We start from the raw sequence: 52,797 nt of genomic DNA, 5'->3' as shown, positions 1-52,797 counted from the left end.
CCTTTGCAAGGGGTATTTCAGCCTTTTTCACTTGAGTGCCGTTTTTTTCTACTATTTTGCGAAAAAAGTGATATATATGGCTTTTTTTTAGGCATTTTCACTGCCTTTTATTAGTTTTATATTTAAAAATTTGGGACATTTTTAATTTCCTATGTCTTTAATAGAGTTTATAGACATATATAGTCCCTTAATTCCAAAGATTCCAAAGATTCCAAAGATTCCAAAGATTCCAAAGATTCCAAAGATTCCAAAGATTCCAAAGATTCCAAAGACAGACTAGAGCAAATACTCTATTTATTGATTAATACTTTCTATTCTTTACTTATTCTATTTTTCTACTTATTAAGTTAATTACAAACTGTTCCACGTGGAACGCTTAATTGATTTTGTGATCAGAAATAAAAAAGCAGGATTACTCCTGCTTTTTACTCTATAACTTTATTTTATTAGTCAGTGAAAATTACACGTGCAATTGCTTTTTTACCTGATTGAATAATAAAGCTTCCTTTTTCTTTTACAGAGAAGCTTGCATCAACGGCATTCCAGTCAACTTTTACCGCACCACGAGCAACCGCATCTTTTGCCGCAGCTGCATTTGGATTTAAGCCTGCTACACGTAAAATCGTAGCAATAAAGATTTCTCCTCCAAACTCACCAAGTGAAATAGTCACTTCTGGTGTGTCTTCAGGTACTTCACCTTCTGTAATACGGTTACCAGCACTCTTATGGGCATTAGCAGCAGCTTCTGCATCATGGAAGCGTTCAACTAGCTCAAGCGCAAGAATACGTTTTACTTCTTGCGGATTACGACCAGCAGCAATTTCATCTAATAGAGCTTTGATCTCATCAAGAGATTTGAAGCTTAATAAATCGAAATAGCGTTCAATTAAAGAGTCTGGCATTGATAAAACTTTTTGGTACATTGCCCCTGGTGTATCAAATACACCAATATAGTTACCTAAAGATTTAGACATTTTATTTACGCCATCTAGACCTTCTAGAATCGGCACGGTGATACACACTTGAGATTCTTGGCCATAACGGCTTTGTAAAGTACGACCCATAAGTAAGTTAAAGGTCTGGTCTGTACCGCCTAACTCAACGTCAGCTTCAAGCGCAATTGAGTCATAACCTTGAACTAAAGGATATAAAAACTCATGAATTGCAATCGGCTGGTGGTTGCTATAACGCTTTGTAAAGTCATCGCGCTCTAACATACGTGATACGGTTTGCTGGCTTGCTAATTGAATAAGGTCAGCAGCAGACTTTTGATTAAACCATTCTGAGTTAAAACGTACTTTTGTTTTATTCGGGTCTAATATCTTGAATACTTGCTCTTGATAAGTTTTAGCGTTGGCTTCTACTTGTTCACGTGACAACGGTGGACGAGTTGCGCTTTTACCAGTTGGGTCACCAATCATCGCTGTATAGTCACCAATTAAGAAGGTAACTTCATGGCCCAAGTCTTGGAAAGTTTTTAGTTTATTAATAAGAACCGTATGTCCTAAATGTAAATCTGGTGCTGTAGGGTCAAAACCAGCTTTAATTTTAAGAGGACGATTCTCTTTAAGCTTTTTCAGTAAATCTTCTTCTGAAATAATTTCGTGCGTGCCTCGTTGGATGAGGGCAAGCTGTTCTTCGGCGGGCAAGAAATTTGACATCACAAAACCTAAACACATCAGTTATTCAATTTGTGCGATATACTAACATTTTTTCAGCGTCTTGCAGGGGAAGTTGCATATGAGCGCAATCTATATCGGCGTAATGACTGGCACTAGTATGGATGGTGTGGATATTGTAGCGGCTTCATTTGAGCCACTACAGCTTCATGCCACTCTTACAGTTCCATTCGAACCCGAGTTACGTGATGAGCTTATGGCATTAACTTTACCTGATGACAATGAAATTGACCGCATGGGTAAAGCTGATGTTGCCCTAGCCCAAATGATTGGTCATGGGATTAATACTCTCATTGAAAAGCACCAATTAGACCGTAGCCAAATTAAAGCAATTGGGTCGCATGGGCAAACCATTCGTCACCGTCCAGAACATGGATTTACGCTACAAATTGGCGATCCCAACATCATTACTGAAATCACTCAGATTCCGGTTGTTTCAGATTTCCGTCGTAGAGATATGGCAGCAGGTGGTCAAGGCGCGCCATTAGTTCCGGCTTTCCATCAAGCATTATTTCAACATCCAAGTATTCATCGTGTAATTTTGAATTTGGGTGGTATTGCTAATGTGAGTATGCTGCCTGCCAATAACAGTGACGGCGTATTTGGTTTTGATACAGGTCCTGCAAATATTTTGATGGATGCGTGGTGTCATCGCCACACAGGTCATCCATATGATGAAAATGGTGATTGGGCTGCTTATGGTCATCCTATCCGCTCTTTACTCGACCGTCTCCATGCGCATGAATATTTTTCTAAAGAACCGCCTAAGAGCACGGGACGTGAAGACTTTAATATTGACTGGTTGGACGACCAGTTAATCGATTGGCGAAATGATTTAACTTATGATGAGTTAGAAGATACCCCTGAAAACATTCAAGCAACCCTATTAAAACTTACTGTGCGTGCCATTCAAAAAGCAATTTATCGCTCTGAGATGGAAACAGGTGAAGTATATGTTTGTGGTGGTGGAGCTTATAACTCTTATTTACTAGAACAATTACGTTGGCGTTTACGTAAACATAATTGGTCTGTTCAACCTACCGATGTTTTAGGACTTTCCCCTACTTGGGTCGAGGCTACAGCATTTGCATGGTTAGCAATGCGTTTTGTAAATGGTTTAAGTGGTAATTTGCCCGCAGTAACAGGTGCTTCGGATTTCAGAATCCTAGGTACGATCACGGCAGTATAAAACTATTTATTGATTTGTTTGGTTAGATTCGACCTCATAGCACATTTACTGACCCGAAATGCTGTTATGTAAATGAGCATAAAAACTCATGATAAATGCCGATAAAAATAATTTAAGGCATGTTTGTATGGATCTGACCAAACGTATTCATCAATATACACGCGGGGCTTGGACATTCGATGTGATTGATTCAGGCCCTATAGATGGTCCTCTCGTTGTTTTATTGCATGGTTTTCCAGAAACTGCTCATAGTTGGGAGCAGACTTCGGAATTATTGCATGAGCATCAATTTAGAACACTTGCGATTCATCAACGTGGTTATAGTTTAAATGCTAGGCCTCAAAGCCGCTTTGAATATGCTTTAAGTGAGCTAGTCGAAGATGTTGCGATTTTTATTGAGAAGCTTGGTCAGCCAGTTTACTTAATTGGGCACGACTGGGGCTCGGCAATTGCTTCCGGTGTTGCTATGAAGTATCCACAATATATTCAACACCTCACTTTAGTTTCTGTCCCCCATCAAGCTGCATTTTTAAAAGCTTGTTTAAACAGTAGACAACTTTTTAAATCTTATTATTTTGCAATTTTTCAGCTACCGATTCTGCCCGAACTTTTATTTAAAAAGATACCTAAATTGGGTCGTAAGTTTCTAAAGTCATCAGGCATGACTGAACAGCAAATTGCGATATTTGAGGCTGAGTTTATAAAGGAAAATAGATTAACCACGGCGTTGAATTGGTATCGTGGCTTTTTTTGGGACAAACCTCAAAATCCGTTTAAAGCCATAGATGTCCCCACTCTTTTTATTTGGGGTAAACATGATATTGCCGTTACAGAAAAAAGCGCCGAGCTAAACTCACATTATTTTAAAAATAGTTATGAAGCAGTTTTTATGAATGCGTCGCACTGGATTCCATATCAGAATGCACCTGAACTGGTACAATACTTTTTAGAATCTGTCCGTAAAAAATAATGATTTGATCAATAAAAAAACCTCTCAAAATAGAGAGGTTTTTTAAATTTTAAAATTCTTTTAAATCGAGAATGAAGAACCACAACCACATGTTGTTGTTGCATTCGGGTTTTGTACGATAAAACGCGAACCTTCAAGACCTTCTACATAGTCAACTACTGAACCAATAAGGTATTGGTAACTAAGTGAGTCAACCAGCATTTTTACATCGCCATTTACGAATTCTGCATCATCTTCATTTACGCTTTCAGCAAAATTAAAGCCATACGAAAACCCTGAACACCCGCCTCCTGTTACATACACACGTAACATGAGATCGTCATTCCCTTCACTATCACGGAGTTGGCGTACCTTATTGGCAGCATTATCTGTCAAAACTAGAGCTTGGGCATTCATGATGATTGTTCCTCGGATTTTGCTGTGCCTTTCAAAATAAAAAAGACCCTATATTGAGTATAGCATAATCAATATAGGGTCTGTCTTCGAAGTTTAAAGCGAATCTTGAGTATTTTTATCAAGATTATTTGTAATTCTCATCCTGTAAGCCACATTCGAAGTTTTTAGCATCTTGCTTACAACGGAATTGCCATAGTAATTTCATCATGCGTTTATCGTAGACACCGCGTTGTGTAAGGTTAATTCGAGACTCACGCATAAGCTTTTGGTAACCCGGTTTATCGGCTGCTGGGACATCCATCCAGTATTTTTGTGGAATATCAGCTTTCATCTTACCCAAGATGGTAAAAGCACGTGGTAGCTGACCCGAAACCCATTCCCTAGATTTCTGGCCAAAACCAGCTGGGAACTTATCAGGTCGGATAATAATATTTCCTGTGACCTGTAAGATTGGATAATTCACGATCGCACCTTTTGTTCCTAAACCTTTTTGTAGTTCTAAAGGCTTAAATGCTGCTGCTGGCGCACCAATAATATCAACTTGATGGTTATTAAATTTCGCACCAAAATTTGTTACGTCAGCACTCACAGCCTGTGCACCTACCTGCTGAACCATAATTTTTTGAGCTTCATCATAGTCAAGAACAGCAATTTTCTTACCGGCGGCTTTCGCTACCGTATTGATGCTGCGATCATTTACTAAAAGGTAAGCATCACCAACTGGAATAACACCCACAACCTCATAGCGACCATTAACCATATATTTACTAAAAGTCGGACTCGCTAAACCTTGCATCACTTTTACAGCAAGCTTGAGGTCAGGAATCGCTCCAATTGCGTCTAATGACCCTGTAAATGAGTTAAATTGGCGACCACGCATCCCTGACACGCTAATACCATCACATTTACCCGCTTTAAAATCTTCAGCAATCACGGCTTCATTCTGGTTTACTTTAAGCTCGATATCAGCTCCCCAGTTTTTAGCGGCAAGTTGATAATCCTTCATCAGCGCATAAACATCGCCATTTTTTCCAACGAAGTCAAAAACACATACTGTTTGTTTAGCCTCGGCTGCAAAAGAAACTGTAGTAAGTCCCATCGCAAGTAATAGCGTTTTGGAAAATTGCATATTCTTTTTCCTTTCCTTGTGGAGTTTTTGTTTTTCGATACCAAGAAATTTCACACCATCAGGTATGAATCGGATAGGCTTCATATAAAAATCATGTTGGAATATTTGTATAGACCGTATTTGCTTTTATGATTTTATTTCCCTGAAAAATAGATAGCGATTGATCTATCTATTAGCAATTATTTTAATCACTCAAGTCCTTGATCCATTTTTATACCTTCATGTTTCCTTATGAAGTTTTTATCTAAATTTAGCTTAACGTCTTTCTATTTATCCACAATGGCAGAACTGACAGCGCATATAAAACAAAAAGCCTAGAACTCAGTCTAGGCTTTTTGAAAGAAATTAGGATTATTCACCAGGCATTGAACATTCAAAGTTCGCCTTGTCTACAGAACAACGTGCTTTTTTGAGTACAGACATCATTCCAGCATCGTAAACACCGCGTTTAGTTAAGTCCATACGGCCATCACGCAACATTTTTTGATACTTAAGTTTATCTTCTGCACTTAAGTTCATTTTGTATTTGCCAGGAATTTGCGCTTCTAAACGGTTGATCATTGCAAAGCTCTTAGGTAACTGTTTAACAAACCAGTCACGAGATTTTTGACCAAAACCAGCTGGGAATTTATCAGAACGTAATACTAGATCTGCTGTAACGTGTAATACAGGGAAGTTCCACATTACACCGTTTGCGCCTAAACCTTTATTTAATTCTAATGGTTTGTAAGCATAAGCAGGCGCACCTACCATATCTACCTGACCATTGTTAAATTTAGCAGCAAAGTTTGAGATATCAGAAAGAACTGCTTGAGCACCTACACGTTGCACCATAATTTTTTGTGCATCGTCATAGCCAAGTACAGCGAATTTTTTACCCGCAGCTTTTTCAACAGAATTGATGTTTTTGTCGCGTACGAAAATGAAAGCTGAACCTAGCGGAGAAATACCAGCAACTTCGTATTTTTTACCACCCATATTTGTGGTCATTTTTGCTGCATTACGTGCATCTAATACATAAGTAATTGCACGTTGAGCGATTTGGTTATTTGGAACACCACCAAGTGAGTCGATAGATCCTGCGAATTTGTTATATTGGCGTGCACGCATTGCTGTCATTGCCACAGCATCACATTTACCCGCTTTAAAATCATTATCGGCAACAGCCTCGTCCTGACGAGGAACTAAGTTAATTTCAGTACCCCAGCCTTTTGCAGCAAGAGCCCATTCTTCCATCATTTTATATGAGTCGCCTGCTTTTCCTAAGAGGTCGAATACACATACGGTACTCGCTGCTTGCGCTGAAGCAGAAAAACCAACAACAGAAGCGGCAGCCATAGCAAGTACGATTTTTTTCATTTTCTTCATCCTTCCACGGAACAGATTTTTTGTTTGAAGTTTCCTTTCAAACACAGATATTAATCATGTTTTTTAGAAAAAAATAGAGCTTTTACTCAAATATTTTTATCTCATTGAACCATTGTTTGTTGGTTTTAAATTATTTATTAAAAGGAAAAATCGCTAATTTTCCGTAAGTTACTTTTTATATTCACAATTTTCATACCCATATTCAGCTTTGAAATATATGTAGCGTTTTTGTGTTTAAAAAATAAACTACTCTCCATTAAGCGTACATTCAAAATTTGTCCGTTCAACTGTACAGCGGGCGCGCTTTAGCACACTCATCATTGTTGCATCGTATACACCTTGTTTTGTTAAGCTGAGGCGACCTTCACGTAAAATTTTTTGATATTTAGTTTTGTCTTCTGCTGAAAAATTAATTTTAATTTTTGAGGGTACGCCCATTTCTAGCCGTTTTATCATGGCAAAATTCTGAGGTAATTTTTGTATAAACCAAGTACGTGACTTTATACCGAAATCTGTGGGGAACTTATCACTTCGGGCAATTAAATCACCCGTAACGTTAACTACGGGGAAAGTAAACATTGCCCCTTTCACGCCAACCCCTTTACCAATCTCTAAAGGTTTATAAGCATAGGCTGGTGCCGCAATTGCATCGACTTGGCCACTATTAAACTTTTTCACAAAATCGGTAATTTCTGAAGGAATGGGCTGAGCGCCAACGCTTTCCACCATAATTTTTTGTGCTGCGTCATATTGCAAAATAGCAAACTTAGTTCCACGTACTTTTTCAATTGAATTAAGATTTTTATCTCTCACAAATAAATAAGCCAATCCAATCTGAACAATACCAACGACCTCGTAATTGGTTCCATTTTGTGCAGTCACCATGCGATGTTTATTACGCTTATCTAAAACATAACTAATAGCTTTTTGAGCAATTGCATTACTAGTTACCCCTCCAATCGCATCAATTGAACCTGCAAATTTATTATAATTTCGCGCCCGCATGGAGGTCATATAAGCGGCGTCACACTTACCTTCACGCAGTCTACGGTCAACTAAGCCTTCATCTTGAAATGGAATTAAAGTGATATCTGCTTGCCATTCTTTCGCTGCAAGCGCCCACTCTTCCATCATTTTATAGGACTCACCTGACTTTCCTAATAAATCAAACACACAGACATTTTGTCCTGCATGTACTGTCCCCACAGCACAGCAAAATGCTGCACCAATTATCCCCAATCTTTTTTTCATTTGACTTTCCTTAGTCTAGTTTTATTAGTAGCTCATTAATCAACCAAATTTTAAACAGTTTTTATTTTAGCCATATTTTTTTAAAAGTATTCTATCTTGTTCAATATTTTGAAAATTTCGGATGAATAGCGAAATTTAGACTGTCTTGATATATCTAATTATTAATACCTGCTCACTAAAATCCGGAAAGTTTTGTTTTCATCGGCAGTTCTCTTTAAAATACAGCATCCCTAACTCACCTCGATACAATAAGATGATTCAATTTGACCAAGTTTCTTTACGCCGCGGTGGACGTGTTCTATTTCAAAAAGCGTCTATGCAATTACACCCAGGTTGGAAGATTGGTCTAACTGGTGTAAATGGCGCAGGTAAATCGACCTTATTTGCTGCATTACTTGGAAGTTTAGGTGCAGATGAAGGTTCACTTACTCGTCCGACAGGCTGGACCGTGGCGCATATGGCGCAAGAAGTAAAAGCCCTAGATATGCCTGCAATTGATTTTGTTCTTTCAGGTGATGAAGAGTTTTGGGATATTCAAAATAAGCTTGCTCAACCAGATCAACTGACTGATTTTGAACTGGCTAAATTGCATGGCCGCTTTGATGAAATTCATGGTTATTCAGCGCCCTCTAAAGCTGCGCAGCTCATGGCAGGTCTTGGCTTTCTAGAAAATCAATTACGTTTGAACGTTGAGAGCTTCTCAGGTGGATGGCGTATGCGTTTAAATTTGGCGCGTACATTGATGAGTCGTTCTGATCTACTCTTACTGGATGAACCAACAAACCACTTAGATTTGGATGCAATTCTGTGGTTAGAAGATTGGCTTAAAGCCTATGAAGGTACACTCATTCTAATTTCGCATGACCGCGACTTTTTAGATGCGATTACAGATCATATTCTTCACATTGAAAATCAAGAACTCACACTTTACACCGGAAACTACTCTACATTTGAAACCACACGTAGTGAACGTCTTGCTCAGCAACAACAAGCTTTTGAGAAGCAACAAGAAACACGTGCTCACTTACAAAAGTTTATTGACCGTTTTAAAGCAAAAGCGACTAAAGCTCGTCAGGCACAAAGTCGTATTAAACAACTTGAGCGCATGCAGCAACTTGCACCAGCCCATGTAGATACGCCGTTTACATTTAGTTTTCGTGAACCGACTAAAATGAGTTCACCTTTGCTGACTTTAGATAATGCCAGCATTGGTTATGGTGATAAACAGATAGCCGAAAAAATCAGATTACAAATTACACCAAACTCACGTATTGGCTTACTGGGTATGAACGGCGCAGGTAAGTCAACATTGATTAAGAGCTTGGTTGGTGATCTACCACTCTTGGCAGGTGAACGTAAAGCTTCCGAGCTGCTTAATATTGGTTACTTTGCGCAGCACCAGATGGATGCTTTAGATGGCAATGCTAGCCCAATGCTACAGCTTGCCCGTATAGCAGATAAACAAATTAGTGAAGCCACTCTACGTTCTTTCTTAGGTAGTTTTGGCTTTAGTGGTGAACGCATGGATACGCCATGTGAAAGCTTTTCTGGTGGAGAACGCGCTCGTTTAGCCCTAGCACTGATTGTATGGCAGCGTCCAAATGTTTTAATTCTCGATGAACCGACGAACCATTTAGATCTTGATATGCGTCATGCACTGAGCATGGCATTACAAGATTTTGAAGGTGCTGTTGTTCTGGTTTCCCACGAACGTCAACTTATTGCAAGTGTATGTGATGAGCTTCTTTTAGTACACGGCGGTAAATGTACTGAGTTCGAGGGTGATTTACAGGACTATGCTAAATGGCTACGTGAAGCACGTCAGCAACAAATCAATGCTCAGACTGCTGTGGCACAGAACAATTCGTCCTCTGCCGCTCCAGCGCCTGCTAAAGTTGATAAAGAAGCACAGCGTAAAGAAGCAGCTCGTCGTCGTGAACAGACTCGACCTATTCGTAAAAATATTGAAAAAGTTGAGTCTCAAATTGAAAAGCTACAACCGCAGCTTGCCAAAATTGAAGAATCCTTAGCAGACACATCTTTATATGAGGCTGCACGTAAAGACGATTTACTCAAACTTATGAATGAACAGACTGAGCTGAAGGCTAAACTTGAGCAACACGAAGAGCAGCTTTTGGAACTCATGATGGAATTAGAAGAAATGGAAGCTTCTTTTGATTAATCCATTTTCTAAAATAAAAAAGCCGATTTCTTAATCGGCTTTTTTATTTGTTAATAAGGCGTATAAAAAGCCCCTAATTCATTTAAATTGGTATTTATCGGTAAAGGCCACACATTGCTTGATAAGCTGTCAGCGATATATAAATCGTATCCGCCTCGACTTCCTGTTTGTCCTGCAAGAGACACCACCATGTAACGCTGATCTAAAGGAGCTGGATCGGAAGTATCATAATTAATATTGTTAAATGGCAAACGTGTAGTTTGTTTATTAGCCATATCATAAATATAGATCTGGTCATGAGGATTTGTTGGGCTATACCAGCGCACATATAAGAACCGACTTCCTTGCCACCATACTGGATAATATGAAGCGATATTGGTCAGCTGTGTATCATAAGCACCCGACTGATCAATACTAAAAATTCTAGAATTATTTCCAGCACCTTTTGCATACAAAATTTGAGTGGTATTCACCATCGGATAAGGCATCGATTCTTCTATATCCCAACCATTTTGAGTCACAGAAGTCATCGTCCGATCCGTCATTTTAATGATTTTTAGATCGCCATTTTGTTTAAAAATAATACGCTGGTTATCTATAAATTTAGGGTCTTCATCGCGCTTATTATTGCCTTGAGTTAAGTTAATAGGTAACTCAGTGCTTCCGACCTTCCACACATATACATCCCATGCATCACCATAATGCTGTCCAGAATTCACTCCCATAAACGTTAACCATTTTCCATCTGGAGAGAAATGGCCATTCATCATATGGTCAATTTTCCAATTTGCGCCGAGTAATGTGGTCTGCTGTGTTGTGAAGTTATAAAGATAAAGCTTACTGTCCCATGCCTCATAATTACTATAACGATGAAATACTAATTTTCCATAAAAGGTGGGGGCTATCGCAGCATGCAGTTGAAATAAACAATTAAAAAATATGATTCCAATGCATAAGAGTTTTTGTATTTTTTTCATAATTATATTTCCTATTGTTATTAGTAAGTACCGCATAGAGAATATAACTTCGAATAGTTTACTTGTTAAACAAAATACTTTTTTCGGATACAAAAAAGGGCTAATGATGATTAGCCCTTTACCATAAAAAATCAATTATCTAAATTTTTTATGATTTTCATTACGTATTTTGACTAAATTAATTGCTTCAGTTTTGGCTTGATCTAATTGTCCTTGCTCAACTAAAACAGTTACTTTATCAATTTCGGCAACAAGCTGATCTAAACCAGCTTGATACTCTTTTACCTTTACATTTTCTGATGGCAAACCTTCGAGTTTATGCGGCAAATATTGCTTAGAAGAAACTGCTGCTTCACGCATTACAACAAGTTGTTGTTTCGCATTAGCAGCATCTTTCGCTTCAGCAAATGCTTTAGTACTCTTAGCTAAAGTTTTCATATTCGTTTCTAGGTCTGCCGCCGAAACAGCAGAACTTCCTAAAACCGCACATGAAATTAAAAGACTAGCTAATAATTTCTGACTCATCATTCTCTCCCTAGACTGATTTAGAATCATGTTATGAATTAAGCATCAATATCCGCATTTAAAGCATTCTCTTCAATGAATGCACGACGTGGTTCAACATCATCCCCCATTAAGCAAGAGAACATACGATCTGCTTCAATCGCATCATCAATTGTCACCTGCAACATATTACGGTTTTCAGGGTCCATTGTTGTTTCCCACAGCTGTTCAGCATTCATCTCTCCAAGACCTTTATAGCGTTGGATCATCATACCGCGGCGAGAATCTTGCAAAATATGTTGCCAAACTTGATGGAAGTTAGCCACTTGAATACGGCGGTCGCCTTTTTGTAAAAAAGCACCTTCTTCAAGTAAAGTGAACCAACTCTTCGAGTTTTTGAGTAAACGTGCATACTCAGCTGAATTCAATAAAGCTGCATCAAGCAAATACGCATGCGGCAGATTATGAACATAGACAGTAATACGCGGCCAATAATGCGCAGATTTTTCACCTTGAGCATTTTCACGCTCAAATGCCTCTAAAGAGATTTCTGGACGTAAACTTGGCTGTAATCTGGTAATGATATCGCGTACCTGATCTGCCCATTGTTGTACATAAGCTTCATCATGGTTTTGATCACTCTTGAATGCTTCTACTTCAAGTAAAGCATCAAGTAAGCTAGCTGGATAACGTAAAGTTAAGCGCTGTAAGCTCTTTTGTGAAACCTGATAGTCCTGAATCACTTTCGCAAGTGCTTCACCTGTAATTGCAGGTGCTTCAGCATTGGTATGTAGAGATAGCTCATCAATCGCATTTGAGATGAGATAAGTTTCTAACGCATCATTATCTTTGATGTATTGTTCTTGCTTACCTTTCTTCAATTTATACAAAGGTGGCTGAGCAATATAAATATGCCCACGCTCAACCAATTCTGGCATTTGACGGAAGAAGAACGTTAACAACAAGGTACGGATGTGCGAACCATCGACGTCGGCATCGGTCATGATAATGATTTTATGATAGCGAAGCTTATCAGGGTTATATTCTTCACGACCAATACCACAGCCAAGTGCAGTGATTAAAGTACCCACTTCCTGACTAGAAATCATTTTGTCAAAGCGTGCACGTTCAACGTTCAGGATTTTACCTTTCAACGGTAAAATAGCCTGCATTTTACGATTACGACCTTGCTTAGCACTACCACCAGCAGAGTCACCCTCGACTAGATATAATTCAGAAAGTGCCGGGTCTTTTTCCTGACAATCTGCCAATTTACCTGGTAAACCTGCAATATCAAGTGCACTCTTACGACGTGTCATTTCACGCGCCTTACGTGCAGCATCACGTGCACGCGCAGCATCAATAATTTTACCGGCAATCGATTTTGCAGCTTGCGGATTTTCAAGTAAGTAAGCAGAGAACTCTTTGTTCATTGCTTGCTCAACCGCTGGTTTTACTTCACTCGATACTAGTTTCTCTTTAGTTTGAGAAGAGAATTTCGGATCAGGTACTTTTACCGAAATAATCGCGGTTAAACCTTCTCGTGCATCATCGCCTGTCACATTGACTTTTTCTTTCTTGAGAATATTTTCATTTTCAAGATATTGGTTAAGACCACGCGTTAAAGCTGCACGGAAACCTGCTAAATGAGTACCGCCATCCTTTTGAGGAATATTGTTGGTAAAACAACGCACGTTTTCTTGATAACTTTCATTCCACTGTAATGCAACTTCTACACCAATACCGTTTTCTGTATCAGCAGTGAAATGGAAAATCTCGTTTAGATGAGTTTTACCTTCGTTAATGTATTTTACAAACTCAGATAAACCACCTTCGTAGTCATATACGTGCTCAAGGTTAATACGTTCATCACGTAAAACAATACGCACGCCCGCGTTTAAAAATGAAAGCTCTCGTAAACGACGCGCTAAAATTTCAACGTTAAAAATAGTTTGACTAAAAGTTAGTTCACTTGGCCAAAAACGTACAGTTGTACCACTGCTATCCGTTTCACCAATCACACGTAATGGATATTGCGGATCACCGTGGTGATACTCTTGTTCGTGCACTTGGCCAGCGCGATTAATAATTAAATGCAATTTACTTGAAAGTGCATTTACAACTGAAACGCCTACGCCGTGCAAACCACCTGAAACTTTATAGCTGTTGTCGTCAAACTTACCGCCTGCGTGCAAGATCGTAAGAATTACTTCCGCTGCAGACACCCCTTCTTCAGGGTGGATATCTGTTGGAATACCACGGCCATTATCAGAAACACTTACCGATTCATCTTCGTGAATCGTGACAATAATTTCGTCACAATGCCCAGCTAAAGCTTCATCGATTGCGTTATCGACAACCTCGAATACCATATGGTGTAAACCGGTACCGTCGTCTGTATCCCCAATATACATACCCGGACGTTTACGAACTGCATCTAATCCACGTAATACTTTAATACTAGAGGAATCATAAGCCTTTTCATTGGTTTGTTCTGTTTGAGAGGCTGATTGAGACTCTGAACTCATGGTTTCTCCCTAGCAAATATAGGTTTATTCAAAGATGGGTAACATCAAAAAATTATGGTGAAGCAAGACTAACTTGACCGGATTCAACATTGAATAATTGATATGAAATAGACAGATCATGTAAGTGTTTTTTTACCGATGCATGATCTAAAGTTGTCATAAAAACCTGGCTACCAAGTTGGCTTAATCGTTCAATTAAACGTTGTTGTGCGGTTAAGTCTAATTCTGCTGTCAGATCATCTAATAATACCACAGTTTCCTTATTACTCGCATGTAACATTGCAATTTGTGACAGTTTTAAGGCAATAATCAAGAGTTTTTTCTGACCTCTTGATAAAACTACATCAGCATGTCCAAACGGGGTTTTTAAGCGCAAATCTGCACGATGTGGCCCGTATTCGGTATAGCGTCGTTCGATGTCTTTTTGGTGTTGATTCAGCAAGTCTTGCATGAGTCCCTGCTCTGTATGAAAACCGGGACTATATTCCAGTTCAATCTCTAGATCAGGTAGCAATTGACTTAAATCATTTTGAAAAAAGACATTCCATTGTTCCACAATACTTAAACGCTGAGAGTGTAAAATTTCACCATAATCACTCAACATTTTATTCCACGGCTCTAAATCCGCTAGAGAAATATTCCGTCTGGTTTTAAGTAAAGTATTACGCTGCTTTAATGCACGAGAATAATATTGCCAAGCAAAATAAAATTCAGGTTCCACGTGGAACATCAGCCAATCTAAAAGCTGGCGCCGAGGTTTCGCCCCATGGTCAATAATATCTGTACTTTGTGGATCAATATGCTGCAAAGGAAGCAGTTTAGCGAGTTGTCCTTGTGTAGCCACTGTATCGCCATTGACCTTCATCAACTGCTCACCAGAGGCCAACTTTTGCATGCCAATTTTTTCAGTTGCAGATTGCGCGAAAACAATCGCATCTTCAGCAGAGTATTGAATATAATTTTTAGGTATATGGGTACGGAACGACCGCCCTGTTGCAAGCAAATGGATTGCTTCCAGTATTGAAGTTTTTCCTGAACCGTTAGCGCCATAAAATACGTTAAACGGTTGCAACCCTTGGAGTGCAACCGTTTTTAAATTACGCACACGTTCAATATTTAAACGCGTAAGATGCATATTAGATAGCCAGATTATACACGCATCGGCATAACGACATAGGTTTGATCAGGATGTGCCGGATCTTGAACCAATACAGATTGGTTTGCCTCAGTCATGCTCATATTTACATCATCACCATCAAGCACACCTAAAACATCCAGCAAATATTGCGCATTAAATGACATTTCAAGCGGTATGTTTTGATACTGAATCGCTAAATCTTCAATCGCTTCGTCTTGTTCAGGGTTATTTGCACGTAGCTGTAAAGAATCTTGATTAAAATTCAAGAAAACACCACGTAACTTCTCATTACTCAAAATTGCGACGCGTTGTAATGATTGTTTAAACACATCATGGCTAATTAATACATGTTTATCGCCACCACGTGGAATTACACGACGATAATCAGGGAATTTTCCATCAATCAACTTTGTAGTAAAGCGAACAGTGATATCGCCCTGCTCTTTGTCACGGCTTGGCGTATTAATTGTGACATTTAACAATTCACGACCAATCAGCAACGTTAATTGTTCATCTTCAATGCTAAGTAAACGCTGTAATTCACCAACAGCTTTACGAGGCACAATTGCTTGGACCAATTGAGATGATGTAGAAGAAGCAGTAATTTCACAAAGTGCTAAACGGTGACCATCTGTTGTTACTGCACGTAATTGATTTTCATCAATTTCTAATAAAGTACCCGTTAAATAGAAACGTACATCTTGTACGGCCATAGCAAAAGCCGTTTTTTCAAATAAACGCTTTAACTCACGTTGAGTGACCTGTACTTGTGTACCTTGACTATTTTCAGTGGTCAATAATGGATAATCTTCTGCCGGTAAAGTACCTAATACAAAACGGCTATTACCAGATTTTAAAATACATCTTTGATCTTCTGTAATTTGTAAGTCAATCAATGCAGCTGTAGGCAATGATTTACAAATTTCCATCAACTTACGAGCAGGAACAGTTGTTTCACCTGCTTCAATGCATGCCCCTTCTGTTAAAACAGTACTGGCAACCAGCTCGACTTCTAAATCAGAACCGGTAATGGTGAGTGCCTGAGCATTAGTCTGAATTTTGACGTTTGAAAGAATATTCAATGTATGACGACGTTCTACCGCACCGACAACATGCGATAAAACATTGAGTAAGCTTTCTTTAGCGATTTTCAAACGCACGATTCATTCCTCTAGCAACTTGGAGCAAATATTTCATTTTTTAGCTGTGTACTATGCTGCACTTACGTAGACTTTGCAACAACGTCTTATCATTTCATTAACTCTGGAGTAGACGTAATAGATTTTTATAATCTTCGTCAAAAATCGGATCTTCTTCACGTAGACTTACTACTTTTTCACAAGCATGCATGACTGTACTGTGGTCACGTCCACCAAAAGCCATTCCAATTTCGGGAAAACTATCACCAGTCAACTCACGAGCAAGTCCCATTGCTAACTGACGTGGTCGCGCATAGATTCGAGTCCGCTTTGGTCCTACCAATTCTTTTAAAGGAATACGGAAATATTCACTAACCACACGTTGGATATTTTCTACACTAATTGTACGTGCACGGATTGCCAACACATCTTTTAAAGACTCGCGGACAACATCAAGATCAATTGGTGCACCTTTAAAACGAGAAATTGCGACGACTTTATTGAGTGCGCCTTCAAGTTCACGTACGTTGGCAACTACTTGTTGGGCAATAAATAATGCACAATTTCGAGGTAAATCAACGCCGCTATTTTCGGCTTTTTTCAATAGAATTTCGATACGAGTTTCAATATCTGGCGGTTCAACGCCTACTGAAAGACCCCAAGAAAAGCGAGAAACCAAACGCGGGTCTAACTCGGTCAATTCTTTTGGATAACGATCTGAAGTTAAAATAATTTGTTTAGATTCATCAAGTAATGCATTGAATGTATAGAAGAATTCAACCAAACTTGCTTCTTTACCTGCTAAAAGATGAATATCATCGACCAACAATAAATCTAAAGAACGGCAATTTTTCTTAAATTCTTCAACTTTGCCTTTTTGCAAAGAACTTACAAAATCCTGAACGAAGCTCTCAGAGGTCATATACATCACCCGTGCATTAGGCTTGGCTTGCAATAAAGCATTACCAACTGCCTGCATCAAGTGAGTCTTACCCAATCCTGTCGGACCATATAAGAATAAAGGGTTATGCTGTGAAGCACCTAATTGTGTTAATACCTTTCTACATGTTTCAGCAGCCATCTGGTTCGAACGGCCTTCAACAAATAAAGAAAAAGTAAATTGGGGGTTTAATAGTTTCTTTTTCGGTGTTTTTGGGTTCACTACACTATTAGTAGTAGGTGAACTGGAAATAGAATCTGGTTCTTTTTTTACTTTAATACTTTGTTGGGGCGCAGTTTGCAAAGCAGCAGTTGTAGTTGCTGGCTGCTCACCTGATGACAAAATACTACCAGGACGAGAATCAACTAAAATCTCAACCTGACGTACTCGCCCTTCTGATAACTGTTCGGCCAATATAGAAATTAATTCTAGATGGTTCTCTTGAATGTAACGCGTCCAATAAGGATTAGGTGCATAAAGACGCAGTGTCCCTTCTACTTCTTCAGCAACTAATGGGCGAATCCACATCGCAAAGACGTTATCAGAGAGCTCTTGTCGCAAGCGAGTTAAGCAGTCTGTCCAAAGCATGTGTATCCCCTATTTCTGCGTTTTTAAATTCAAATAATCTAAAGATTAACCCTTCCTGATGAGAAGGGGTCGCCATTCTAACCAAGTTATCCACATCTGTCATGACGATTTCAGTTGATTTTGTCTAAAAAGAAATCTCTTGTGAATAAATTTAAATTCAAAATGGCTTGTGTATAACTTTTTGCACAACCTGTGGATAAATTAACACATAAACTTATCCACAATCCATAAATATAGTAAAAACAGAGTTATCAACAACCCAAATATGTGTTTTTTAAATTTAAAAGTGCGAAATCCACAGAAAAAGTTATCCCTAATAAGAATAAATTTAAATTTCTAAATTTGAATTTATTTAATAGGGCGGTGATCTTTTGTGGATAACTGCAAAATATGAATTTAAATTCAAATGCAGCAAATCCAAACCAAGATGGTATCTTGTTTTGTTGATAAATATGTATATAAGGTGTGTATATATTAAAAGTTCTAATAAAAATAGACAATTACTTTGTGTATAACTTTTAAAGCTATATATTGCACTGAATTATGACCGTGATAAAAAAGAAGAGAAGAGATTAAAAATTTGGGTTAAATACAAAACTTTCTTGGTTTTTCATTGACAGCGTAAACATTGCACAATAAAATCGCGGACCTTTATAGAAAGATCATTTTTGGGAGTTTCAATATGAAACGTACTTTCCAACCATCTGAATTAAAGCGTAAACGCGTTCATGGTTTCCGTGCTCGTATGGCAACTAAAGCTGGTCGTCAAGTATTAGCTCGTCGTCGTGCAAAAGGTCGTCATAGCTTAACTGTTTAATACTGTTACGCTGACCAGACTTGGGTGTGATGACACTTTACAGTTTTAGCACAGACGTGCGAATACGCTGTGCTGCAGATTATAAAAGTGTATTTGATGGTGCGCTTTTTAAAGTGCATCAACCCCATTTTTTATTTCTTGCAAAATTAACCGAACAGCCTAAAAGCCGTTTGGGTATTGTTGTTGCTAAGAAAAAAGTGCGCCGAGCGCATGAAAGAAATCGAATAAAACGTCTTGCTCGTGAGAGCTTTCGTCTACATCAGCCGAATTTTGGATCAGACATAGATGTTGTGGTGATGCCGAAAGTTGGTATAGAAACGATTACGAATGCTGAGCTATATCAACAATTAGACTTTGCTTGGCAAAAATTACAGCGCTTAGCAAAAAAACATTCTAAAGTTGGCACAACCTCGCAGAATTAAGAGATAGCCAATGGTCCGTTTTCTACGTTGGTTGATTCGACTGTATCAAATTGCGATTAGTCCGCTTCTTGGACCCCGTTGTCGTTATATCCCGACTTGTTCCCAATATGCGATAGAAGCATTGCAAACTCATGGTGCGATAAAAGGCGTTTGGTTATCTTCTAAACGGATATGTCGTTGTCATCCGTGGGGAGGATCTGGATATGATCCGGTACCGCCAAAAGCAATTCGTTTTATTTCGTTTCATCAAATAGATTCTCAAACGCATCATGTTGCTGTACCCTTTCGTGATCGTTTACTGAAGCAAAATCTCTCTAACCATTTGGGGTAATAGATATGCAACAATGGGCCAGGTTTGCAATTCTCGGGGCCATGTTTGTCACCGCATATTTGCTCATTTTGGCTTGGCAAAAAGATTATGGAAATGCTGCAACTGCTCCGCAACAACAAGCGGCAGCTGTAAGTTCGCATGAAGTATCTGCTGATTTGCCAAATGCTAAAAATGCAACAGTGGCTTCCGATGTGCCACAAGCAAATATTGCGCAGTCACAAACCACAGATGCAACTGCACCTGTGAATCAACAGCTTATTTCAGTACAAACTGACCTTTACCATATTTGGATTAATCCAAAAGGTGGTGATATTGTTCGTATTGAATTACTCTCACACGACAAAAGCAAAGACAGCGATCAACCTTTTGTTATGCTTGAAAATGATGCCAAGCGTACATATGTTGCTCAATCTGGCTTAATTGGTTTGAATGGACCAGATAGTAGTCGTGGTGGTCGTCCATTATATGCTGTTGAAAAGACATCATATACTTTGGCTGATGCTAAAGGTGTACAGGACCAAAAGGGTCAATCTGAAAAAGTTTTAAACGTTCCAATGGTATTTAAAACACCTGAAGGCGTTGAAATTATTAAAACTTTTACCTTTACTCAAGGTCAATATCCAATTGTTGTAAAACATCAAGTCATTAACCGTAGCCAACAAAGCTGGCAAGGTCAGATGTTTGGACAATTAAAGCGCGATAATTCTGAAGATCCAGGTAAATCTTCTCAAGGTATTTTCACTCTAGGAACTTTCTTAGGTGGAGCTTGGGGAACGCCTGATGCACATTACAACAAGCTTAAATTTGCTAATTTCTCAGAAGAAAAAGTAAATACTGAAGCTAAAGGTGGATGGGTTGCGATTGTTCAGCATTATTTTGTAAGTGCTTGGATTCCTGGAAACCTTAAGCTGACTCAAGCTAATGGTCAGCCTTATGTAGCTAAGCTTGAATCTCGTCAATCTGCTGATCACATGAATATCATTGGTTTTACCTCACCAGTGATTAATGTTCCGGCAGGCACTTCAATGGAAGTGGATGCAAAACTTTATTCAGGTCCGAAAGTACAATCTGAATTAAAAGATTTAGCTGTTGGTTTAAATCAGACTGTTGATTATGGTTGGTTATGGCCGATTGCTAAACTCTTGTTCTTAGGTCTTCAATTCTTCCATAGCATTGTGGGCAACTGGGGATGGTCAATCATCTTGCTTACCATTATGGTGAAGATGATCTTGTGGCCTTTATCTTCAAAAAGTTATCGTTCTATGGCGAAAATGCGTGTGATTGCACCAGAAATGCAACGCATGAAAGAAGAGTTCGGTGAAGACCGTATGCGCTTCTCGCAAGAAATGATGGCTTTATACAAGCGTGAACAAGTAAATCCACTTTCAGGTTGTTTACCATTGTTGCTACAAATGCCAATTTTCCTTGCTTTGTACTGGGTACTCATGGAAAGTGTGGAATTACGTCACGCACCATGGTTAGGTTGGATTCAAGACTTGTCAGCAATGGATCCTTGGTTCATCTTGCCGTTAATCATGGGTGCTACCATGTTTGCACAGCAAATGTTGAACCCGCAACCCGCTGATCCAATGCAGGCAAAAGTGTTCCGCATTATGCCGATTATGTTCACGGTATTTATGTTGTTCTTCCCTGCCGGTCTCGTACTGTACTGGATTGTGAACAACAGTATTACTATTTTACAGCAGTCGTTTATTAATAAGAGCGTTGAGAAAAGTCGTATCAATAAGACTGAATCAGCTTCTTAATCGTTGAACTTTTGCTGAATAAATCCGCTTAAGATGGTAATCTTAGGCGGATTTTTCTTTGGCTGGATTTTAGGTTTTTAGGTGAATAATATGCAAAGTCAAACCACGATTGCCGCAATTGCAACGCCACCTGGGCGTGGTGGTGTGGGCGTGATTCGCCTATCTGGACCTAAGGCTTATGAAATTGCTCAAAACCTGACACAAAAAAACTTGCCAGAAGCGCGTATGGCGGGTTTCCGTAAATTTTATGATGCTGATGGCAGTATTATGGATGAAGGGATTGTTCTATGCTTTCCCAATCCTCACTCGTTTACAGGTGAAGATGTTGTAGAGCTACAAGGTCACGGCGGTCCAGTCATCCAAAATACCTTGCTTGGACGTCTATTTGAGCTTGGTGCAATTGCTGCAAAAGCCGGCGAATTTTCCATGCGTGCTTTTGAAAATGGCAAGATGGACTTGGTACAAGCGGAAGCGATTGCCGACTTGATTGATGCGACTTCGCAAGCTGCGGCACGCTCTGCGGTTCGCTCTTTACAAGGCGCTTTTTCAACAAAAATTAATACTGTTTTAGAAAAACTGATTCATTTACGCTTGCATGTTGAAGCAGCAATTGATTTTCCTGAAGAAGAAATCGATTTCTTGGCAGATGGTAAAATTTTAGCTTTACTTGAAGATGTTCAGCAGTCGGTACATGCTGTTCAAACCTCTGCACGACAAGGTCAATTATTACGTGAAGGTTTGCAAGTCGTTATTGCGGGTAAACCAAATGCGGGTAAGTCGAGCTTGTTAAATGCACTTGCTGGTGTTGAGCGTGCAATTGTGACCGATATTGCAGGTACTACTCGTGATGTTTTACATGAAAAAATTAGCTTAAATGGTCTACCAATCACCTTAACAGATACAGCGGGTCTTCGTGAAACAGGTGACATCGTTGAAAAAGAAGGGATTCGTCGTGCAATCAAAGAAATTGAACAAGCTGATTTGTTATTGCTGGTTTATGATTTAAATCAAGGTGATGACCCATTAAAACTCGCTCAAGAGTATTTTGCTGAACATATTGAACCGCGTCGTTTAATGTTAATTGGTAATAAATGCGATTTAACTGGACAATTAGCTGAAATAAGCGATTTTCAAGGGTTCCGTCATATAACTGTTTCTGCAAAACAAGAGATGGGCGTACAAGTCCTCGTAGACGCGATTACAGCGCATGCAGGCTTCCACCCTGAGGAAGACACCTTTATTGCAAGAACACGTCATTTAGACGCAATGAAGCGCACGCAGCTCTATCTTTCAGAAGCACGCGAGCAACTTGTTGTATTTAACGCAGGTGAACTGGTTGCTGAGTCACTACGTCTTGCCCAAAATGCTTTAGGTGAAATTACTGGTGACTTTAGTGCCGATGACTTATTAGGCAAGATTTTTGGTTCATTCTGTATTGGAAAATAATTACAAAATTCTGAATGATGCACATGGCTGTGTCATTCAGTCATTTTGTTAACCGTATCTTTTTAAAACCTTTAAAAACTCATCTAGCTCATTTTGATCAACTTGTGCGTCTTTGAGCACGTGGTGATGTAAATGCTGTTCCATTAATTCACTCATCAAACCGTTTATTGCCCCTTTAATTGCAGCAACTTGTTGTAGTATTTCTATGCATGAAATATCTGGCTGTTCAACAGCATGCTCAATGCTGTTGATTTGTCCTTTTAGTCGTTTTACACGATTAACTATTTTTTTATCCTGACCAATGTGACTCATCTGTGTTCTCTTGTATAATTCAATATACTGGTAGGGAGTATATTGGGTTTAAATATTATGCAGGATCATAGTGTATCACGTCATCATCAACATCAGTTTGATGAAGGAAATCCACTTGCACAAAAACGTATTTTGATTGCAACGATTTTAACGGCATCCATGATGGTTTTAGAAATATTCGGTGGATGGTTTTTCAATTCAATGGCGCTTCTGGCTGATGGTTGGCATATGAGTTCCCATATGTTGGCTCTCGGTTTAGCCTATTTTGCCTATCGCGCGGCTCGTCATTATTCTAAAGATCGTCGGTTTAGTTTCGGAACTTGGAAAATCGAGATTTTAGCGGGTTATAGCAGTGCAATTTTGTTGATGGTTGTCGCCATTTTTATGGCGTTTCAGTCGATACAACGTTTATTTAATCCAGTTGAAATTTTTTATAATGAAGCGATTCCGATTGCAATTTTAGGTTTGGTCATTAACTTGATTTGTGCATGGTTACTTCACGATGATGGGCACCATCACCATCACCATCACCATCACCATCACCATCACCATCACCATCACGAACATGATCATGGGCATCATCATGATTTAAACCAAAAAGCTGCATTTTTACATGTGGTTGCAGATGCAGTAACTTCTGTTTTTGCAATTATTGCGCTTTTCGCAGGTAAGTATTTCGGATGGGATTTTTTAGATGCACTTTTAGGAATTTTAGGTGCTATTTTGGTTGCAAAATGGTCTCTGGGATTAATGAAAGAGACAGGAAAAACCCTTTTAGACGCAGAAATGGATCATCCGGTAGTTGAAGAGATCCGTGAAGTCATTGCTGAGTTTCCTAAATATATTGAAATTACGGATATTCATGTCTGGAAAGTCGCGAAAGGTAAGTTTTCTTGTATTTTGGCACTCGAAACTGATGATATTTCTTTAACCGCAGATCAGATTCGTCATGCTTTGTCCATTCATGATGAAATCGTGCATATATCTGTAGAAATTAATACTCTAAAACGTATTTATGTTCCACGTGAAACATTGGCATAAATGAGTGGAAGTTTGGTTATAACTCGGTAATCAGTTCTGTTTTAAAAAGCTGAACTGATTAAAATGATCTCCTCTCCTACCTATGAGTCAGTTTTATGCTTAAAAAATTAGGAATATTGGCGTTATTTAGCCTAACTACAAGTGTGAGTTTCGCTAATGTAGATACTGTTAGGGAAAATATTAAAAAACAATATCCTAATTTGAAAATTAGCAATATTCAGAAAACTGAAATGCCTGGGCTATATAGCGCTAATCTTGATCAGCAAATCATTTATGTTGGTGAAGATGGGCAACATATGTTTGTAGGCTCTATGATTCGGTTAAAAGACCAGAAGAACTTAACTAAAGATCTAGTTTTAGGACAGAACTCAATTGATTGGAAACAACTGCCTTTAAAAGATGCGATTAAAACAGTCAAAGGTAATGGCCAACATGTTTTAGCAGTATTTTCTGATCCAAATTGTCCTTATTGTAAGCAGCTTGAACCTGAACTCGATAAGCTTAAAGATGTAACTATTTATACGTTCATCTATCCTTTAAAACCTCAGTCTATTGTGGTTTCTAGACAAGTTTGGTGTGCACCAAATCAATCTTACTCATGGAAAAAACTGATTCAGCAAGGTGTTAAACCAACAGTTACGAGCTGTGCAAACCCAATTGACCGTAATTTAGAATTAGGAAAAAAACTCGGCTTTAACGGCACCCCTACCCTAATTTTTGCGAATGGTTTCAAACTGGTTGGCGCACGCTCTGCTGAAGAAATTCAGGCCGTATGGAAAGAGTTAGGTCTTTAAAATAAATTAAAAAAAGCACCATAAGGTGCTTTTTTTATAAATGAATTAAGGTTTAGCTTTTTCGTGCAATCAAGTTGTAGATAAAAAGAATAACGATGGCACCAATCACGGATGCGATAAAGCCTGCAGCTGAGTTTTCGCCGTAAAGTCCAAGTAAACGACCACCATAAGTAGCTAGAAGTGAACCTGCAATACCAATCAAGGTAGTTACGATGAAACCTGCTTTATCATCCCCAGGATGCAAAGCACGAGCGATTAAGCCAGCAAAGAAACCAACTACAATAGCGACAATAAGTGACCACATATTTGTTCTCCAGTTGTTTTTTTGATGAAGTTAATGATTTTGCTTCATATTCTATCGTGCGGTAGAGCTGTCTATTTTGTCTGTAGCAGATTGCGACTTTTTGTGTCTTTTTTGTTCAAAGCTAAGGTTTTATATAAAAAAATAGCACCTTGCGGTGCTATTTCTCTGAAATTTATAAACCAATTTCACCAATAAAAGGTAAGTGGCGATATTTTTGGTCGTAGTCTAAGCCGTAACCCACAATGAATCTGTCTTCTACTTCAAAACCTAAAAATTTAACTTCAAGATCAATTTCACGGCGAGACGGTTTACTCACTAATGTGCAGAGTTGGATTGAATTTGGCTCGCGAGTTTGCAACATTTCAACGACTTTGCTTAAGGTATTGCCTGAGTCGATAATGTCTTCAACCACCAATACATCTTTACCGCGAATTTCACCGTCAAGATCTTTTAAGATTTTAACATCTCGACTTGAAGTCGTACCGCCGCCGTAGCTAGACACTGTCATGAAGTCGAGTTCATGCGGTTTGGTAATTGTACGGCACAAGTCTGCCATGAAAATAACAGAACCACGAAGTAGTCCAATAAGAACTAATTCTTTATCACTATTTGCATAGTGAGCGTTAATTTGCTCGCCGAGCTCTTTGACTTTTGCTTGAATTTCTTCGGTTGAAATCATGATGCTCATTGCAACAGTCATGGCAGATTCCTACAAGATATAAAAGAAAAAATAAAAAAGGTGTTGACCTGCAACACCTCGAAAATCTGAGTTAATGGTAAAATTTTAAAGCAAAATGACGTTTCATGCACCCTTTGATGGCTGTGAAATTTTATCATTTTGCGGATTATGTCGATCACGCTTTAATGCAAGAGCGCATATTCCAAATAATAACAAAAACTTAACAATGCCTTTTTTATTTGGCTGTTTCTTTTTGATAAGCACGGTTTCCATAAATATAAGTCGCCTCAATATTACGGTCATCACCTAAAGTGAATAATGCAAACAGTGAATCTTCAACAGATTTGGATTTAGACTGGCGAAGTTCCTGTAATGCTGTTGGCTTAAGATTTAGTACCACAAAGTCTGCTTCTTTACCGACGTTGAAGTTGCCTAACTGATCTTGCAAATCAAGCGCTTTTGCTCCGCCTAGGGTTGCATGATAAAGCGCTTCATAAGCTGAAAGTTTATCACCTTGTAACTGCTGAACCTTATAAGCCTCGTTAACGGTTTGCAGTAAACTAAATGATGTACCAGCACCGATATCTGTACCCAAGCCCACTTTCACTTGTTTTTCCCATGTTTTTTTCAATGGGAATAAACCACTGCCTAAGAACAGGTTTGATGTTGGACAAAATGCGATAGCCGATTGCGTATCATGCATACATTGCCATTCTTGATCTTCTAAGTGAACGCAATGCGCAAATACAGAACGTTTACCAGTCAAGCCATAATGTTGATAAACATCTAAATAGCCAGCTTGTTCAGGAAATAAAGATTTCACCCAAGCGATTTCATCTTTGTTTTCACTTAAATGGGTATGTACATAAACATCTGGAAATTCTTGTTTTAACTGCCCTGCTCTTTCTAACTGTTCAGGTGTAGACGTTGGTGCAAAACGTGGAGTAATCGCATAGAGAGCACGGCCCTTACCATGCCATTTCTCAATCAGTGCTTTGGTGTCGCTGTAAGCCGTTTCTGGCGTATCACAAAGCGCTTCAGGTGCATGGCGGTCCATGAGTACCTTACCAGCAATTAAACGCATCTGAACGTGTTCTGCGGCTTCAAATAAGGCATCAACAGACTCGGGGTGAACTGTACAGAAAACCAGTGCTGTGGTTGTACCGTGTTTCAGTAGCTCTTGAACAAAGAACTGGGCAATTTCACTTGCATATGCTTTGTCCTGAAACTGGATTTCAGTGGGAAAAGTATAGGTATTGAGCCAGCTTAAAAGTTGTTCGCCGTATGCTCCAACCATTTCTGTTTGCGGGAAATGAATATGGGTATCAATAAAGCCAGGTACAATCAATTGTTCTGGATAATGTTGAATCTCAACCCCAGCAGGTAGATGCGCCTGAGCGTCTTCCCATGCACCAAACCATTTGATTTTTCCATGTTCACTAACCAATACGCCATCTTCTAAATAACGCACTTGATTTGGAATATCAGTTGGCTCAGAGACGGTTTGCTGGATATCTAAAAAACGACCACGCACAACGGTGGTATTTGCGATCAATGACATGGAAAGCCTTTATATTTTCACTTTTTTCGATTGATTGTACCCCAGTTAGCCAATATTTAAACGGTATAACGTTTACTTAGTCCCCATTCAGCCAAAATCCGTCGATAAGTTGTTGATGAACGGTCTGCTTCAAAATGTGCTTCCATCATTAAATCAAGCGGCAGTTCTTCTGGTTTTTGTGATTCGACCATCTCTTGGTCTTCGGCAAAAATTTGCGCATTAAATGCATATACTTTTTCTAAATCGCCTGTTTGGTCAAAGTTACGGGTGAGTGGAACAAATAAACGGGTTTTATTGCTTGAAATAGGGCAACAGGCATTCAAGATTTTTAAGACCCCGCCTTCTGGAAAATCGACCGTGAGCACGGCTGAAAAAGGTGGATAAACCTCAAAAGTACGCTTCCATAAAAAACCTTCTGGTTCGAGATGTTTTAGTTCATGCGGATAATTACTGACATTGCTGATATAGACCGTTTTTAAACCATAGTCGGTACGTTCAGTGTGATATTTAGGGACGATGGGATTATCGCGATTTGCAAAGGCATTGTGATGTACCCACGCAAAATGAGCGACATCGATAAACCCTTCAAGTTGACGTCCGCTAGAACCACCAATATCGACGAAAGGCGGTAAAATTGATTGATGCTCTGCGTGGTCCCAAGTATCTAATATAGGAATATTAGCTTTAACAATATCACGACCATGAATACTGGTCCAAATGAGACCATATCTTTGTACAACTGGAAATTTGGTCAGAGAAAAACGATCAGAAATTTTAGTTAGTTCGGGCTGAGCTGGTATTTGAGTACATTTCCCTTCGCTGTTATAGCGTAGCCCATGATAAGGGCAGACAATCTCCTCACCATCCACCCAACCTTTGGTTAATGGCACCCCACGATGTGGGCAAATATCTCGAACCAGATGAATTTCCCCACTTTCTGTTTTATATAACGCCATATTGACGTCTAGTAGCATGACTCGTTGAGGTGCAGTAGAGACATCTTGTGTACGTGCGACGGGATACCAGTGGTTCGATAAAATTTCCCAATCTTTTGCTTCAAAACTGCTGTTACACGGCATGGCAAGGGGCGTTAAAGTTGGAATCGCATTCATGGCATCACTCCTTAAAAAAATTAGGGCTCTCGCGAGCCCTTAAAATCTAGGCTTTTTTCTTTTTAGGAGATGCAAAGAGCTTGCCAATATTGATTTTTAATAAAGAAAATAAGGAAAAATTATTAAAATACATAAATTTATATTATTGTGTTTTTGAATTTTTGTTCTAATTTAGCTTTAGAAACTAAAGTTCATTATTCGCTATATACGTAAAATGCACTGATTGACCGCGTGGAAGGCACAATAAAAAGGCACCTAAACAGTGCTTTTTAAAATACCTCTAGGCATTTATTACTCGACAAAATAATGTGCTGCAAAGTGAGCATCATTACCAATAATGTCATAGCAATCTTCACGAATAGACATGCCTGAACATTGATGTCCAACCATCCATAAACCGAGTGTAGGTAGTTGCCCTGAAAATAATGGGGTATCTACCCATTTCTGTACGACATAACCATATTTGTCATAGTCATCAAAATGAAAGCTACCAGAAGCTGAGCCTTGGTCATGACCATCTTGTAAAATTCGAATATTGGCCCCTTCCCTTGCCAAAATCGGCTTTTTCACCCATTTGCCAGACAACGCTTGTTGCGGGTCATAGGTATGGGTTTCGACCAACATTGGATGGTTTGGATAACGCTTCCAAAGCTCAACCAAAATCGCTTTATTTGAAAGTAACATTTTCCAGCAAGGTTCAATCCACTGTGTTTGTGGATGGATATATTGAGAAAAGGCTTCTTCCCAGATCCATTCCCATGGGTAGAGCTTAAATATGTTTTGAATGGGCTGATTATGAAGATCGACAAAGTCTTGCCCGTTCCAACCTATGTTTTCCATAGAAAGCTCGGAAACCTGTAGATGAGCTTGATAAGCGGTATCCATCAAGTACTCGAGATTTCCCCAGTCTTCCCTTCCAGCTTCCTGACAAGCAGCAAAATGCACATGGCTACCACGCGGTAAAATTGTCTTCCAGCGTTTAATCAGGTCTTCATGAATGCTATTGAATTGATCTCGGTTTGCAATGCCTGAGACTTGTTCTATCCACAGCCACTGCGCCACAGAGGCTTCGAGTAAGCCAGTCGGCGTGTCGGCGTTATATTCCAGCATTTTGATATTTCGCCCATCGTAAGCGAAATCAAAACGGCCATACAGCATAGGGGCATTTTGTTTCCATGAATGTTCAATATGGTTTATGGCAACTTCAGGAATTTGAAAATAAGCAGGATAGTTTCCCCGTTGAATGAGGTCTCCTACTACTGCTAAACACATCTGATGCAGTTCATTTGCTGCATCTTCAAGTTGTTCAATCTGCTTAAGGGTAAACTCATAAGCAACTCCTTCAGACCAGTAAATTGAGCCATCAAGAGAAGGTAAATTAAAATAATCAAAACCAATATTTTGATGCTCCACTTGCCAGTCTGGTCGTGGAGTAAATATTTTTCTTTTCATATTCAGTGAATGCCTAAAGACTTAGCCGCCGAAAGAAAAACCGCTACGGCCAAAACCACCACGAATTGGGGATGAAAAAGACGAACTTTTCGCTGTACTTGAAATAATTGGTCGGCCTACACTCAAATTGCTGTAAGGATGTAAGGTATTGCCGTGGTAAGAAACTTCCCGATTATTTTGATAATACGCAGGCCCTAAATAGCGACTACTAACATAGCTAGAACCATGTCCACTGGAGCTATTTTCTTCTTCACAGGTTTGGGTATTCCAGTCGCGAGCACAGTCATATTGGTTGTTATATACGTCTTGTACTAAAGGACCATCATTATGGCTACATGCCGTGAGTAATAGAGGGACAACGACAAGATTAATTTTTTTAGAACGCATGAGACTCCACACATTTTAATAAGTATGTTCGGCATAAAATACCGAATAGCTGTTATCTATTATGTTTCTGATTAGGAAAGATAAATTTTAAGTTGGCATATAATATTAATCTGTTTTTTTAAAGTACAGTCTATTTTTAAAATTTAGATAACAAGGCATCTCACGTGTAGATGCCTTGTTGTGATGAATTAAGACTGCAATTGCTTTTTGTTGTGTCGTAAAGAAAGGTAAGCAGTGATTGCTAATACTATTACGATAAAGCTTAACGAGATCCAGATTGGCATGTGGAATACATCAAGCAACAACATTTTCGCACCAATGAACAATAAAATGATGCCTAAGCCGTATGGCAAGTAATGCAATTTAGTCGCAGCGCCAGCAAGTAAAAAGAACATTGCGCGTAAACCTAAAATTGCCATTAAGTTCGCCGTTAAAACAATAAACGGGTCGCTAGTTACCGCGAAAATAGCAGGAATAGAATCTACTGCGAAAATCACGTCCGAAGCTTCAACCAAAATCAAAACTAGAAATAACGGCGTTGCCCACAATAAACCGTTTTGACGTACAAAGAATTTGTCACCTTCAAGCTGTGGTGTAATACGCATATGGTTACGTAACCATTTTAAGAGCTTGATATCTTCAATATTGGTTTCTTCATCTTGGCCTTTTAAGAACTTAAAGCCTGTATATACCAAAAACGCACCGAAGATATAAAGTACCCAAGAAAACTCTTGAACGAACCATGCACCAATAAAAATAAAGAGGGTACGCAGTACGATGGCACCTAATACGCCGTAGAGCAAAATTTTACGTTGTAGTGCAGCTGGAATAGCAAACGCTGCGAAAATCATTAACCAGACGAAAACGTTGTCAATTGCGAGGGACTTTTCGAGTAAGTAACCCGCAAAGTATTCCATAGTTTTTTGGTTTGCTAAGGTCACCCCAACTGTTTGTTGTAGGTAAAGCCATAAACCACCGCCAAATAGGGCTGCGACGCTTACCCACGCCACACTCCAGTAAGCAGCTTGCTTAATTGAGACATCCTGACCTTGCTTTTGCTTAAAGCCTAAAAAGTCAATCAGGAGCATCACAATGACTATGCCAAAGAATGCTATGTACAGCCATAAATTGCCGATCGATTCCATAAATCCTCCATACATCCGGCAATTGGGCATAAAAAAACCTCGACCAGTTGCCAGATGAATTAAACATCTGTATCAACATGATCAAGGTCTTGCCTACACCATGAATTTCACGATGCTCAGATACCGACTTTTTAATAAAAGCGTATTGACGATATCTGACACATAACATTGCTGTTATGTTTGGAGGAGGCTACTCCCCTTGTCAAACTAAATTCTTTTTTGGATAAAACATATCCAAGTCCACATAGAATGGCAGATTTTTTTGTATTACGCAACTGAACTTAATGTCGTGGTTTGAATGCCAAAAAGATCTATGGGTTATTTAATCAAACCGCGGTCTAAAAGTGGTTTGCATATAATTTGATAAAGGTGAATACAGAATGCGGTCAAACTTGTACCGTAAGCATTCCAGAAGTAATAACCTGCTGTATTGACTAGTAGTGCGACAATAAAAGCCCCTAACATGTCTAAAGGGAAATGCACACCTAAATAAATACGTGACCACGCCACTACAAATGATAAAAATATAAGGATAATTCCAATTATTTTGCGCTGAGCAAACAAATAAGATAAAGCAATGGTGCTAAAAATCAGCATATGATTACTTGGAAAAGATGCCGTTGGTGCATGTTCAATAAAAGTCGTACCCACACCCATGACAAACGGTCTTGCGTGATGGTAAAACAGAGAAATAACGTAACCGACTAAAAGCGATACGCAGGTTAAAAAGACAGATTTAATGACCCTATTTTTTAAATCTTGATCGCCATAAAACCATAAAAATGTAAGGATGAATAAGAGAATATAGAGGAGATCATTAGCAAAAAAGATAGCAAGACGAATGATAAATTGACTCGCATCCTGAGCCCCATTAATCACATGGAATAAGCTAAGGTTGAGTGTTTCTAAAGACATTCATATTCCAAACAAGAACAAAAAACGTGGGCTATGATAAAGAATTAAGCCTGTTATCTTGATAAAGAATTGTCACAAAAATGAAATATAGTTTGTTTGTGAGTAAAGATTAAACAGCAGGTCTAGATATTTTTTAATGCGTGTTCTGGGCGTTAATATTAAAGTGTTAACGTGTTGGCACTTTATTCGAGAACGTTATTTTATGACTACTCAAGAAAAACAGAAAAAATTAAGCTTGAGGCCCCTATCCCCAAGAGATCCTGATCAGCAGCATAGAGCAGCGACTCCACTCGAATTATTGTTCGATTTAATTTTTGTGGTCGCGATTGCAACAGCGGGTCAGCAGTTACATCATGCAATTATTGAAAATCACCTCTGGCATGCATTACCAAGCTACTTGATGGTATTTTTTGCGCTGTGGTGGGCATGGATGAATTTTTCATGGTTTGCTTCTGCTTACGATAACGATGATGCATTGTATCGATGCCTTACCTTTGTACAGATTGTAGGGTCATTGGTGATGGCAGCGGGTATCCCTGATGTATTTCGTAGTCAGGATTTTGATGTAATCATTATCGGTTATGTGATCATGCGCATGGCCTTAGTGACTCAGTGGCTCAGAGCAGCAAAACATGATCCTGAACGGCGAGTTACGGCTTATCGCTATGCAATAGGTATAGTCTTAGTACAAATTGGCTGGCTTGTCGCTAACTTTGCTCATGTACTTTCAATACCTCTATTTTTATTTCTGGTTGTCGTGGAATTATTTGTTCCAATCTATGCAGAAAAATATTCACCAACGCCGTGGCATCCTCATCATATTGTAGAACGTTATGCCCTACTCACAATTATTGTGTTGGGTGAGTCGATTGTCGGTAGTTTTAATGCCATACGTGATGCTTTAGCCGCTCAATCAATGAATATCCCTGCTATTTTCTTAATGGTCGGTGGATTGATGTTGATGTTCGCAATGTGGTGGGCTTATTTTGACCGTAGTGAACAACATCATCATATTAAAGGTGTGCGCCCATTTGTTTGGGGATACGGTCATTATTTTGTTTTTGTCAGTATTGCTGCGGTAGGTGCTGCGCTTGCTGCTGCCGTGGATGTTACAACCCATCATGCGCATATTTCTGATTTATATATGGGAATAGTTGTTGCGGTGAGTGTGGTGCTTTATACCACCTGTATTTGGATACTTTATGAGTTTCAATGCTTATCTGGAATCACGAAATGGTTTTATCCAATCACAGCGCTCATTATTTTATGTATTCCGTTTATTTGTAATAACGTGGGATATAGCGTTTTTGCGATGGGCATTGTCTATAGTTTACGTTTAATGGTTTCTAATAAATTTATGGCCAATATAGAGCCAGAAAAGCTTTAAAAGTCACTGATAAAAAAATGGGTTTCAATTTGAAACCCATTTTTTATTGAATCATCTAAAGCGAAATTTAAGCAGCTTTTGCTTTTAATGCGCTCATTAATTTTTGATGTAAGCCACCGAAACCACCATTAGACATAATCACAACGGCATCGCCCTCACCTGCTTCATTGACAATACGCTCAATAATTTCATCAAGTGAACGGCTTACTTGAGCGTGGTTAGAAGCAGCTTCAATTACAGGTTGTAAATCCCAATCTAAGCCTTCTGGCTGATACCAGATCACTTCGTCTGCTAAGCGTGCTGAATGTGCTAAGCCATCTTTATGACTGCCCATGCGCATGGTGTTTGAACGTGGTTCAATAATGGCCCATAAACGGCGTTCACCTAAGCGTTTGCGTGCGCCATCTAAAGTCGTGTCAATTGCTGTTGGATGGTGAGCGAAGTCATCATAAACCTCAATACCATTAACTGTGCCGAGTAACTCCATACGGCGTTTTACGCCGCCAAAGTTAGACAAAGCTTCACAAGCTTGTTCAAGAGCCACACCCACATGCTGAGCGGCTGCAATTGTTGCCAAAGCATTCGCTACACTATGTTGCCCTGTCATGTTCCATTTCACTTCGCCAACGACATTGCCATTTTCGAGTACTTTAAAATGGCTGCCATCAATTGAAATTAGTTCGGCAGATAAAGCTGCTTTTTCATTCGCTTCTAAACTTGTACGAATCACTGGTGTCCAGCAACCCATTTCAAGCACTTCATCAATATGCGTTTCAGTAATTGGCGCAATAATACGGCCTTCACTTGGAATGGTACGCACAAGATGATGGAACTGTTTTTGAATCGCTGCTAGGTCATCAAAAATATCGGCATGGTCAAATTCAAGGTTATTTAAAATCGCCGTCTTTGGGTGATAGTGAACAAACTTAGAACGTTTATCAAAGAAAGCAGAGTCATATTCATCGGCTTCAACACAGAAGTATTTACCACCGCCTAAACGAGCACTTTCACTAAAACCAAGTGGAACACCACCAATTAAAAAGCCCGGATTTAAACCAGCTTGATCAAGTACCCAAGCCAACATGGTCGTAGTTGTTGTTTTCCCGTGAGTACCTGCTACACCAAGTACATGTTTACCTTGTAAAACATGATCGGCAAGGAACTGTGGACCAGAAATATATGGTAGGCCTTCGTTTAGCATATATTCAACAGCATCAATACCACGTTTCATGGCATTGCCGACAATAACCAAGTCCGGATGAGGCTGTAAATGGCTACGGTCATAGCCTTGCATGAGTGTAATGCCTGCATTTTCTAACTGGGTAGACATCGGTGGGTAAACGTTTAAATCGGAACCGGTTACCTTATGTCCTAAATCACGAGCTAAAAGTGCTAAAGAGCCCATAAAAGTGCCACAAATACCCAAGATATGCAGATGCATTGCTCGCCTTCTCCACTGCTTTTGTACACAACATTAAAATGAATTGCTGTGTGTGCATTATTGATAAATTTGCCAGCAACGATAGCAAGGCTAAACTCGAAAAGATAGTCAAAAATCGTTGTTGTTCTATGTGTTTGAGGCCCTGATAAAACTACAGCTTTATTTTTTAGATTTAAGCTGAATTACAGTTTTATCTTTTATAATGTTTTGTATCGTTAAAATACTTAAATCATCGTGATGATGAAGGATGTGCCTTTGAGCCCAACGGTTTTAGCTTTTACGCTATTAATTATTTCTAACTGCTTTATGACACTTGCATGGTATGGGCATCTTAAATTTTTGCACCATGCTCCACTTTGGCAAGCGATTCTATTCGGTTGGATTATTGCCTTACTTGAATATAGTTTTATGATTCCAGCCACTCGTATGCTAAGTGCACAAGGCTGGTTACTCGGTGAAATGAAGATCACTCAGGAAGTGGTTACATTGGTCGTGTTTGTACCTTTTATGATTTTCTTGTTTAAGCAACCCTTTAAACTCGATTACTTATGGGCGATGTTATGCCTATTTGGTTGTGTTTATTTCGTATTTAGAAGCCAATAATCTATGATAGCTTGTATTGAATAATTGGTTCTATACAAGCTATTGATTTTTCAAATACCTGCTTATCTTTCAGATATCTAATTAATTAATATTAATAAAAATTGAGAATGTGTCACTGTTAAACCATGACATTTTTCTATCAAATTAAAAATATTCACAGAGCTGGTCAGTTAAATTTTCGTGAGATGAAAAATCAGTCTATAATAATGGGCTTCCGAACCATTTAAAACTTGGCTCTCGTCGAGATTTATCTTTTTTTACTTTTGTCTCTGGAACATTAGCAATGAATGCGGCCGCAGCACAAGACGCTCAACCTCTCGTTGGAATTATTATGGGTTCTCAATCTGATTGGGCAACTCTCGAAAACACAGCCAATATGCTTAAACAGCTTGGTGTCCCATTTGAAGCGGAAGTGGTATCTGCTCATCGTACTCCAGATCGTTTATTTGAATATGCAGAAACTGCACGTGATCGCGGTATTCAAGTGATTATTGCCGGTGCAGGCGGTGCAGCGCATTTACCTGGAATGTGTGCCGCAAAAACTGATTTACCTGTTTTAGGTGTGCCAGTTAAATCATCAATTTTAAATGGTGTAGACTCTTTGCTTTCAATTGTACAAATGCCAGCAGGTATTGCAGTTGGTACTTTAGCGATTGGTCCAGCTGGTGCAACGAATGCGGCAATTATGGCTGCACAAATCTTAGGTTTAACTCGTCCTGAAATCGCAAAAAATGTTGCTGATTTCCGTGCTGCGCAAACTGATAAAGTTGCAAGCAAAAATATTCCGGGTCAGGTGTAAGAGGCTGAGATGGATAAAACTATCGGTATTTTTGGTGGTGGGCAACTGGGCCGTATGATGGCTCAAGCAGCGTTACCATTAAATATTCAATGTACTTTTTTTGAAGCAAATACAGATTGTCCAGCAGGTGTTTTAGGCCAGGTTTTTTCTAGCCAAGATGAGCAAGGTTTAAAGCAGTTTATTGAAAGTGCTGATGTTTTCAGTCTTGAGTTTGAAAATACGCCAGTTGAAGATGTTGATGTTTTGACACAAACCAAAACATTGCATCCTCCCCGTGTTGCTTTAGCGACTGCGCAAAATCGTTTGTCAGAAAAAGCATTGTTTGATGAGCTTACTATTCCTGTTGCGCCGTATCGTGCTGTAGATAGCTTAGAAAGCTTGAAAAAGGCTGTGGCTGAGCTTGGTTTACCGATCGTGCTTAAGACTGCAACTGGCGGATATGATGGCAAAGGTCAGTTTGTACTTCGTTCAGAAGACCAGATTGATACTGCTTGGGCTGAACTTGGTCCTGCAAAAAGTCTAGTTGCCGAAAGCTTTGTTAAATTCTCTCGCGAAGTTTCAATCATTGCGGTGCGTGGCCAAAATGGTGAAGTAAAAACTTGGCCATTGGCTGAAAACCATCATCATAATGGTATTTTATCGCATTCAATTGTTCCTGCACCGAATAGTGAAGCTTTGCAACCCGTTGCTCAAGACTACATTACTCGTTTGTTGAATCACCTTAACTATGTTGGTGTGTTGACTCTCGAGCTATTTGTAACAGAACAAGGTTTGTGTGCAAATGAGATGGCACCGCGTGTGCATAACTCAGGCCACTGGTCAATTGAAGGCGCAGTTTGTTCTCAGTTTGAAAACCATATTCGAGCTGTTGCAGGATTACCACTAGGCTCAACAGAAGTTGTTCGCCCAACGGTTATGATCAATATTATTGGTCAACATCCTAAAACTGAGGATGTACTTGCCTTAAATGGTGCTCATCTGCATCTTTATAACAAGTCAGAACGTGCTGGCCGCAAATTAGGTCATATCACTTTAATGCCTGTGGATAGTAATGAATTGACGAATTTATGCCGTCAATTGGCGGAAATTTTGCCAGAACCACTCGCTTTAACAGCAGATATGACCCTCTAAAAGTATTTTTAATTCTCTAAAAAGCGATCTTCGGATCGCTTTTTTTATCTTTTAAATTTAAAAAATAATAGAACATGCATATTTTAGGGTTGTGGATAACTTTAATTGGAACTTTTGAATTTAAAAAAGCTACTGTAATTTGAATTTAAAACCACAAAAGGCAGCCTCGGTTGTTTTTGAATTTAAAATTAGTTATCCACAAAAGTGTTTTTAAATTTAAATGAGAGAGTTGGGTATACCTTTTTAAATTCAAAAATAGAAGTCTATTAGTATGAGGTTTTGAATTTAAAAATTTTGGCTGATCTTTAAATTTAAAAAATACGGTTTTGTGGTGATTGGCTACAGCCTGTAATAAATAATAAGGAGATATAGAATAGGATTAAGAAATAGAAGTGCTTTTTGCTCTGTTGTGGATAAAGTTATCCACAATAAAGAGAGGTTTGTAGTTTAAATTTAAAGAGGTACTTTTGAATTTAAACTTGGGTATTGGTTTTGAATTCAAAAGTAATGATTTGGATCTAGAGAATTTTAAATTCAAAAATAAAGTAGAAAATTTGAATTTAAAACATGGGAAATGAATTTAAAGTAGAGATTATGAATTCAAATTTACGTTTTCTCTCTGAAATTTTGGACTCATAATGGTATGGTACTTACAAATTTAAATTTAAAAATCGAACTAGGATAATATGCGACGTTTTTCTTGTATTGTTGGCTCTGTATTTTTAGCGATGTCTCAGGCTCAAGCAGAGCTCGTAATTAATGGTTCTACAATATCTAGCAGTGCTATTGTTCCAGTAGTGACGAGCGAAGATTATACGCCTAATAATAATTTCCAAAGCTGTTTGGCAAATTTACGTTCTCAAGCAATTGCTGCTGGAGTATCTGGTACAACTTATGATCGTTATACCCAAAACTTGACCCCAGATTATTCAGTTATTGATAAATTAAACTATCAACCAGAATTTTCGACACCAATTTGGGATTATCTTTCTGGTCTAGTTGATGAAGAGCGCGTTGAGCTTGGTAAACAAAAACTGGCGCAACATCGAGATGTTTTAAACCGTGCTTCTCAAACCTACGGTGTGCCGCCGGAAACAATTGTAGCAGTGTGGGGTGTTGAAAGTAATTTTGGTGATATTTCTGGAAAATATCCTTTATTACAAGCACTCGGGACTTTAAGTTGTGAAGGACGTCGACAAAGTTATTTCCGCACTGAGTTTTTTGCCACTATGCGTATTTTACAACGTGGTGATTTAACCGAAGACCAACTGAAAGGTTCATGGGCTGGGGCATTTGGTCATACTCAATTTATGCCATCTACTTATGAACGATTAGCTGTTGATTTTGATGGAGATGGTCGTCGAGATTTAGTGTCGAGTACAGCTGATGCGCTGGCTTCAACAGCTAATTTCTTAAATAAAGCAGGTTGGCAAACAGGAATGCCGTGGGGTTTTGAAGTCAAAGTTCCCCAAGGTATGTCAATTGATGGAGAAGGGCGACGTTCAAAGAAAGCTTTAAGTAGCTGGAGTGCACGAGGGGTAACCCGAATTGATGGTTCTCCACTTGTTCAAGGGGCTTTATCTGGCAATACTTCAGCGGGTTTAATGGCACCTGCAGGTGTAAATGGTCCAGTATTTTTAGTATTTAAGAATTTTGATGCTATCTATAGTTATAACGCTGCGGAAAGCTATGGACTTGCGATTGCACATTTATCTGATCGTTTAAAAGGTGCTGGCCCATTTGTTGCGTCTTGGCCAACTGATGATCCGGGAACTTCACGTGCAGAACGTCGTGAAATCCAACAGTTTTTGATTAAGCGTGGCTATGATATTGGTGCAGTTGACGGTCTTATTGGAGATAAAACCCGCGTAGCTATTCGTCAGGAGCAGACTCGTTTAGGTTTAAATCCAACAGGACGGGCAGGGCAGCAAATTTTACGTGCATTCCGTCAAGAACAAGCTCAGAAAATGATGCAATAAACTAGAAATAATAAAAAAGGTCTGCTCATGCAGACCTTTTTTATAGGTACTTATATAAGATGATTACTCTAATTTAACTGCTTCCAAAATATCAAAAATAACTGACGTAACATCTTGGCTTAAATCACGATCATTAAAGATTTCATACGCAGTGATCGTGACATCAGTATCACTTGGTAATTGCTTTTGCTCTTCTTCAATTAAATGTTCAATCGGTAACAGAGTCTGTTTTACTTCAAGATGGAGAATATCTTTATATTCGATATTTTCATCCTCAAGCTCGATTTCATGCTCATTGAAAAAGGGGATTAAAATAGAATGGAGGTATGGTTTAATTTCAATAATATCAAACAGTTCAATATCTCGTGTCTGTTCAATTGTGCTGATATGATCATTTACTTCAATCAGGATATGATAATAACTCATCTTGATCTCCATTCTATTTTCGTTAGCTCTTATGACCACAATAACATGACTTTGATATCAATTTCGATGTATCTACATAGAAATAGATACATCATTTTATATCAAGCTTTTAATTATTGAGGTAAAGCACTCAATAGATCGCGGTCAGCATCCGTAAGTCCAGTGATTTTTTTGTCACCATCTTTACGTACTGAGTACATCAATGCATTTGGTTGATCACTATGTTTTAAACCAAGTGCATGTCCTAACTCATGAGCAATTGTTAAGCGTAAATCATCAATAGACTTAAACTCATAAATCACAATTTGTTTGCCGTTGTAGATACCTTTTTTAAAGACATCCGCTTGAGCATTTTGCTTAAATTGGTTCAATGAATTATTAAACTCATTGTTAATCTGATTAAAATGAGTCACTTTGACATTTAAATCTTTAGCTTGCTCATTATATGCAGCAATTTCTTTCTTTAAAGCAACAGTTTGTTTTTGCAAATCTTTCTGAGTTTTAGCCAAAGATTTAGCGCTGTATTCAGGTGCTAATTTGCCTTGGTTAAGTTGCATCATTAGTTGGTCAAGATTTTTCAATTTTCCATTCAAAATCTGCTTCTTATTTTCAAGGTCGGCTTGAGTTTGACCAAGGGTTTGCTTCAATTGCTTAATTTGTTGCTGTTCATCAATTACACGTTGCTGTTCTTGTTGGAACTGAGCTGCAATTTTTTGACGCTGTTCAGAACGGCTTTGACTATTATCGTAAACTAAACGAATTTCTAACTTTGCATTTGGATCATAAGTAAAATAATCCTGTCCAGTACCTTGCTTCCAAATGTCCGCAGCTTGTTGACTAATTTGAATTAATTGGTCTTGGCTTAAACCAAAACGTGGATCAATATCAGCAATTTTGTAAGTCAAATGTTGACCTGCTTTTTGCTGAATTTGAGTATGAGTTGGAGTGGCAAGATTAGCATTAGCCTGAAAATTAGAAAAAGCAAAGGCTACGCCTAATAACAAAGATGTTAAACGCATAATCGAAGGGGGGAGATTTTAAAAAAAACGTATTATAAGAATATAAAATGAAAAATCAATCAAAAAACGTACAAAATAGGAAAATAAATGAGACTTTAGTCTCATTATTTTTTACCAAATGCCAAATTATTTTTTAGGAAAAATTTAATATATTGGGTTTTATTTAGTTTTTTTTAATCAGTTAACTTTAACGATTTTTCCTTAATTTGGTCTATAAATTGAACCTAATAAATCTAAATCTGAATCTGTCAATTTAAAGTTATGAATATCTTGCTCTTTTAAATAGGGATACATTAAAGATTTAGGATCAGTCGTATGTTTTAGCCCTAAAGCATGCCCAAGTTCATGAGCAAGGGTCAAGCGTAAGTCATTTAAAGAAGCATAACCGTAAATCTGAATTTGGTTTTGACTGAATAAACCTTTATGGAAGGGTTGAATACTCGTTTTCTGCTTTAGTTTGAATTGTGTTTTTAAAGCGCTTAAATCACTTTGCTCTCGATTTAGCTCTTTAATTTTTAAGTTAAGTGATTGAATTTTAAAATTTAGACTATTGGATTCATTTTGTAACTCTTCCGATTTTTGCTCTAGTTGTTTTTGCCATTCTTTTAAATTATTGGCATTAGAGTATTGATGTTCTCCTTGATTAAAGCGCGTTACATCTTGTTGATATTGTTCAAACTCAACTTTTAGACTGACCTTTTTCTTGTTTAAATCACTTGATAGTTGAGTAACTTGCTGTTTGTTTAGAACAATTTCTTCATTTTTAATGCGCCAAGCTTCCTGCTTTTGCAAAAGTGCATCCAAATTGTTTTGTTGTTCATCCTTAAGCATTTGATGATCATCATAGATTAAGTTAATTGACAATTGAGCCTGTGAATCATAAATAAAATAGGTCTTTCCAGTTTCTTTTTGCCAGATTTCAGCAGCTTGCCGACTTACCTCAACTAGTTGTTCTTTAGTAAGTTGAAACCGCGGATCAATAAAAGCAATTCGGTATTTTAAAGGCTGATGAGATGAATGAATTGGCAGATTGCTTTGAGCAAAAAGTGTTGTTTGTAAGCCCATGCATAAGCATAAGCTCAATCCCCACCATAGAAATTTTTTCATGGCAAAATAAAAAATATAAATAAATCTTATTGTTAGCTACTTAATTTAATTCGTCAAAACGATAAAAATCTCAATAGATTAGGTGAGGTTTGTGATATTGGTCGAAAAATTAAAAAAGATGTTCTCAGACTTGGCAATAATCAAATAATTAATGTAGTAAATAACAGTGGTTTTTTAACAAAAAAATATTATTTAAAATTAAATATTTAGTTTTTATCATTGATCTTTCTGACAGAAATTTTTGAATAATATTATTAAAAAACTTATTGTTACTTTTTGTAAATAATAAAAAACCGCGCCTAAGCGCGGTTTTTTATTAAAGAAACAAATTATTTTTTGTCATCTTTAACTTCAGTGAACTCAGCGTCTACAACACCATCATCTGCTTTTTGTTGACCCGCATCACCACCTTGGAATGCATTTGGATCAAAGCCTTCAGCACCACCAGCTTGTTGCGCTTGTTCATAAGCACGTTGAGTGATAGGCATCAAGATGTTTTGTAAAGCTTCAGTTTTCGCTTTGATATCTTCTACATCATTTTCTTTTGTTGCTGCTTCAAGTTCAGAAACTGCTGTATTTACCGCTGTTTTTTCATCTTCAGTAATTTTATCACCAAGATCTTTAACAGCTTTGTTCGAGCTTGAAATTAATGCATCAGCTTCGTTACGAGCTTTTGCAAGTTCTTCAAACTTACGATCTTCTTCAGCATTCGCTTCAGCATCTTTAATCATTGCTTCGATTTCAGCATCAGACAAACCTGAGTTCGCTTTAATCTGGATCGATTGCTCTTTACCAGTGCTCTTATCTTTAGCAGATACTTTCAAGATACCATCAGCATTGATGTCGAAAGATACTTCAATTTGTGGCACACCACGTGGAGCAGGTGGAATATCGCCTAATTGGAAGTTACCCAACAATTTGTTTTGTTGAGCCATCTTACGTTCACCTTGGTAAACTGAAATGTCTACAGCAGGCTGGTTGTCAGCAGCAGTAGAGAACACTTGTGATTTCTTCGCAGGAATCGTCGTGTTTTTCTCAATGATTGGTGTTAATACACCACCCATTGTTTCAATACCTAAAGTTAATGGTGTTACGTCTAATAAAAGAACGTCAGTTTTGTCACCAGACAATACAGCACCTTGAATCGCAGCACCGATTGCAACAGCTTCGTCAGGGTTCACGTCTTTACGTGGCTCTTTGCCAAAGAATTCTTGTACTTTTTGTTGTACAAGTGGCATACGAGACTGACCACCAACCAAGATCACGTCAGAGATGTCTGAAGTCGAAAGACCAGCATCTTTAAGTGCGATTTTACAAGGCTCAATAGTGCGAGCAACTAAATCAGCAACTAAACCTTCAAGTTTCGCACGTGTTACATTGATCACTAAGTGTTTAGGACCAGTTGCATCAGCAGTGATGTATGGAAGGTTGATTTCAGTTGCATTTGATGAAGAAAGCTCGATTTTTGCTTTTTCAGCAGCTTCTTTCAAACGTTGTAACGCAAGTGGATCATTTTTCAAGTTCACACTTTGTTCTTTCTTAAATTCTTCAACTAAGAATTCAATTAAGGCGTTATCAAAGTCTTCACCACCAAGGAAAGTATCACCGTTTGTTGATAACACTTCGATTTGTTGGTCGCCATCAAGGTCTGCGATTTCAATGATTGATACGTCAAAAGTACCACCACCTAAGTCGTAAACTGCAACTTTACGATCGCCTTCTTTTTTGTCCATACCGAACGCAAGTGCAGCAGCAGTTGGTTCGTTAATGATACGTTTAACGTCTAAACCAGCGATTTTACCCGCATCTTTAGTTGCTTGACGTTGAGCATCGTTAAAGTAAGCAGGAACAGTAATAACTGCTTCAGTAACTGTTTCACCTAAATAGTCTTCTGCAGTTTTCTTCATCTTTTTCAAGATTTCAGCAGAAACCTGTTGAGGCGCTAATTTTTTATCGTTTACTTCAACCCAAGCATCGCCATTGTCTGCTTTGATGATTTTATAAGGTACAAGACCGATATCTTTTTGTACCGCTTGATCTTCATAACGACGACCGATTAAACGCTTAATAGCGAATAATGTATTTTTCGGGTTAGTTACTGCCTGACGCTTAGCACTTTGACCTACTAAGATCTCGCCATCTTTATAAGCAATGATCGATGGAGTTGTACGTGCGCCTTCAGCGTTTTCGATTACTTTTACTTTATCGCCTTCAAGTACAGCAACGCATGAGTTGGTAGTACCTAAGTCAATACCAATAATTTTTGCCATGTGACGTTTTCCTCAAAAATTCTTTTGCAATGTTTTTGCTTGTTATCCGATATGAGAGTGAATCTATTTTTTTCAAGCGTTTTAGCGAAAAAAAATCTAAAAACTCTCAAAAAATTATTTATTGACCAACCATAACCATAGCAGGGCGCAATAAGCGACCATTTAACGTATAGCCCTTTTGTAAAACGCTACCGATTTCATTCGCTTTAGCATTTGGGTCAATACCTACAGCTTGATGTAAATCCGCATTGAAGCCATTTTTCGTATCAGCTTCTACAACACCAAATTTTTCAAGTGTGGTTAACAGCGACTTCAAGGTCAGTTTAATACCTTCAAGTACTGGCGTTTCTTCATCGCCAGCTGCTTGAATTGCACGCTCTAAATTATCAACAGAATCTAGTAATTCTTTTGCAAATTTTTCAAGCACAGTCTCTTTATGCTTGTCAGACTCACGTTGAATACGCTCTACACTTTTTTGTGCTTCGTAAACTGCATTCGCAGTACGTGCTTTTTCAAGTTTTAGGCTTTCTTCTAATTTGGTGATTTGCGCTTGTAAAGATTCAACGGTAACGTCGTTTGCTTGCTCTACACCTTCAGCCTGAGTTTGCTCATTAGATTGCTCTGCTTGCTCGTGTTGAATGTCTTGAGCTTGCTCATTTTGCTCATTAGCCATTGATGATCTCCGTTTAAATGGGTTTTTAAACATGTACAGTCCTTTTGGCATCAGCATTTACTGGGTAAAACCTGAACTGCCATGCATATGCTGTAATTCATTAATAGGGATGAAGTATGGGCATTGCCTAAAAATTCAAGCGTACACGGCAATTTAAAACTTTTAATTTTGCGGTTTTAAGTAAAAATCTAAATTTTCGATCATAAAAGCAATAAATTCCTGAGTTATTTTGGGCAAATGTTGTCTTGAAGCATATACCACCGACAAACTTAATTCAGGGGCTGAAAAGTTTTTAAATAAAGGAACTAATCGTTTTTCTTTTAAATCTTTTTTAACTAATAAAGTCGGTAACATTGCCACACCTTGAGCATGTACACACATGTCATAAACAGCATTTACATCATTACTTTTAAAGGTGACGTTTAAAGGATAGTTCTGAGGTTGCTGTTCAGTATCAAAAAGTGTCCAAAATTGATGTTGGCTATGGTGAGCTAAACATTCATGTTGAATAAGTTGCCTTGGATGGGAGAGGGGACTGTGTTGCTTTAAATAATCAGGATGAGCACAGAATACAGACTCGATTTGACAAACTGGTCTCGCAATTAATCCATCTGCAACTTTTTGCGTTATACGTAAGGCTAAATCGACCTGAGCATCAATTAAGTCCATCGTATTTTCAGTCAGATATACATCAAATTGAATATGTGGATGTTGCTGTTTAAATTGGCGAATACATTCCCCAACCCCTAATTGAAATAAAAACAAGCCGCAGGTAAAGCGAATCGTACCGTTATGTTGTTCGGGTGCGGCTAACTCTTGTAAAAGTTGCTGTTGTTGTAAAATATTCTCGCAGTAGAGTAGGGCTTTTTCCCCTGCTGGAGTGAGAGATATTTTTCGTGTATTTCTTTGAAATAGTCGAGTTGAGAAGGTGTGCTCAAGGTGCTCAAGATAGCGAGAAACCATCGCACGGGAATAATTTAGATGTTCGGCGGCTTTGGTTAAATTGCCATGTTGAGCAATAGAAACAAAGACGTGTATGGCTTTTAATGTGTCCATATACTTTATCATTGTTACAATATATGCAACAGTTTATCTTAATTTAGTGCATTTACCTTACAAGAATTGCAATTTAAAGTATTTCTCATGAATTTGGAGAATACATAATGAAATTTTTTAAATTAACTGCTTCAGTCCTAGCAACTGCTACCGCTTTAACAGTAACTTCCTCAGCTTTTGCGCAAGATTTGAAAATCCAAAGTTTCTTGGCTAAACCCGAACATTTTGGTGTGACTTCTACTTTAATTGAAGGCGATAAAGAAGTTCTGTTGGTAAATGCGCAATTCTCAAAATCTGAAGCATTACGTATTGCTGCAGATATTCTCGATAGCGGTAAAACATTAAAGACAATTTTCGTAAGTTATGGCGATCCGGACTATTACTTTGGCTTAGATGTATTTAAACAATACTTCCCAAATGTACAAATCATCGGAACGCCAGAAACTGTTAAACATATCCAAGATACTCAAGCGCTTAAAGTGAAATATTGGGGTCCACAAATGGGTGCAAATGCGCCTAGTCAAATTATTGTGCCTCAAGCTTATACTGCTAAAACTTTAAAGTTAGAAAATGAGTCGATCGAAATTAAAGGTAAGAAAGAACTCACTTATTTATGGATTCCTTCTTCAAAAGCAGTTGTAGGCGGTATTCCAGTATCTTCAGGTATTCATTTATGGATGGCAGATACACCAAAAGTTAAAGATCGCAATGAAGTGATTCAAGCTTTAGAAAGTATTAAATCACTCCAACCTCAAACAGTTGTTCCAGCTCATATGGTTGAGGGAGCTCCACAAGGTTTGGATGCGGTTAACTTCTCTATCGACTATCTCAAGAGCTATGAGAAAGCGGTCAAAGTAAGTAAAAATGCGAGTGAGCTAAGTCAGCTCATGCAGAAACAATATCCAACATTGAAGAGTGTGGATAGCCTAGAACTAGGTGCAAAAGTTGTAAAAGGTGAGATGCAATGGCCATAATTTGAATCGAAACACTATAAATTTTTAAAAAAGCCGTGGTCTATCCTCGGCTTTTTTATGAAATAAGGCATTTTCAAGTAAAAAGTCTGTGTAACATTCTACGCACCTTATATAGCGTTTCTATGAAGAGAAAATTTTTAACGAGAGTAAAAGGCTAAGATAAAAATTAGAAATTGATAAAAATAAACAAAAGCTTAAGTTGTAGCTTCTATATAAAAGGTAGAGGTGAGGCTAAGGAAGAGGTTTTAATAAAAAATTGCACAATTTGTACTTCTATTACTACAAAAGACAACCAATGATACGCACGCCAGAAAAAAAAATTGTGAATTATAGGCAGCGCGAAGATGAACTTTGCATTTAAATGTTTGTCGTAATGAAAGGAAAGTGATTATGAAAAAATTAGGTCTTATCTCTGTAGTGCTTGCTGGTGTTGCTTTTACAGCTGTTGGTTGTGCATCTGAAGCTGGCTTAAATGCATCAGGTTCAGCTCAAACTAGCGCTAGCCCATCTGGCGTACAAGCTGGTGTTGGTGTAGATGCAGGTGTTTCTGGTCAAGCACAACCAGGTCAAGTTGATGCTGGTGCTTCTGGTTCTGTTTCAGGTTCTGCAACTGCTCAGTAATTCTTAGCGATAAGAACAGTTAAAAGATTATAGAGTACATATATTCAAGATGCCGATTTATATATGAAATGAGCTGCTACTCATTATTCTATAGTCAAGAGAATGTGGATTTCTCAACAAAAAAGCCCCAAGAGATTTTTTCTTTGGGGCTTCCATATTCCCATAGATTTTAGTCATCATCATGATAATCTCTATGATTGTGATCACGATCTTCTAATCTTTTCTTCTCCCATTCACGGTGTCTTTTTTCCCACTCACGACGATTTCTATCCTGTTCGCGAGCATCTTTACGTTGTTGTTCGTATATTCTCTTACGCTCTTCCCAACGTTTTCTTTCCCAGTCACTATAGCGACGTCCATCATTGCGGTCATAGCGATCATCATCATGATCATGGTAACCATAACCACCGCGGTAATAAGGATCATCTGTATAAGCAACACAACCTACAGTTAAAAGACTGGTTGCTAATAAAGTAACAACTAGTTTTGCTGACATAGCACAATCTCCTTTTGTCTGTTAACAATAATTGGCAAAAAAGTCCTGTTTTAAACGACAGATTTGTTAATGACATTTGCTATAAATCAGATTAGCGTAGATTGGTTTTTACCTTTGTATCTTGATTACATGAGTTGTATGCGAATATAGTCAAACAACAAAGAATTCTGTAGAAAATATGAAGGATAAGAGGAATTCATGGAGATAGGCATGACAGCATTTAATCAAAAAATTCAAACATTGCTAGATAAGGGCCAAGGGCCTGCTGCTCGAGCTCTTGATAAGTTACCTCGATTAGCTCAAGAATCACTTGCCAAAATCCTTGGATATGCCTACCAATACCCAGAGCTCGACTCGTTTACTAAATGTATGATGGCCGTACAAATTAAACAGGGACGTATTGGTTTCATTGGTTCAGATCCTATTGAGTCTAGACGGCAGTTTGATACACAAATGTTGGCTATACGCCAGAAATCAACTGAAATTGATTCAGTAGAAGACATTCGTTTGCCGCTTCAAACTGGAACTGTTTTCGCAAGACACTATCATCCGTCACCGAATAAAAAATTACCTCTGATTGTTTTCTATCACGGGGGAGGGTTCGTTGTAGGTGGTTTAGATACTCATGATGAGGTTTGTCGTATATTGGCAAAATATGCAAAAGTACAAGTACTCAGTATTGATTATCCACTTGCACCTGAGGTCTCACCTCAACATTTAATCCAATCATGTGAAGATGCATTAGCTTGGGTATATCAAAATCGCAGACAACTAAAAATATTAAAAAATCGTATTGCTGTAGCAGGGGATAGTGCAGGCGGCAATATCAGTACGGTTGTGGCTCAACGATCAGTAAACAAACCTTATGCTCCACAAGCACAGCTTCTCATTTACCCTACAGTTGATTTTAAAAGCCGACATCCTTCTTTTTATGCTTATAACGAAGGATTAGTTTTGACGGATAGCGATATTAATTATGTCACTCAATATTATGCAACTCAGCATAATGTAGAATTAGACGATCCGATTATTTCTCCAACCTATGGTAATTTGAAAAAGAACCCGCCAGCTTTCGTGATTACGGCTGGTCATGACGTATTGCATGATGAAGCGAAAATTTATAGCTATAAGCTAAGACAAAATGGCGTCAAAATGCATTATGAAGAATATCCAGATCAAACCCACGGTTTTATAAACTTGACACCTATTTCGAAAAAGGCAAAAAGATATACTATCGAGATCAGTAAAAACTTCAGAAAGTTCTGGGATAAAAATAGTTAAATAAAAGCTTAGTCCATGTTTCACGTGGAACGTGGACTAATACTCAAATCTAAAATATAAAGCACTAAATAAAAGATAATAAATACTCACTAGAATTCTTTTATATAGATGATTAAATTTATCCTTCATTAAGTTTGGCATTTTGTTGTAGGGAAAATATGAAAAAATTATTAATGTTATGTTGTTTGGGTATAAGCAGTCATTCAGTCTGGGCTGACACTCTAGTTGAAATGCAAACAAATTTAGGCAACATTGAAATACAACTTTATGATGATAAAGCACCAAACAGTGTGAAGAATTTTAAAGACTATATAAAGTCAGGCTTTTATAAAGATACGATATTTCACCGCGTAATTCCTGGTTTTATGGTGCAGGGCGGTGGACTTACTGCAAATATGCAGGAAAAGACTACGCGAGCACCTATCAAAAATGAAGCTGGAAATGGAATTGCTAACACACGCGGAACGTTGGCTATGGCTCGTACTGCAAATCCTGACTCAGCTACTAGTCAGTTTTTCATAAACGTTGCAGATAATAATTTTTTAAATCGTTCTGCGGGTAATGCTGGTTACGCAGTTTTTGGAAAAGTAATTAAAGGAATGGATGTGGTTGACCGTATTGTTCAGGTCCCTACATCAAACTATGGCATGCATCAAAACGTACCAAAACAGGCTATAAAGATAGTAGATATAAAGTTTAAAACTCTTCAAAAATAAATTAACTATATAAATCATATATTTGTTTATTTTTGAGATTTTTTTTGGCTGAAAAAGAACCGGTCGAACGTGCATATTTATAAAAGTGCTTGCGTACCAGTTTTTTTTCCCTATAATGCACTCATCCCGACGCGATACACGAGAATATCTTAGCTTACAGGGTTGAGATGAAAGCTTAGTATTGCGTTGAATTCTGTCTCTGACGAAGAGCAGAAAAATCATTAAGAGAATTGAAGAACAACTTGTGTGGATTTTTACTGATTGATTAATCGAAATAATTTTCATTGATTGATTGGTTTAAATTACTCGAAGTTTATTTGAGCGAAATTTAAGTCAGTAATTGATGAGCCAGAATTGGCACCTTGTCTTTAAATAAGGTGCAAAATGATTTTAACTGAAGAGTTTGATCATGGCTCAGATTGAACGCTGGCGGCAGGCTTAACACATGCAAGTCGAGCGGAGAGAGGTAGCTTGCTACTGATCTTAGCGGCGGACGGGTGAGTAATGCTTAGGAATCTGCCTATTAGTGGGGGACAACATTTCGAAAGGAATGCTAATACCGCATACGTCCTACGGGAGAAAGCAGGGGATCTTCGGACCTTGCGCTAATAGATGAGCCTAAGTCGGATTAGCTAGTTGGTGGGGTAAAGGCCTACCAAGGCGACGATCTGTAGCGGGTCTGAGAGGATGATCCGCCACACTGGGACTGAGACACGGCCCAGACTCCTACGGGAGGCAGCAGTGGGGAATATTGGACAATGGGCGCAAGCCTGATCCAGCCATGCCGCGTGTGTGAAGAAGGCCTTATGGTTGTAAAGCACTTTAAGCGAGGAGGAGGCTACTTTAGTTAATACCTAGAGATAGTGGACGTTACTCGCAGAATAAGCACCGGCTAACTCTGTGCCAGCAGCCGCGGTAATACAGAGGGTGCAAGCGTTAATCGGATTTACTGGGCGTAAAGCGCGCGTAGGCGGCTAATTAAGTCAAATGTGAAATCCCCGAGCTTAACTTGGGAATTGCATTCGATACTGGTTAGCTAGAGTGTGGGAGAGGATGGTAGAATTCCAGGTGTAGCGGTGAAATGCGTAGAGATCTGGAGGAATACCGATGGCGAAGGCAGCCATCTGGCCTAACACTGACGCTGAGGTGCGAAAGCATGGGGAGCAAACAGGATTAGATACCCTGGTAGTCCATGCCGTAAACGATGTCTACTAGCCGTTGGGGCCTTTGAGGCTTTAGTGGCGCAGCTAACGCGATAAGTAGACCGCCTGGGGAGTACGGTCGCAAGACTAAAACTCAAATGAATTGACGGGGGCCCGCACAAGCGGTGGAGCATGTGGTTTAATTCGATGCAACGCGAAGAACCTTACCTGGCCTTGACATAGTAAGAACTTTCCAGAGATGGATTGGTGCCTTCGGGAACTTACATACAGGTGCTGCATGGCTGTCGTCAGCTCGTGTCGTGAGATGTTGGGTTAAGTCCCGCAACGAGCGCAACCCTTTTCCTTATTTGCCAGCGAGTAATGTCGGGAACTTTAAGGATACTGCCAGTGACAAACTGGAGGAAGGCGGGGACGACGTCAAGTCATCATGGCCCTTACGGCCAGGGCTACACACGTGCTACAATGGTCGGTACAAAGGGTTGCTACCTAGCGATAGGATGCTAATCTCAAAAAGCCGATCGTAGTCCGGATTGGAGTCTGCAACTCGACTCCATGAAGTCGGAATCGCTAGTAATCGCGGATCAGAATGCCGCGGTGAATACGTTCCCGGGCCTTGTACACACCGCCCGTCACACCATGGGAGTTTGTTGCACCAGAAGTAGCTAGCCTAACTGCAAAGAGGGCGGTTACCACGGTGTGGCCGATGACTGGGGTGAAGTCGTAACAAGGTAGCCGTAGGGGAACCTGCGGCTGGATCACCTCCTTAACGAAAGATTGACGATTGGTAAGAATCCACAACAAGTTGTTCTTCATAGATGTATCTGAGGGTCTGTAGCTCAGTTGGTTAGAGCACACGCTTGATAAGCGTGGGGTCACAAGTTCAAGTCTTGTCAGACCCACCATGACTTTGACTGGTTGAAGTTATAGATAAAAGATACATGACTGATGATGTAAGCTGGGGACTTAGCTTAGTTGGTAGAGCGCCTGCTTTGCACGCAGGAGGTCAGGAGTTCGACTCTCCTAGTCTCCACCAGAACTTAAGAGAAGTTCGGATTACAGAAATTAGTAAATAGAGATTTCGGTCTTGGTTTATTAACTTCTGTGATTTAAGTATCACGGTATTAAGCATGACCTGACGAAGGCGTGTTTATTCATTAACAGATTGGCAAAATTGAGTCTGAAATAAATTGTTC

General features: G+C 38.7%; 46 protein-coding genes, 2 tRNA genes, 1 rRNA gene and 1 pseudogene. 22 read left to right on the top strand and 28 right to left on the bottom strand.

Annotation, left to right across the window (positions count from 1 at the left end):
* Positions 1–446: 446 nt before the first annotated feature.
* Complete coding sequence (gene tyrS, locus J536_RS18390) at positions 447–1,679, bottom strand: tyrosine--tRNA ligase (protein ID WP_017481201.1); 1,233 nt, start codon at positions 1,677–1,679, stop codon at positions 447–449.
* 61 nt (positions 1,680–1,740) lie between these two features.
* On the opposite strand from tyrS, the gene J536_RS18385 reads away from it, so the two are divergent.
* Both J536_RS18385 and J536_RS18380 read left to right on the top strand, forming a co-directional pair.
* Entirely contained in the window at positions 1,741–2,868 is a 1,128-nt protein-coding gene (locus J536_RS18385; protein WP_005804870.1) for an anhydro-N-acetylmuramic acid kinase, read from the top strand.
* Between the two features lie 127 nt (positions 2,869–2,995).
* Positions 2,996–3,838, top strand: a complete 843-nt coding sequence (locus tag J536_RS18380) for an alpha/beta fold hydrolase (protein WP_032063554.1) — start codon at positions 2,996–2,998, stop codon at positions 3,836–3,838.
* Positions 3,839–3,898: 60 nt separating this feature from the next.
* On the opposite strand, the gene erpA is transcribed toward J536_RS18380, so the two are convergent.
* From erpA to J536_RS18360, 4 genes are all read right to left on the bottom strand, one after another.
* Complete coding sequence (gene erpA / locus J536_RS18375; RefSeq protein WP_002115421.1) at positions 3,899–4,234, bottom strand: iron-sulfur cluster insertion protein ErpA; 336 nt, start codon at positions 4,232–4,234, stop codon at positions 3,899–3,901.
* Positions 4,235–4,358: 124 nt separating this feature from the next.
* Complete coding sequence (locus J536_RS18370; RefSeq protein WP_005804873.1) at positions 4,359–5,363, bottom strand: putative solute-binding protein; 1,005 nt, start codon at positions 5,361–5,363, stop codon at positions 4,359–4,361.
* Between the two features lie 351 nt (positions 5,364–5,714).
* A complete protein-coding gene (locus tag J536_RS25745) occupies positions 5,715–6,722 on the bottom strand; it encodes a putative solute-binding protein (RefSeq protein ID WP_002115480.1) in 1,008 nt (335 codons plus the stop codon).
* A gap of 255 nt (positions 6,723–6,977) precedes the next feature.
* The gene (locus tag J536_RS18360) at positions 6,978–7,982 is read right to left on the bottom strand and encodes a putative solute-binding protein (RefSeq protein ID WP_032012807.1); all 1,005 of its coding nucleotides are present in this window, start codon (positions 7,980–7,982) and stop codon (positions 6,978–6,980) included.
* A gap of 253 nt (positions 7,983–8,235) precedes the next feature.
* Here J536_RS18360 and J536_RS18355 point away from each other — a divergent pair, with 253 nt between their 5' ends.
* Positions 8,236–10,164, top strand: coding sequence for an ATP-binding cassette domain-containing protein (locus tag J536_RS18355; protein ID WP_017386213.1), 1,929 nt, complete (start codon positions 8,236–8,238; stop codon positions 10,162–10,164).
* A gap of 50 nt (positions 10,165–10,214) precedes the next feature.
* Here the strand turns inward: J536_RS18355 and J536_RS18350 are convergent, their stop codons facing one another.
* The 6 genes from J536_RS18350 to dnaA all read right to left on the bottom strand — a co-directional run bounded on the left by J536_RS18350 (position 10,215) and on the right by dnaA (position 17,978).
* A complete protein-coding gene (locus tag J536_RS18350; protein WP_032012808.1) occupies positions 10,215–11,141 on the bottom strand; it encodes a hypothetical protein in 927 nt (308 codons plus the stop codon).
* A gap of 135 nt (positions 11,142–11,276) precedes the next feature.
* A complete protein-coding gene (gene cybC / locus J536_RS18345; RefSeq protein ID WP_032012809.1) occupies positions 11,277–11,669 on the bottom strand; it encodes a cytochrome b562 in 393 nt (130 codons plus the stop codon).
* Positions 11,670–11,704: 35 nt separating this feature from the next.
* On the bottom strand, positions 11,705–14,173 hold the full coding sequence (gene gyrB / locus J536_RS18340) for a DNA topoisomerase (ATP-hydrolyzing) subunit B (protein WP_032063553.1): 2,469 nt from the start codon (positions 14,171–14,173) through the stop codon (positions 11,705–11,707).
* 52 nt (positions 14,174–14,225) lie between these two features.
* A complete protein-coding gene (gene recF / locus J536_RS18335; RefSeq protein ID WP_002115479.1) occupies positions 14,226–15,308 on the bottom strand; it encodes a DNA replication/repair protein RecF in 1,083 nt (360 codons plus the stop codon).
* A 14-nt stretch (positions 15,309–15,322) separates the two neighbouring features.
* The gene (gene dnaN / locus J536_RS18330) at positions 15,323–16,471 is read right to left on the bottom strand and encodes a DNA polymerase III subunit beta (protein WP_002115478.1); all 1,149 of its coding nucleotides are present in this window, start codon (positions 16,469–16,471) and stop codon (positions 15,323–15,325) included.
* A gap of 97 nt (positions 16,472–16,568) precedes the next feature.
* Entirely contained in the window at positions 16,569–17,978 is a 1,410-nt protein-coding gene (gene dnaA, locus J536_RS18325; RefSeq protein WP_002115442.1) for a chromosomal replication initiator protein DnaA, read from the bottom strand.
* A gap of 682 nt (positions 17,979–18,660) precedes the next feature.
* Here dnaA and rpmH point away from each other — a divergent pair.
* The 5 genes from rpmH (at position 18,661) to mnmE (ending at position 22,760) form a co-directional block, all read left to right on the top strand.
* Complete coding sequence (rpmH, locus tag J536_RS18320; RefSeq protein WP_000831329.1) at positions 18,661–18,795, top strand: 50S ribosomal protein L34; 135 nt, start codon at positions 18,661–18,663, stop codon at positions 18,793–18,795.
* 29 nt (positions 18,796–18,824) lie between these two features.
* Positions 18,825–19,217: a ribonuclease P protein component gene (rnpA, locus tag J536_RS18315; protein WP_005063921.1), complete on the top strand. Its 393-nt coding sequence runs from the start codon at positions 18,825–18,827 to the stop codon at positions 19,215–19,217.
* 10 nt (positions 19,218–19,227) lie between these two features.
* Positions 19,228–19,548 (top strand): membrane protein insertion efficiency factor YidD, encoded by a 321-nt coding sequence (yidD, locus tag J536_RS0104650; RefSeq protein WP_003656027.1) that lies wholly within the window; start codon positions 19,228–19,230, stop codon positions 19,546–19,548.
* Between the two features lie 5 nt (positions 19,549–19,553).
* Positions 19,554–21,314 carry a membrane protein insertase YidC gene (gene yidC, locus J536_RS18310; RefSeq protein ID WP_002115440.1) on the top strand — a complete coding sequence of 587 codons (1,761 nt, stop codon included), beginning with the start codon at positions 19,554–19,556 and terminating at the stop codon, positions 21,312–21,314.
* Positions 21,315–21,404: 90 nt separating this feature from the next.
* Positions 21,405–22,760: a tRNA uridine-5-carboxymethylaminomethyl(34) synthesis GTPase MnmE gene (gene mnmE / locus J536_RS18305; RefSeq protein ID WP_032012812.1), complete on the top strand. Its 1,356-nt coding sequence runs from the start codon at positions 21,405–21,407 to the stop codon at positions 22,758–22,760.
* A 48-nt stretch (positions 22,761–22,808) separates the two neighbouring features.
* On the opposite strand, the gene J536_RS18300 is transcribed toward mnmE, so the two are convergent.
* Entirely contained in the window at positions 22,809–23,072 is a 264-nt protein-coding gene (locus J536_RS18300) for a metal/formaldehyde-sensitive transcriptional repressor (RefSeq protein WP_009392876.1), read from the bottom strand.
* A 42-nt stretch (positions 23,073–23,114) separates the two neighbouring features.
* Between J536_RS18300 and dmeF the strand changes: the two genes are divergently transcribed.
* Together dmeF and J536_RS18290 are read left to right on the top strand one after the other, a co-directional pair.
* Positions 23,115–24,113, top strand: a complete 999-nt coding sequence (dmeF, locus tag J536_RS18295) for a CDF family Co(II)/Ni(II) efflux transporter DmeF (RefSeq protein WP_081404167.1) — start codon at positions 23,115–23,117, stop codon at positions 24,111–24,113.
* Positions 24,114–24,208: 95 nt separating this feature from the next.
* The gene (locus J536_RS18290) at positions 24,209–24,907 is read left to right on the top strand and encodes a DsbC family protein (protein WP_005804888.1); all 699 of its coding nucleotides are present in this window, start codon (positions 24,209–24,211) and stop codon (positions 24,905–24,907) included.
* A gap of 52 nt (positions 24,908–24,959) precedes the next feature.
* On the opposite strand, the gene J536_RS18285 is transcribed toward J536_RS18290, so the two are convergent.
* From J536_RS18285 to J536_RS18245, 8 genes are all read right to left on the bottom strand, one after another.
* The gene (locus J536_RS18285; RefSeq protein ID WP_002115476.1) at positions 24,960–25,211 is read right to left on the bottom strand and encodes a GlsB/YeaQ/YmgE family stress response membrane protein; all 252 of its coding nucleotides are present in this window, start codon (positions 25,209–25,211) and stop codon (positions 24,960–24,962) included.
* Positions 25,212–25,383: 172 nt separating this feature from the next.
* Positions 25,384–25,911, bottom strand: a complete 528-nt coding sequence (gene hpt / locus J536_RS18280; RefSeq protein WP_002115408.1) for a hypoxanthine phosphoribosyltransferase — start codon at positions 25,909–25,911, stop codon at positions 25,384–25,386.
* A 214-nt stretch (positions 25,912–26,125) separates the two neighbouring features.
* Positions 26,126–27,451, bottom strand: a complete 1,326-nt coding sequence (guaD, locus tag J536_RS18270; RefSeq protein ID WP_032057547.1) for a guanine deaminase — start codon at positions 27,449–27,451, stop codon at positions 26,126–26,128.
* Positions 27,452–27,507: 56 nt separating this feature from the next.
* Positions 27,508–28,563, bottom strand: a complete 1,056-nt coding sequence (locus J536_RS18265) for an aromatic ring-hydroxylating oxygenase subunit alpha (RefSeq protein ID WP_032057545.1) — start codon at positions 28,561–28,563, stop codon at positions 27,508–27,510.
* 291 nt (positions 28,564–28,854) lie between these two features.
* Complete coding sequence (locus J536_RS18260; RefSeq protein ID WP_032012816.1) at positions 28,855–30,015, bottom strand: glutathionylspermidine synthase family protein; 1,161 nt, start codon at positions 30,013–30,015, stop codon at positions 28,855–28,857.
* Between the two features lie 21 nt (positions 30,016–30,036).
* Positions 30,037–30,402 (bottom strand): hypothetical protein, encoded by a 366-nt coding sequence (locus J536_RS18255; protein ID WP_032012817.1) that lies wholly within the window; start codon positions 30,400–30,402, stop codon positions 30,037–30,039.
* 188 nt (positions 30,403–30,590) lie between these two features.
* Positions 30,591–31,547 (bottom strand): TerC family protein, encoded by a 957-nt coding sequence (locus J536_RS18250; RefSeq protein WP_017386224.1) that lies wholly within the window; start codon positions 31,545–31,547, stop codon positions 30,591–30,593.
* A 318-nt stretch (positions 31,548–31,865) separates the two neighbouring features.
* Positions 31,866–32,462 carry an undecaprenyl-diphosphatase gene (locus J536_RS18245; protein WP_032012819.1) on the bottom strand — a complete coding sequence of 199 codons (597 nt, stop codon included), beginning with the start codon at positions 32,460–32,462 and terminating at the stop codon, positions 31,866–31,868.
* Positions 32,463–32,598: 136 nt separating this feature from the next.
* On the opposite strand from J536_RS18245, the gene J536_RS18240 reads away from it, so the two are divergent.
* The gene (locus J536_RS18240; protein ID WP_032057544.1) at positions 32,599–33,849 is read left to right on the top strand and encodes a low temperature requirement protein A; all 1,251 of its coding nucleotides are present in this window, start codon (positions 32,599–32,601) and stop codon (positions 33,847–33,849) included.
* A gap of 67 nt (positions 33,850–33,916) precedes the next feature.
* Here the strand turns inward: J536_RS18240 and mpl are convergent, their stop codons facing one another.
* Positions 33,917–35,290, bottom strand: a complete 1,374-nt coding sequence (gene mpl / locus J536_RS18235; protein ID WP_032012823.1) for a UDP-N-acetylmuramate:L-alanyl-gamma-D-glutamyl-meso-diaminopimelate ligase — start codon at positions 35,288–35,290, stop codon at positions 33,917–33,919.
* A 240-nt stretch (positions 35,291–35,530) separates the two neighbouring features.
* Between mpl and J536_RS18230 the strand changes: the two genes are divergently transcribed.
* The 4 genes from J536_RS18230 to J536_RS18215 all read left to right on the top strand — a co-directional run bounded on the left by J536_RS18230 (position 35,531) and on the right by J536_RS18215 (position 39,802).
* Complete coding sequence (locus J536_RS18230) at positions 35,531–35,893, top strand: DMT family protein (protein WP_075384089.1); 363 nt, start codon at positions 35,531–35,533, stop codon at positions 35,891–35,893.
* A 283-nt stretch (positions 35,894–36,176) separates the two neighbouring features.
* Positions 36,177–36,692, top strand: coding sequence for a 5-(carboxyamino)imidazole ribonucleotide mutase (gene purE / locus J536_RS18225; RefSeq protein ID WP_002115451.1), 516 nt, complete (start codon positions 36,177–36,179; stop codon positions 36,690–36,692).
* A 9-nt stretch (positions 36,693–36,701) separates the two neighbouring features.
* Positions 36,702–37,823 (top strand): 5-(carboxyamino)imidazole ribonucleotide synthase, encoded by a 1,122-nt coding sequence (locus J536_RS18220; protein ID WP_002115409.1) that lies wholly within the window; start codon positions 36,702–36,704, stop codon positions 37,821–37,823.
* A 686-nt stretch (positions 37,824–38,509) separates the two neighbouring features.
* Complete coding sequence (locus tag J536_RS18215) at positions 38,510–39,802, top strand: lytic murein transglycosylase (RefSeq protein ID WP_032012825.1); 1,293 nt, start codon at positions 38,510–38,512, stop codon at positions 39,800–39,802.
* A 63-nt stretch (positions 39,803–39,865) separates the two neighbouring features.
* Here J536_RS18215 and J536_RS18210 read toward each other — a convergent pair whose 3' ends face one another.
* From J536_RS18210 to J536_RS18185, 6 genes and pseudogenes are all read right to left on the bottom strand, one after another.
* Complete coding sequence (locus J536_RS18210) at positions 39,866–40,240, bottom strand: hypothetical protein (RefSeq protein WP_014207668.1); 375 nt, start codon at positions 40,238–40,240, stop codon at positions 39,866–39,868.
* A 101-nt stretch (positions 40,241–40,341) separates the two neighbouring features.
* Positions 40,342–41,352, bottom strand: a pseudogene (locus J536_RS18205) (M57 family metalloprotease).
* Positions 41,353–41,448: 96 nt separating this feature from the next.
* Entirely contained in the window at positions 41,449–42,354 is a 906-nt protein-coding gene (locus J536_RS18200; protein ID WP_005072548.1) for a matrixin family metalloprotease, read from the bottom strand.
* 329 nt (positions 42,355–42,683) lie between these two features.
* Positions 42,684–44,624, bottom strand: coding sequence for a molecular chaperone DnaK (gene dnaK / locus J536_RS18195; RefSeq protein ID WP_032012826.1), 1,941 nt, complete (start codon positions 44,622–44,624; stop codon positions 42,684–42,686).
* Positions 44,625–44,742: 118 nt separating this feature from the next.
* Positions 44,743–45,297, bottom strand: a complete 555-nt coding sequence (gene grpE / locus J536_RS18190) for a nucleotide exchange factor GrpE (protein WP_002115470.1) — start codon at positions 45,295–45,297, stop codon at positions 44,743–44,745.
* Positions 45,298–45,459: 162 nt separating this feature from the next.
* On the bottom strand, positions 45,460–46,353 hold the full coding sequence (locus J536_RS18185; protein ID WP_005804902.1) for a LysR family transcriptional regulator: 894 nt from the start codon (positions 46,351–46,353) through the stop codon (positions 45,460–45,462).
* A gap of 107 nt (positions 46,354–46,460) precedes the next feature.
* On the opposite strand from J536_RS18185, the gene J536_RS18180 reads away from it, so the two are divergent.
* Positions 46,461–47,327 carry an MBL fold metallo-hydrolase gene (locus J536_RS18180; protein WP_032063550.1) on the top strand — a complete coding sequence of 289 codons (867 nt, stop codon included), beginning with the start codon at positions 46,461–46,463 and terminating at the stop codon, positions 47,325–47,327.
* Positions 47,328–47,717: 390 nt separating this feature from the next.
* Positions 47,718–47,948, top strand: coding sequence for a hypothetical protein (locus J536_RS18175; RefSeq protein WP_000733015.1), 231 nt, complete (start codon positions 47,718–47,720; stop codon positions 47,946–47,948).
* A gap of 169 nt (positions 47,949–48,117) precedes the next feature.
* Here J536_RS18175 and J536_RS18170 read toward each other — a convergent pair whose 3' ends face one another.
* Positions 48,118–48,444 carry a hypothetical protein gene (locus J536_RS18170; protein ID WP_017399657.1) on the bottom strand — a complete coding sequence of 109 codons (327 nt, stop codon included), beginning with the start codon at positions 48,442–48,444 and terminating at the stop codon, positions 48,118–48,120.
* 210 nt (positions 48,445–48,654) lie between these two features.
* On the opposite strand from J536_RS18170, the gene J536_RS18165 reads away from it, so the two are divergent.
* The 5 genes from J536_RS18165 (at position 48,655) to J536_RS18145 (ending at position 52,637) form a co-directional block, all read left to right on the top strand.
* Positions 48,655–49,725: an alpha/beta hydrolase gene (locus J536_RS18165; protein ID WP_032063548.1), complete on the top strand. Its 1,071-nt coding sequence runs from the start codon at positions 48,655–48,657 to the stop codon at positions 49,723–49,725.
* Between the two features lie 158 nt (positions 49,726–49,883).
* Entirely contained in the window at positions 49,884–50,441 is a 558-nt protein-coding gene (locus J536_RS18160) for a peptidylprolyl isomerase (protein ID WP_032063545.1), read from the top strand.
* Between the two features lie 391 nt (positions 50,442–50,832).
* A 16S ribosomal RNA gene (locus J536_RS18155) occupies positions 50,833–52,370 on the top strand.
* Positions 52,371–52,429: 59 nt separating this feature from the next.
* A tRNA-Ile gene (locus tag J536_RS18150) sits at positions 52,430–52,506 on the top strand.
* Positions 52,507–52,561: 55 nt separating this feature from the next.
* Positions 52,562–52,637: transfer RNA gene (locus J536_RS18145), tRNA-Ala, on the top strand.
* Positions 52,638–52,797: the final 160 nt, after the last annotated feature.

The sequence above is a fragment of the Acinetobacter sp. 809848 genome (assembly GCF_000581275.1).
GTDB lineage: Bacteria > Pseudomonadota > Gammaproteobacteria > Pseudomonadales > Moraxellaceae > Acinetobacter > Acinetobacter pittii.
This window is presented reverse-complemented; position numbering and strand designations above follow the sequence as displayed.

What these genes read in the sequence shown, in the direction of transcription:
- tyrS (WP_017481201.1), bottom strand. Translation starts at nt 1,679, where the DNA reads ATGTGTTTAGGTTTTGTGATGTCAAATTTCTTGCCCGCCGAAGAACAG.
- J536_RS18385 (WP_005804870.1), top strand. Translation starts at nt 1,741, where the DNA reads ATGAGCGCAATCTATATCGGCGTAATGACTGGCACTAGTATGGATGGT.
- J536_RS18380 (WP_032063554.1), top strand. Translation starts at nt 2,996, where the DNA reads ATGGATCTGACCAAACGTATTCATCAATATACACGCGGGGCTTGGACA.
- erpA (WP_002115421.1), bottom strand. Translation starts at nt 4,234, where the DNA reads ATGAATGCCCAAGCTCTAGTTTTGACAGATAATGCTGCCAATAAGGTA.
- J536_RS18370 (WP_005804873.1), bottom strand. Translation starts at nt 5,363, where the DNA reads ATGCAATTTTCCAAAACGCTATTACTTGCGATGGGACTTACTACAGTT.
- J536_RS25745 (WP_002115480.1), bottom strand. Translation starts at nt 6,722, where the DNA reads ATGAAAAAAATCGTACTTGCTATGGCTGCCGCTTCTGTTGTTGGTTTT.
- J536_RS18360 (WP_032012807.1), bottom strand. Translation starts at nt 7,982, where the DNA reads ATGAAAAAAAGATTGGGGATAATTGGTGCAGCATTTTGCTGTGCTGTG.
- J536_RS18355 (WP_017386213.1), top strand. Translation starts at nt 8,236, where the DNA reads ATGATTCAATTTGACCAAGTTTCTTTACGCCGCGGTGGACGTGTTCTA.
- J536_RS18350 (WP_032012808.1), bottom strand. Translation starts at nt 11,141, where the DNA reads ATGAAAAAAATACAAAAACTCTTATGCATTGGAATCATATTTTTTAAT.
- cybC (WP_032012809.1), bottom strand. Translation starts at nt 11,669, where the DNA reads ATGATGAGTCAGAAATTATTAGCTAGTCTTTTAATTTCATGTGCGGTT.
- gyrB (WP_032063553.1), bottom strand. Translation starts at nt 14,173, where the DNA reads ATGAGTTCAGAGTCTCAATCAGCCTCTCAAACAGAACAAACCAATGAA.
- recF (WP_002115479.1), bottom strand. Translation starts at nt 15,308, where the DNA reads ATGCATCTTACGCGTTTAAATATTGAACGTGTGCGTAATTTAAAAACG.
- dnaA (WP_002115442.1), bottom strand. Translation starts at nt 17,978, where the DNA reads ATGCTTTGGACAGACTGCTTAACTCGCTTGCGACAAGAGCTCTCTGAT.
- rpmH (WP_000831329.1), top strand. Translation starts at nt 18,661, where the DNA reads ATGAAACGTACTTTCCAACCATCTGAATTAAAGCGTAAACGCGTTCAT.
- rnpA (WP_005063921.1), top strand. Translation starts at nt 18,825, where the DNA reads ATGACACTTTACAGTTTTAGCACAGACGTGCGAATACGCTGTGCTGCA.
- yidD (WP_003656027.1), top strand. Translation starts at nt 19,228, where the DNA reads ATGGTCCGTTTTCTACGTTGGTTGATTCGACTGTATCAAATTGCGATT.
- yidC (WP_002115440.1), top strand. Translation starts at nt 19,554, where the DNA reads ATGCAACAATGGGCCAGGTTTGCAATTCTCGGGGCCATGTTTGTCACC.
- mnmE (WP_032012812.1), top strand. Translation starts at nt 21,405, where the DNA reads ATGCAAAGTCAAACCACGATTGCCGCAATTGCAACGCCACCTGGGCGT.
- J536_RS18300 (WP_009392876.1), bottom strand. Translation starts at nt 23,072, where the DNA reads ATGAGTCACATTGGTCAGGATAAAAAAATAGTTAATCGTGTAAAACGA.
- J536_RS18290 (WP_005804888.1), top strand. Translation starts at nt 24,209, where the DNA reads ATGCTTAAAAAATTAGGAATATTGGCGTTATTTAGCCTAACTACAAGT.
- J536_RS18285 (WP_002115476.1), bottom strand. Translation starts at nt 25,211, where the DNA reads ATGTGGTCACTTATTGTCGCTATTGTAGTTGGTTTCTTTGCTGGCTTA.
- hpt (WP_002115408.1), bottom strand. Translation starts at nt 25,911, where the DNA reads ATGACTGTTGCAATGAGCATCATGATTTCAACCGAAGAAATTCAAGCA.
- guaD (WP_032057547.1), bottom strand. Translation starts at nt 27,451, where the DNA reads ATGTCATTGATCGCAAATACCACCGTTGTGCGTGGTCGTTTTTTAGAT.
- J536_RS18265 (WP_032057545.1), bottom strand. Translation starts at nt 28,563, where the DNA reads ATGAATGCGATTCCAACTTTAACGCCCCTTGCCATGCCGTGTAACAGC.
- J536_RS18260 (WP_032012816.1), bottom strand. Translation starts at nt 30,015, where the DNA reads ATGAAAAGAAAAATATTTACTCCACGACCAGACTGGCAAGTGGAGCAT.
- J536_RS18255 (WP_032012817.1), bottom strand. Translation starts at nt 30,402, where the DNA reads ATGCGTTCTAAAAAAATTAATCTTGTCGTTGTCCCTCTATTACTCACG.
- J536_RS18250 (WP_017386224.1), bottom strand. Translation starts at nt 31,547, where the DNA reads ATGGAATCGATCGGCAATTTATGGCTGTACATAGCATTCTTTGGCATA.
- J536_RS18245 (WP_032012819.1), bottom strand. Translation starts at nt 32,462, where the DNA reads ATGTCTTTAGAAACACTCAACCTTAGCTTATTCCATGTGATTAATGGG.
- J536_RS18240 (WP_032057544.1), top strand. Translation starts at nt 32,599, where the DNA reads ATGCGTGTTCTGGGCGTTAATATTAAAGTGTTAACGTGTTGGCACTTT.
- mpl (WP_032012823.1), bottom strand. Translation starts at nt 35,290, where the DNA reads ATGCATCTGCATATCTTGGGTATTTGTGGCACTTTTATGGGCTCTTTA.
- J536_RS18230 (WP_075384089.1), top strand. Translation starts at nt 35,531, where the DNA reads ATGAAGGATGTGCCTTTGAGCCCAACGGTTTTAGCTTTTACGCTATTA.
- purE (WP_002115451.1), top strand. Translation starts at nt 36,177, where the DNA reads ATGAATGCGGCCGCAGCACAAGACGCTCAACCTCTCGTTGGAATTATT.
- J536_RS18220 (WP_002115409.1), top strand. Translation starts at nt 36,702, where the DNA reads ATGGATAAAACTATCGGTATTTTTGGTGGTGGGCAACTGGGCCGTATG.
- J536_RS18215 (WP_032012825.1), top strand. Translation starts at nt 38,510, where the DNA reads ATGCGACGTTTTTCTTGTATTGTTGGCTCTGTATTTTTAGCGATGTCT.
- J536_RS18210 (WP_014207668.1), bottom strand. Translation starts at nt 40,240, where the DNA reads ATGGAGATCAAGATGAGTTATTATCATATCCTGATTGAAGTAAATGAT.
- J536_RS18200 (WP_005072548.1), bottom strand. Translation starts at nt 42,354, where the DNA reads ATGAAAAAATTTCTATGGTGGGGATTGAGCTTATGCTTATGCATGGGC.
- dnaK (WP_032012826.1), bottom strand. Translation starts at nt 44,624, where the DNA reads ATGGCAAAAATTATTGGTATTGACTTAGGTACTACCAACTCATGCGTT.
- grpE (WP_002115470.1), bottom strand. Translation starts at nt 45,297, where the DNA reads ATGGCTAATGAGCAAAATGAGCAAGCTCAAGACATTCAACACGAGCAA.
- J536_RS18185 (WP_005804902.1), bottom strand. Translation starts at nt 46,353, where the DNA reads ATGGACACATTAAAAGCCATACACGTCTTTGTTTCTATTGCTCAACAT.
- J536_RS18180 (WP_032063550.1), top strand. Translation starts at nt 46,461, where the DNA reads ATGAAATTTTTTAAATTAACTGCTTCAGTCCTAGCAACTGCTACCGCT.
- J536_RS18175 (WP_000733015.1), top strand. Translation starts at nt 47,718, where the DNA reads ATGAAAAAATTAGGTCTTATCTCTGTAGTGCTTGCTGGTGTTGCTTTT.
- J536_RS18170 (WP_017399657.1), bottom strand. Translation starts at nt 48,444, where the DNA reads ATGTCAGCAAAACTAGTTGTTACTTTATTAGCAACCAGTCTTTTAACT.
- J536_RS18165 (WP_032063548.1), top strand. Translation starts at nt 48,655, where the DNA reads ATGACAGCATTTAATCAAAAAATTCAAACATTGCTAGATAAGGGCCAA.
- J536_RS18160 (WP_032063545.1), top strand. Translation starts at nt 49,884, where the DNA reads ATGAAAAAATTATTAATGTTATGTTGTTTGGGTATAAGCAGTCATTCA.